The 56285-nt window shown below is 65.9% G+C and carries 54 protein-coding genes, 1 tRNA gene and 2 pseudogenes (2 of these 57 only partly in view); 37 read left to right on the plus strand and 20 right to left on the minus strand.

The window, feature by feature from the left end; translation table 11 throughout:
* The 6 genes from AC2W7L_RS05320 to gap all read left to right on the plus strand — a co-directional run.
* On the plus strand, positions 1–164 hold the 3' end of the coding sequence (locus AC2W7L_RS05320; protein WP_486003578.1) for a response regulator. It extends 457 nt beyond the left edge of the window; only the last 164 of its 621 coding nucleotides appear in the window; its start codon lies beyond the left edge, outside the window; it ends in the stop codon at positions 162–164.
* Positions 165–359: 195 nt separating this feature from the next.
* The gene (locus AC2W7L_RS05325; RefSeq protein WP_486003579.1) at positions 360–1850 is read left to right on the plus strand and encodes an outer membrane protein assembly factor BamB family protein; all 1491 of its coding nucleotides are present in this window, start codon (positions 360–362) and stop codon (positions 1848–1850) included.
* 283 nt (positions 1851–2133) lie between these two features.
* Positions 2134–3825 carry a serine hydrolase domain-containing protein gene (locus tag AC2W7L_RS05330; RefSeq protein ID WP_486003580.1) on the plus strand — a complete coding sequence of 564 codons (1692 nt, stop codon included), beginning with the start codon at positions 2134–2136 and terminating at the stop codon, positions 3823–3825.
* A gap of 160 nt (positions 3826–3985) precedes the next feature.
* The gene (locus AC2W7L_RS05335; protein WP_486003581.1) at positions 3986–4354 is read left to right on the plus strand and encodes a carboxymuconolactone decarboxylase family protein; all 369 of its coding nucleotides are present in this window, start codon (positions 3986–3988) and stop codon (positions 4352–4354) included.
* A 44-nt stretch (positions 4355–4398) separates the two neighbouring features.
* Positions 4399–5496, plus strand: a complete 1098-nt coding sequence (locus AC2W7L_RS05340) for a GlxA family transcriptional regulator (RefSeq protein ID WP_486003582.1) — start codon at positions 4399–4401, stop codon at positions 5494–5496.
* Between the two features lie 259 nt (positions 5497–5755).
* On the plus strand, positions 5756–6751 hold the full coding sequence (gap, locus tag AC2W7L_RS05345) for a type I glyceraldehyde-3-phosphate dehydrogenase (RefSeq protein ID WP_486003583.1): 996 nt from the start codon (positions 5756–5758) through the stop codon (positions 6749–6751).
* Positions 6752–6963: 212 nt separating this feature from the next.
* Here gap and AC2W7L_RS05350 read toward each other — a convergent pair whose 3' ends face one another.
* Positions 6964–7281 (minus strand): XRE family transcriptional regulator, encoded by a 318-nt coding sequence (locus AC2W7L_RS05350; protein ID WP_169253309.1) that lies wholly within the window; start codon positions 7279–7281, stop codon positions 6964–6966.
* Between the two features lie 203 nt (positions 7282–7484).
* On the opposite strand from AC2W7L_RS05350, the gene AC2W7L_RS05355 reads away from it, so the two are divergent.
* Positions 7485–8282: a hypothetical protein gene (locus AC2W7L_RS05355; protein WP_486003584.1), complete on the plus strand. Its 798-nt coding sequence runs from the start codon at positions 7485–7487 to the stop codon at positions 8280–8282.
* 32 nt (positions 8283–8314) lie between these two features.
* Here the strand turns inward: AC2W7L_RS05355 and AC2W7L_RS05360 are convergent, their stop codons facing one another.
* Positions 8315–10234, minus strand: a complete 1920-nt coding sequence (locus tag AC2W7L_RS05360) for a bifunctional sugar phosphate isomerase/epimerase/4-hydroxyphenylpyruvate dioxygenase family protein (protein WP_486003585.1) — start codon at positions 10232–10234, stop codon at positions 8315–8317.
* A complete protein-coding gene (locus tag AC2W7L_RS05365) occupies positions 10231–11559 on the minus strand; it encodes an MFS transporter (RefSeq protein WP_486003586.1) in 1329 nt (442 codons plus the stop codon). Before AC2W7L_RS05365 ends, AC2W7L_RS05360 begins: the two co-directional genes overlap by 4 nt.
* 241 nt (positions 11560–11800) lie before the next feature.
* Between AC2W7L_RS05365 and AC2W7L_RS05370 the strand changes: the two genes are divergently transcribed.
* From AC2W7L_RS05370 to AC2W7L_RS05380, 3 genes are read left to right on the plus strand one after another with little or no spacing between them, the layout of a single operon-like run.
* Positions 11801–12550 (plus strand): IclR family transcriptional regulator, encoded by a 750-nt coding sequence (locus AC2W7L_RS05370; RefSeq protein ID WP_486003587.1) that lies wholly within the window; start codon positions 11801–11803, stop codon positions 12548–12550.
* A 2-nt stretch (positions 12551–12552) separates the two neighbouring features.
* Positions 12553–13005 (plus strand): type II 3-dehydroquinate dehydratase, encoded by a 453-nt coding sequence (gene aroQ, locus AC2W7L_RS05375; RefSeq protein WP_486003588.1) that lies wholly within the window; start codon positions 12553–12555, stop codon positions 13003–13005.
* Positions 13002–13862 (plus strand): shikimate dehydrogenase, encoded by an 861-nt coding sequence (locus AC2W7L_RS05380; protein ID WP_486003589.1) that lies wholly within the window; start codon positions 13002–13004, stop codon positions 13860–13862. The genes aroQ and AC2W7L_RS05380 overlap by 4 nt, the downstream gene beginning before the upstream one ends.
* A 67-nt stretch (positions 13863–13929) precedes the next feature.
* On the opposite strand, the gene AC2W7L_RS05385 is transcribed toward AC2W7L_RS05380, so the two are convergent.
* A complete protein-coding gene (locus AC2W7L_RS05385) occupies positions 13930–14754 on the minus strand; it encodes a DedA family protein (RefSeq protein ID WP_486003590.1) in 825 nt (274 codons plus the stop codon).
* A gap of 129 nt (positions 14755–14883) precedes the next feature.
* On the opposite strand from AC2W7L_RS05385, the gene AC2W7L_RS05390 reads away from it, so the two are divergent.
* The 4 genes from AC2W7L_RS05390 (at position 14884) to AC2W7L_RS05405 (ending at position 18856) form a co-directional block, all read left to right on the plus strand.
* Complete coding sequence (locus tag AC2W7L_RS05390; protein ID WP_486003591.1) at positions 14884–16806, plus strand: sensor histidine kinase; 1923 nt, start codon at positions 14884–14886, stop codon at positions 16804–16806.
* On the plus strand, positions 16803–17462 hold the full coding sequence (locus tag AC2W7L_RS05395; RefSeq protein ID WP_486003592.1) for a response regulator transcription factor: 660 nt from the start codon (positions 16803–16805) through the stop codon (positions 17460–17462). The genes AC2W7L_RS05390 and AC2W7L_RS05395 overlap by 4 nt, the downstream gene beginning before the upstream one ends.
* Before the next feature lie 63 nt (positions 17463–17525).
* On the plus strand, positions 17526–18686 hold the full coding sequence (locus AC2W7L_RS05400; protein ID WP_486003593.1) for a glycosyltransferase family protein: 1161 nt from the start codon (positions 17526–17528) through the stop codon (positions 18684–18686).
* A gap of 5 nt (positions 18687–18691) precedes the next feature.
* Positions 18692–18856 carry a hypothetical protein gene (locus AC2W7L_RS05405; protein WP_486003594.1) on the plus strand — a complete coding sequence of 55 codons (165 nt, stop codon included), beginning with the start codon at positions 18692–18694 and terminating at the stop codon, positions 18854–18856.
* A gap of 34 nt (positions 18857–18890) precedes the next feature.
* Here AC2W7L_RS05405 and AC2W7L_RS05410 read toward each other — a convergent pair whose 3' ends face one another.
* On the minus strand, positions 18891–19385 hold the full coding sequence (locus AC2W7L_RS05410; protein ID WP_486003595.1) for a hypothetical protein: 495 nt from the start codon (positions 19383–19385) through the stop codon (positions 18891–18893).
* On the opposite strand from AC2W7L_RS05410, the gene AC2W7L_RS05415 reads away from it, so the two are divergent.
* Genes AC2W7L_RS05415 through AC2W7L_RS05440 form a run of 6 tightly spaced genes read left to right on the plus strand, consistent with a single transcriptional unit; the run spans position 19378 to position 26513 of the window.
* On the plus strand, positions 19378–20256 hold the full coding sequence (locus AC2W7L_RS05415) for a glycosyltransferase family 4 protein (RefSeq protein ID WP_486003596.1): 879 nt from the start codon (positions 19378–19380) through the stop codon (positions 20254–20256). The two genes, AC2W7L_RS05410 and AC2W7L_RS05415, sit on opposite strands and share 8 nt — an antisense overlap.
* The gene (locus AC2W7L_RS05420) at positions 20253–21449 is read left to right on the plus strand and encodes a glycosyltransferase family 4 protein (RefSeq protein WP_486003597.1); all 1197 of its coding nucleotides are present in this window, start codon (positions 20253–20255) and stop codon (positions 21447–21449) included. Before AC2W7L_RS05415 ends, AC2W7L_RS05420 begins: the two co-directional genes overlap by 4 nt.
* Positions 21446–23404 (plus strand): ABC transporter ATP-binding protein, encoded by a 1959-nt coding sequence (locus AC2W7L_RS05425; RefSeq protein WP_486003598.1) that lies wholly within the window; start codon positions 21446–21448, stop codon positions 23402–23404. The genes AC2W7L_RS05420 and AC2W7L_RS05425 overlap by 4 nt, the downstream gene beginning before the upstream one ends.
* Entirely contained in the window at positions 23401–24621 is a 1221-nt protein-coding gene (locus AC2W7L_RS05430) for a phosphotransferase (RefSeq protein ID WP_486003599.1), read from the plus strand. The genes AC2W7L_RS05425 and AC2W7L_RS05430 overlap by 4 nt, the downstream gene beginning before the upstream one ends.
* Positions 24618–25868, plus strand: a complete 1251-nt coding sequence (locus AC2W7L_RS05435) for a phosphotransferase (protein WP_486003600.1) — start codon at positions 24618–24620, stop codon at positions 25866–25868. Before AC2W7L_RS05430 ends, AC2W7L_RS05435 begins: the two co-directional genes overlap by 4 nt.
* Positions 25869–25877: 9 nt before the next feature.
* Positions 25878–26513, plus strand: coding sequence for a hypothetical protein (locus AC2W7L_RS05440; protein WP_486003601.1), 636 nt, complete (start codon positions 25878–25880; stop codon positions 26511–26513).
* Between the two features lie 13 nt (positions 26514–26526).
* Here the strand turns inward: AC2W7L_RS05440 and mgrA are convergent, their stop codons facing one another.
* Together mgrA and AC2W7L_RS05450 are read right to left on the minus strand one after the other, a co-directional pair.
* On the minus strand, positions 26527–27567 hold the full coding sequence (gene mgrA / locus AC2W7L_RS05445; protein WP_486003602.1) for an L-glyceraldehyde 3-phosphate reductase: 1041 nt from the start codon (positions 27565–27567) through the stop codon (positions 26527–26529).
* A 162-nt stretch (positions 27568–27729) separates the two neighbouring features.
* Positions 27730–28392, minus strand: coding sequence for a 4a-hydroxytetrahydrobiopterin dehydratase (locus AC2W7L_RS05450; protein ID WP_486003603.1), 663 nt, complete (start codon positions 28390–28392; stop codon positions 27730–27732).
* Between the two features lie 217 nt (positions 28393–28609).
* On the opposite strand from AC2W7L_RS05450, the gene AC2W7L_RS05455 reads away from it, so the two are divergent.
* From AC2W7L_RS05455 to AC2W7L_RS05475, 5 genes and pseudogenes are all read left to right on the plus strand, one after another.
* Entirely contained in the window at positions 28610–29332 is a 723-nt protein-coding gene (locus AC2W7L_RS05455; protein ID WP_486003604.1) for a GntR family transcriptional regulator, read from the plus strand.
* Positions 29333–29394: 62 nt separating this feature from the next.
* Positions 29395–30532 (plus strand): annotated as a pseudogene (locus AC2W7L_RS05460) (anhydro-N-acetylmuramic acid kinase).
* Between the two features lie 103 nt (positions 30533–30635).
* Complete coding sequence (locus tag AC2W7L_RS05465; RefSeq protein ID WP_486003605.1) at positions 30636–32150, plus strand: sodium:solute symporter; 1515 nt, start codon at positions 30636–30638, stop codon at positions 32148–32150.
* On the plus strand, positions 32147–33208 hold the full coding sequence (murQ, locus tag AC2W7L_RS05470) for an N-acetylmuramic acid 6-phosphate etherase (RefSeq protein WP_486003606.1): 1062 nt from the start codon (positions 32147–32149) through the stop codon (positions 33206–33208). Before AC2W7L_RS05465 ends, murQ begins: the two co-directional genes overlap by 4 nt.
* Positions 33205–34266 (plus strand): N-acetylglucosamine kinase, encoded by a 1062-nt coding sequence (locus AC2W7L_RS05475; RefSeq protein ID WP_486003607.1) that lies wholly within the window; start codon positions 33205–33207, stop codon positions 34264–34266. Before murQ ends, AC2W7L_RS05475 begins: the two co-directional genes overlap by 4 nt.
* A gap of 80 nt (positions 34267–34346) precedes the next feature.
* On the opposite strand, the gene AC2W7L_RS05480 is transcribed toward AC2W7L_RS05475, so the two are convergent.
* Entirely contained in the window at positions 34347–34898 is a 552-nt protein-coding gene (locus AC2W7L_RS05480) for a GNAT family N-acetyltransferase (RefSeq protein WP_486003608.1), read from the minus strand.
* A gap of 115 nt (positions 34899–35013) precedes the next feature.
* On the opposite strand from AC2W7L_RS05480, the gene AC2W7L_RS05485 reads away from it, so the two are divergent.
* The 3 genes and pseudogenes from AC2W7L_RS05485 to AC2W7L_RS05495 all read left to right on the plus strand — a co-directional run.
* Positions 35014–36741, plus strand: coding sequence for a glycosyltransferase family protein (locus AC2W7L_RS05485; protein WP_486003609.1), 1728 nt, complete (start codon positions 35014–35016; stop codon positions 36739–36741).
* 115 nt (positions 36742–36856) lie between these two features.
* On the plus strand, positions 36857–38206 hold the full coding sequence (locus AC2W7L_RS05490) for an FAD-dependent oxidoreductase (RefSeq protein WP_486003610.1): 1350 nt from the start codon (positions 36857–36859) through the stop codon (positions 38204–38206).
* Positions 38203–38583: pseudogene (locus AC2W7L_RS05495) on the plus strand (GNAT family N-acetyltransferase); the annotation flags it as partial. The gene AC2W7L_RS05490 and the pseudogene AC2W7L_RS05495, both read left to right, overlap by 4 nt.
* Positions 38584–38792: 209 nt before the next feature.
* On the opposite strand, the gene AC2W7L_RS05500 reads toward AC2W7L_RS05495, so the two are convergent.
* Together AC2W7L_RS05500 and AC2W7L_RS05505 are read right to left on the minus strand one after the other, a co-directional pair.
* Positions 38793–39203: a MarR family winged helix-turn-helix transcriptional regulator gene (locus AC2W7L_RS05500; RefSeq protein WP_486003642.1), complete on the minus strand. Its 411-nt coding sequence runs from the start codon at positions 39201–39203 to the stop codon at positions 38793–38795.
* 128 nt (positions 39204–39331) lie between these two features.
* Positions 39332–40033 carry a PH domain-containing protein gene (locus AC2W7L_RS05505; RefSeq protein ID WP_486003611.1) on the minus strand — a complete coding sequence of 234 codons (702 nt, stop codon included), beginning with the start codon at positions 40031–40033 and terminating at the stop codon, positions 39332–39334.
* A gap of 447 nt (positions 40034–40480) precedes the next feature.
* Between AC2W7L_RS05505 and AC2W7L_RS05510 the strand changes: the two genes are divergently transcribed.
* A complete protein-coding gene (locus AC2W7L_RS05510) occupies positions 40481–40732 on the plus strand; it encodes a PspC domain-containing protein (RefSeq protein ID WP_486003612.1) in 252 nt (83 codons plus the stop codon).
* A 39-nt stretch (positions 40733–40771) separates the two neighbouring features.
* A complete protein-coding gene (locus AC2W7L_RS05515; RefSeq protein ID WP_486003613.1) occupies positions 40772–41365 on the plus strand; it encodes an O-methyltransferase in 594 nt (197 codons plus the stop codon).
* 20 nt (positions 41366–41385) lie between these two features.
* Here the strand turns inward: AC2W7L_RS05515 and AC2W7L_RS05520 are convergent, their stop codons facing one another.
* The 3 genes from AC2W7L_RS05520 to AC2W7L_RS05530 form a co-directional block, all read right to left on the minus strand.
* Complete coding sequence (locus AC2W7L_RS05520; RefSeq protein ID WP_486003614.1) at positions 41386–41865, minus strand: RDD family protein; 480 nt, start codon at positions 41863–41865, stop codon at positions 41386–41388.
* A gap of 204 nt (positions 41866–42069) precedes the next feature.
* A tRNA-Lys gene (locus AC2W7L_RS05525) sits at positions 42070–42142 on the minus strand.
* 142 nt (positions 42143–42284) lie between these two features.
* The gene (locus tag AC2W7L_RS05530) at positions 42285–43223 is read right to left on the minus strand and encodes a hypothetical protein (protein WP_486003615.1); all 939 of its coding nucleotides are present in this window, start codon (positions 43221–43223) and stop codon (positions 42285–42287) included.
* 175 nt (positions 43224–43398) lie between these two features.
* On the opposite strand from AC2W7L_RS05530, the gene AC2W7L_RS05535 reads away from it, so the two are divergent.
* From AC2W7L_RS05535 to AC2W7L_RS05545, 3 genes are all read left to right on the plus strand, one after another.
* Positions 43399–43986 carry a hypothetical protein gene (locus AC2W7L_RS05535; RefSeq protein WP_486003616.1) on the plus strand — a complete coding sequence of 196 codons (588 nt, stop codon included), beginning with the start codon at positions 43399–43401 and terminating at the stop codon, positions 43984–43986.
* Between the two features lie 340 nt (positions 43987–44326).
* The gene (locus tag AC2W7L_RS05540) at positions 44327–44947 is read left to right on the plus strand and encodes a DUF47 domain-containing protein (RefSeq protein WP_101543807.1); all 621 of its coding nucleotides are present in this window, start codon (positions 44327–44329) and stop codon (positions 44945–44947) included.
* A 3-nt stretch (positions 44948–44950) separates the two neighbouring features.
* A complete protein-coding gene (locus tag AC2W7L_RS05545) occupies positions 44951–45964 on the plus strand; it encodes an anion permease (RefSeq protein ID WP_486003617.1) in 1014 nt (337 codons plus the stop codon).
* Positions 45965–46030: 66 nt separating this feature from the next.
* On the opposite strand, the gene AC2W7L_RS05550 is transcribed toward AC2W7L_RS05545, so the two are convergent.
* Positions 46031–46489, minus strand: a complete 459-nt coding sequence (locus tag AC2W7L_RS05550) for a DUF4383 domain-containing protein (RefSeq protein ID WP_486003618.1) — start codon at positions 46487–46489, stop codon at positions 46031–46033.
* 122 nt (positions 46490–46611) lie between these two features.
* Here AC2W7L_RS05550 and AC2W7L_RS05555 point away from each other — a divergent pair, with 122 nt between their 5' ends.
* From AC2W7L_RS05555 to AC2W7L_RS05565, 3 genes are all read left to right on the plus strand, one after another.
* Complete coding sequence (locus AC2W7L_RS05555) at positions 46612–48132, plus strand: sensor histidine kinase (RefSeq protein WP_486003619.1); 1521 nt, start codon at positions 46612–46614, stop codon at positions 48130–48132.
* On the plus strand, positions 48129–48767 hold the full coding sequence (locus AC2W7L_RS05560; RefSeq protein WP_486003620.1) for a response regulator transcription factor: 639 nt from the start codon (positions 48129–48131) through the stop codon (positions 48765–48767). The genes AC2W7L_RS05555 and AC2W7L_RS05560 overlap by 4 nt, the downstream gene beginning before the upstream one ends.
* A gap of 117 nt (positions 48768–48884) precedes the next feature.
* Complete coding sequence (locus AC2W7L_RS05565) at positions 48885–49976, plus strand: hypothetical protein (protein WP_486003621.1); 1092 nt, start codon at positions 48885–48887, stop codon at positions 49974–49976.
* Positions 49977–50165: 189 nt separating this feature from the next.
* On the opposite strand, the gene AC2W7L_RS05570 is transcribed toward AC2W7L_RS05565, so the two are convergent.
* Positions 50166–50726: a dihydrofolate reductase family protein gene (locus AC2W7L_RS05570; RefSeq protein ID WP_486003638.1), complete on the minus strand. Its 561-nt coding sequence runs from the start codon at positions 50724–50726 to the stop codon at positions 50166–50168.
* A 128-nt stretch (positions 50727–50854) separates the two neighbouring features.
* Here AC2W7L_RS05570 and AC2W7L_RS05575 point away from each other — a divergent pair, with 128 nt between their 5' ends.
* Entirely contained in the window at positions 50855–51493 is a 639-nt protein-coding gene (locus AC2W7L_RS05575) for a winged helix-turn-helix transcriptional regulator (protein ID WP_486003622.1), read from the plus strand.
* A 99-nt stretch (positions 51494–51592) separates the two neighbouring features.
* Here the strand turns inward: AC2W7L_RS05575 and AC2W7L_RS05580 are convergent, their stop codons facing one another.
* The 5 genes from AC2W7L_RS05580 to pstC form a co-directional block, all read right to left on the minus strand.
* Entirely contained in the window at positions 51593–53263 is a 1671-nt protein-coding gene (locus AC2W7L_RS05580) for an ABC1 kinase family protein (RefSeq protein WP_486003639.1), read from the minus strand.
* Between the two features lie 168 nt (positions 53264–53431).
* Entirely contained in the window at positions 53432–53989 is a 558-nt protein-coding gene (locus tag AC2W7L_RS05585; RefSeq protein WP_486003623.1) for a PadR family transcriptional regulator, read from the minus strand.
* Positions 53990–54269: 280 nt separating this feature from the next.
* Positions 54270–55049 (minus strand): phosphate ABC transporter ATP-binding protein PstB, encoded by a 780-nt coding sequence (gene pstB, locus AC2W7L_RS05590; RefSeq protein WP_486003624.1) that lies wholly within the window; start codon positions 55047–55049, stop codon positions 54270–54272.
* A gap of 55 nt (positions 55050–55104) precedes the next feature.
* A complete protein-coding gene (pstA, locus tag AC2W7L_RS05595) occupies positions 55105–56244 on the minus strand; it encodes a phosphate ABC transporter permease PstA (protein WP_486003625.1) in 1140 nt (379 codons plus the stop codon).
* A gap of 14 nt (positions 56245–56258) precedes the next feature.
* On the minus strand, positions 56259–56285 hold the final stretch of the coding sequence (pstC, locus tag AC2W7L_RS05600; RefSeq protein ID WP_486003640.1) for a phosphate ABC transporter permease subunit PstC. Its footprint extends 864 nt past the window's final position; only the last 27 of its 891 coding nucleotides appear in the window; its start codon lies beyond the right edge, outside the window; the stop codon is at positions 56259–56261.

Raw genomic sequence — 56285 nt, forward strand, 5'->3', positions numbered from 1 at the left:
TCGTCAAACTTCTGGCCACCGGGGCCTCCAACGCCCAGATCGCCCAGGAGCTCTTCGTCACCGAGGCGACCGTGAAGAGCCACCTCGTCAACGTGTTCACGAAGCTCGGCGTGGACTCACGGGCCCGCGCCATCCGGGTCGCGGAGGACCAGGGGCTGGTGTAGAGGCAGGCAGGTTGGCCTGCCTTCACCGAAAAACGCACTGAGCGTCGACGCACGGGTGTGCACATGCGTTTCTAGACGCTTGTCCCGTTTATCGATGAGCGACCAGCACACCACTCACAACACCCGAAGTGCCAATGGGAATGCCGCCGCCTATGATCAAGCTATGAATCGGGGTAAGAGCAGGAGAAGCGCGTCATGAAGCGGATCTGGGCGGCAGTTATGGCTGTCAGTTTGGTGGCACTGAGCGGTTGCAGCAACGACGGCGCCGAAAAGTCCGAGGGGACACCGTCGCCGACGAGCACCCCGACCTTGGCCGACCCCGTCGAACTCGACTACTACGCTTCAGTGATCACCGACAACGGATCGGATCTGGCCCTCGTCGGAGACGTGATGAGTCAGAAGCTGCGAGTCGTCGATGCCAAGGGCGACGAGAAGTGGAGCATCGACTCCAACGTCAATGAAGACGACAGCGCCACTGAAGCCTACTCGGCGGGTGAGAACGTTATCGTCCACGACTACTCGGGTACGACGACGGCATACTCGTGGGCCGATGGGCAGAAGGTCTGGTCCTTCGAACTCCCAGACGCAGCCGGTTCCTGTCGCCCGGCCCAATCTTTCGGGTCGCAATCGACCAGCGGCGGAGACCGCCTCGGCGAGGGGGACCTCATCCTCCTCGAGAACACCTGGATGAACCCCGAAGAGAACTGCGAAACGTCAGCAGAAGGGGACGCAGTCGTCTACGCCATCGACCCGGAAGCCGGGAAGGAAGCCTGGCCAGCACTGTCGGTCGATGCGGACGGAGAGACTTTCGGCGGGCGGCTCATTCAACTCGCTCCCGACCGGAAATCCGGGGTCATGTCGTGGATGGACGGGGGCGAATCGGTGGTCACGAGGGTGACGTTCGAGGACGGTTCGCACGTGTCCGTTCCCATCACCGAGGCGCGCGAAATCGATGACACCGGCGCCGATTATTTCACGGTGTATCCCACCACGGATCCGAAGACCCTGACGTACGTGTATGGGTCGATGGACGGCGACGACCCGATGAGCTCAGCCGTGACGCGGGCGGCGAAACTGACCGTCCCCGCGGACGTGAAGCCTTCCGAGTCAGACGCACTGGCAGCCACTGACCAGTCCGTCGATGTGAGCATGGAAGACACCTTCGATGCCGTGTGCAGCACCGAACTGAGCTTCACAGCCGACGGGAATCCTGCCTGCTTACAGACTCAGCTGTTCGCCTCGGCGGTCAAATACCAAGGATCTGACGGGGCCGTCGACGGTTGGTACGCCGACGCCCCGGAAGCCGCGGTTGCGAGGATCGGCGGTCTCGGCGGTCCGCAGTGGGAACCCGTCGACCATGGCGATCAGACGCTCGTCGTCGTCCCTGCGACCGATGGTGGGATCGCCGCTTTGGACGCTGCTGACGGCAAGCCGGTGTGGACGACCGACGGACCTCGAATGCGCGAAGAAGGCCTAACGGGAGTCTGGGGCGGGCAGGGAGCGCTGCCGGACGTCGGGCTGGTCGTAGTTACCGACAACAAGAAGACGACGTTCTTCGATGCGAAGACCGGAAAGCCTGTCAGTGATCGTCCAGCTGGGGACTATGCCGACCTGAGTTCGAGCCAGAGGTTCGTCATCGCAACGAATGAAGACACGAGCACGATGTGGGCCGTCGTCGACAAATGAAGGTCGAGATCGCGGGACAGGCCGGGGCTGAAGCCAGGTAGGTCGGGAACCGAGCGTGCCGCACCGGCACCGAGACCGACCGTCGGATGAATAACTGATTGGTAATGATCTTCGGCATCACACCTGGTGAGGGGCTCGGGGCATCCAAGTGAACCATGTGATTCCGCCCGAATCACCCCGTTTCGACTACGGAGTTTCACCTCCTACCGGTAGTCTGTTCCCTGCGCATCGGGACGACCGCGCACATGCACGGAACCGATCGGATCGAGACAGTGGAGGTGACATGGCAGGCGAAGACGAAAGGTTTCCGCCCCGCCCGGTGACCCCACCGAACCGCCGCATCGGTGAACTGTCCGGCAATACCAAGGGCATCAGCGCATCCAAGGGCACCGCCGCCGAGGCGACCCCGCCCCATTCCGCGGACGTGGACTCCCAGCGGCCCCCGGTCTCCCCGGACCGCGGAACCGCGCAGTCCGAAGCAGACGGCGACGCCGCCTCGGCGCTGGATATCACCCTGCCGCACGTCGGCGAGCTGACCTCGGCCAGTGAAGATGCCATCGTCGACCCTTCCGAAGCGGTGCTCGAGAGCATCGACCTCGACACCTGGAAGTGGCCCGAGTTCTTTGCCTTCGCGCTCACCAGAATGCAGGAGATCTTCCCGACCGGCGGCATCCCGCGCGGCATCGGGCCGGTCCGCGAATTCCTCACCGAAGACAATGATTTCCGGCCCTTGGCCATCGACCGCGAGAAATGGCCGGCCGCCGACGAGGACTGGACCACCGTCGGCGACGTCCTCGCCAACACCCACACCGACGCCTGGCTCGTCACCCGCAACGGAGTGGCGCTGGCCGAGGAATACGCCTGGCCGATGAAGCCGGCCCGCCAGCACATGCTCTTCTCCGTGAGCAAGTCCATCGTCGCCACCGTCATCGGTGCCCTCGCCGACGCCGGACTGCTGCGCCCCACCGACCTCGTCACCACGCACGTGCCCGCCCTGGCGAAGAGTGGCTATGCGGGAGCGACCATCCGCGACCTGCTCGACATGCGCTCGGGCATCAAGTTCTCCGAGGAATACCTCGAGAAAGGCTCCGAGATCCGAGCCCTGTTCGAAGCGGTCGATTTCGCGCCCCGATCTGCCACCTCGGCGAAGGGGATCAAGAACTTCCTCACCGGGCTGACCGCCGACCGCGAGCACGGCTCGGCCTTCGTCTACCGCAGCTGCGAGACCGACGTGCTCGCCTGGATCGCTGAGACGGTCACCGGCCAGCCCTTCTCCATCGTCGCCAGCGAATACGTGTGGTCGCGGATCGGCGCCGCCCACGCCGCCCAGGTCTGCCAGGACCGGTGGGGCGGATCGATCGCCGACGGCGCCATCAGCGCCACCCTGCGCGACCTCGCCCGCTTCGGTGAGATGATCGCCCGCGGCGGCACCACCGAAAACGGCGAACGGGTGCTCTCGGCGGAATGGGTCGACGACATCTTCACCGGCGCCGAGGACTCGGCAAAGATCTTCGCCGCATCCCCTTCGGGACGCTCTTATCCGGGCGGCATGTACCGCAGTCAGTTCTGGCTGCCCTCGGCCGACCGCAACGTCGTCATCGGCATCGGCATCCACGGACAGATGCTCTACATCGACCGCGCCACTCAGACCGTCGGCATCAAACTCTCGAGCGACCCCGAACCGGTGAGCCTCGCCGCCCAGCACGGCACCCTGGCCATGTTCGAAGCCATCGCCGAGTCGGTCCCGACCACCGGTCAGCCGCCGGCCGATCCTGCCCCCACCGAGGCGGCTCCTCAGGGCGGCGCATCGAGTGCTCCGTTCGCAGCGCCGAAAGAGGCTGCTCCCGCAGATCCGACCCCGGCAGCGCCCCTTCCCCCGGAGAGTGCGGCCGTGCCTCCCGCAGCTGCACCTCAGGCGCCACCTCTGCCGGAGGGCCGGGCCGCCCCACTCATCGGCCAGAACACGCTCTACTGAGACAGAGCGGTTCGAGTTCTCATTCGAGTCCTCCTGCGGGAGGATCGACCTCGAACCAGCACGGAAAATCGAGGCGGACCCACCCACAGGAGACAAAGGGTGAGATCATCCGACGAAACCCGTGCGGTCGTGAAGCGAGATCGGTAGCGTGAGGATCGGCATGACACCGATCACAGGAGGCGCCGCGATGACCGACTTCTTCGACCGCGAGAACGACGGGAAGTACGACAAAGCCTACAAAGAGACGACCCCCGACATCCTCAAGGCATTCGGCGGATTCAACGACGCCGTCTTCGCCGCAGAAGGCCGTGAGATCCCGCTGAAGTACCGCGAACTCATCGCCTACGCCGTCGGCCTGACCACCCAGTGCGCCTACTGCATCGACTCGCACTCGAACGCCGCCGTCAGGGCCGGCGCCACAGAGACCGAGCTGGCCGAGACCGCATGGACCGCCTCGGCGATCCGCGCCGGCGGAGCCTTCGCCCACGGTCGTCTGGGCTTCAAACTCACCGGCGTCCACGAGCACTGAGTCCACCCGGGGTGAGTCCCGATTGCCTAGACTGAGAGGCGATCATGAGTGACGAACCCCGCACCCTTCCGCGCAGGACACCCCGTTCCCGCCCGCACCGCATCCTCGTGCTGGCATTGGACGGGGTGTCTGCCATGGATCTCGGCGTCCCCGTCCAGGTCTTCGGCCGCGAGTCGAACGCCGCCACGGACCGCACCCGCACCGAGGCGGCCCCGCGCTCCCAGCCGAACCCGAGCGGCGAGGCGGCTTCCGCCGTTCCCGGTGCACGACCGGCGACCGTCCCTGCAGGAACCTGGCCCTACGAGGTCGAGATCTGCGGGATCACCGCAGGAAAGGTGACCGGATCGGACGGGCTGGACTATTCGGTGGATCGGGGTCTCGAAGCTCTGGAGACCGCAGACACGGTCATCCTGCCGGGTGCCACCTCGGCGGTGGCGGACGAACCGCCCGCCGCGGTCATCGGGGCCCTGCTCTCGGCATTCGAACGCGGCGCGCGGATCGCCGCGATCTCCACCGGCACCTTCGTCCTCGCGCGCACGGGTCTGCTCGTCGGACGGCGAGCCACCACGCACTGGTCGACGGCGAAGGAGCTCGCCCGACGGTTCCCCTCGATCAAGGTCGACGAGAACGTCCTCTTCATCGACGAAGGCCAGCTGCTGACCTCCGCCGGAGCCGCCTCGGCGATCGATCTGTGTCTCCATCTCATTCGCAGCGATCACGGCGTCGGCCTGTCCAACCAGGTCGCCCGGCGTCTGGTCGCGGCCGCCTACCGCAGCGCCGGCCAGGCACAGTACGTTCCGCGCAGCGTGCCCGACCCGCTCGGAGACGACTTCGCCGACACCCGCGAATGGGCGCTGCAGCACATCGGGGAGAAGATCACCCTGCGCGACCTCGCCGCCAATGCCGGAGTCTCCGTGCGCACCTTCTCCCGCCGCTTCGTCGAAGACACCGGCTACACCCCCATGCAGTGGGTTCTCAGAGCCCGAGTCGATGTCGCCCGAGAGCTTTTGGAGAACTCCGACCTGGGCATCGAGCAGATCGCTGACCAGGTGGGACTCGGAACCGGTGCGAATCTGCGGATGCACTTCCAGCGCATCCTCTCGACCTCACCGAACGACTATCGCCACTCCTTCCAAGGCTGAACACAGGCCGAACCCGGGGGCGAACATAGGCCGATTCACACGCTGAGAACCGGGCGCTTTCGGGGCTGAGGCCAGGGCGCATTCTGTCGGATTTCAGTGCCTTGGACCACACGAAAACTGCCTTGGCGAGAAACTTTCGGCATCTGGCAATACAACTGGCAGGAACCTTGCGCAGATTGTCTGTCTGGCCACTGTTGGCACTTGCGGAAATCTCCCATGATGGAGATATCAAGACGAATCCCGTGAACAAGGAGTGACATTGACTCGCATCGCCATCAATGGTTTCGGTCGCATCGGACGCAGCACCCTGCGGGCCCTGATCGAGCGCGGCAGCGAGCTCGAGGTCGTGGCCATCAATGACCTCGGCGCCGTCGACGATCTTGCTCGGCTGCTGAAGTTCGACACCACCCTCGGACGCTTCAACCATGACGTCGAGACCACCGAAGATTCCCTCGTCATCGACGGCAAGGCCATCAAGGTCTTCGCCGAAAAGGACCCGGCCAAGCTGCCCTGGGGCGAGCTCGGCGTCGACATCGCCCTCGAATCGACCGGCCGCTTCACCAAGGCCGAAAAAGCCAGCGCCCACATCACCGCCGGCGCGAAGAAGACCCTCGTCTCCGCTCCCTCGAAGGGTGCCGACGTCACCCTCGCCTATGGTGTGAACAGCGAGGCGTACAAGCCCGAACACACCGTCATCTCCAACGCCTCCTGCACGACGAACGCCCTGGCCCCGCTGGCCAAGGTCCTCGACGACCTCGCCGGAATCGAGCAGGGCTTCATGACCACTGTCCACGCCTACACCGGTGACCAGATGGTCCAGGACGGCCCGCACAAGGATCCCCGCCGTGCCCGCGCCGCCGCCGAGAACATCATTCCCACTTCGACGGGAGCGGCCAAGGCCATCGGCCTCGTCCTCCCGCAGCTCGACGGCAAGCTCAGCGGTGACGCCATCCGCGTGCCAGTCCCGGTCGGCTCGATCGTCGAGATCAACACGACCGTGTCCCGTGACGTCACCCGCGACGAGGTGCTCGATGCCTACAAGAAGGCCTCCGAGGGCGAACTCAAGGGCATCCTCGACTATGAGGACGAGCCCGTCGTCTCCTCCGACATCGTCGGCCAGCCCGCTTCGTCCATCTTCGACTCGGCGCTGACCCGAGTTGACGGCAAGCATGTCAAGGTCGTGGCTTGGTATGACAACGAGTGGGGCTTCTCCAATCGTGTCGTCGACAACCTCGAGTTCATCGGCAAGAACTGACGTTCCCCGCTGATGTTTCCCGGCGCTCGACGCCGGCGACATTTCGGCGCCGAGGTGGTCCCTCGATGCCAACGGATGCAACTGTGGCCTCGAATCTGCTCAATGCAGATTCGAGGCCACAGCCTTGTGATGACTCAGCCGCCCTTGTGGTGACTCAGCCGCCGGAACTTCACTGACGACGCCTGGTCGCTCAGCATCCTTTAGCGGAGAGCTCAGACGTCATCGGAGCCGGGGGTGCCGCCTTCGTCTTCCCACCGTTCGATCGCGCGGACTTTTGCGCGGCTGAATTTCAGGCGGATGCCGTAGCCGCCCTCTGCGCCGTCGGGAATGAACCGTGCACCGTACTCCTCGAGGGCGAGGATGAGACGACGTTCCTGCTCGGCGGTGAGGTCCGCGATTCCCTTTTCGTAGTCCTTGAGTTCGGACTTCTTGATCTCAGCCTTGTCTGCCACATGCTTGGCTGACACCTGGCAGAGGATCCGCGATGCACGTGCCAGGGGGCCGTCGATGATGATCTCTTCTGTGCTCATGGCTCCACCTTGCCAGAGCCCACCATGCCTGCCAAGGCCAGTTGCCAGAGACATTTCGCAGGTGGGAGTGGATTATATATATGTTCGATTCATGACCGAGCATGTTGTGTCAGTGCCGGTGTCTAGTGTTCTCCTCAAGCTTCCGACATCGGAGTCGGAGGCACCGCGTCGCAGGGTGCGGCGCATGACGGAAGGTCAGAACAATGATGATCACGACCAACAGCGTCGCTCGCTTGGCGCAGAGGTGCGGAGAGTTCCTCGGCGACTTCGGTCAGGCGATGACACCGAGCTACCCGAGTAGCCTCGCGCTGTGCATTCTTGACGCGATCTATTCGACGGGCTCCCACCCGACAGCGGTGGATAACATCGTCGCCCGGTACATCGCCCGACACGGGAACAGCGACGGTGCGAAATCGCTTCGCTATTCGATCGCCGCGGCTGGAGGGGCGGACGTGTGGGCGCGCGAGGTGATCTGCAACCTCAAACCGGCCAGTACCCGCCCCGGGGCAGTTCTCAAGGCTGAGGTCGTCGACAGCGCCGTCCGAGTCATGGCCGACCATGGAATCGATGATGTTGGTGATCTGCGGGCGGCGGTCGGTGAGGGAGTCGGCAGCTTTGCGTTCTCCAGCGACGTGTCGAAGGGGTGGCGAGCTCTGCCCAGCCAGAGCTCGGGCGCTACCTGGCTCCACCTGCTGATGCTCGCCGGGTCCACCCATTTCGAAGTCGACCACAAGGTGGTCGGATACCTCGCCGAGGTGGCCGATTCCGAAGCCGATCTCACCGTCGACTACGTGCACGCTGAGATCGACGCGGTCGCGCGCGTGCTCGACGCCGAGGTGTCGACCGTCGAAAGGATCGTGTGGCAGGCCTCACACGGTCGCATCCTCTCACAGCTCAAGGACGAGGACCTTCTGCCGGCCAGCGGTCCAGTTGAAGGGCCTGAGACGTCCAGCGCGGTCTGGGAGTTCTGTCCGGAACCGCTGGTGAGCAGACCTGTCTGAACCGTGTCGAGCGTTGCGCCTTTCTGATCGGTTCAGCTCTCAGCGTTGCGTCGGTACTGAGCTGCCAGCCGCACCGGTGCGTTCGGAGCACCGAAGCCGTGATAGCCAGTACGGCGTTCGACCATCTCGAAGAAGACCGAGCCGATCGTCGACGTATAGAAATGGAGGAACTCGCCCTCGTCGTCACGGTCGTAGAGAATATTGTGCTCGCTGAGCCGATCTAGGAGCTCCGGTGCGAGGTCGAAGCGTGCGGCAAGGTCTTCATAGTAGTTCTGCGGCACTTCCAAGAACTTCAGGCCTCGCGCGACCGCGGTCATCGCGGCAGTGAAGATGTCGTCGCAGGCGATGGCCACATGCTCGGGGTAGGTCTCTGCGGTTGGGCCAGCACCTCGGCCCAACGCGTTGAGACTGTGGTCGGGGGAGACGTTGAGCGGCATCCTCACTGCCCCATCGGCGCTCGACATCACTTGGGAGCGCACAAGACCGGAGGGGCTCGGCACGTCCTGGGCCGGCAGTGCGGTCAGAGCGAGGAGGGAGGTGTAGAAGAGCACTGCTTCGTCGTAGTGATGAGCAGGCTGAGCGAGGTTGATGTGGTCGATCGCCGACTGCCGGTCGTCCGGGACGGTGCCGAACTCGTCGGTCCACTGCGGATCCTCACCATCGCCATCACCGAAGAAGACCTCTGATCCGTCGGGTGCGAAGACCCCACGCAGCACCTCTTCGTCGTGTGCCTGATCGCGGGGGACTTCCGTGGCCGAGAGCAAGAGTGCACGTTCCATTGCGGCGTCGGCATTGTCGACGGCGAAGCCGATGCCGCGCAGAAATGTTCCGGACCCGGTGGAGTCTGCTGCCAAGGCGGCGGCTTCTTCAGCCGGGTCGGTGGTTTCGTTGGTCACGGTGGTGAATTCGTCGCACGGGCTGGCGGGCTCAGTGACGACGATTCGAGCCTGACCGCGTTGCCACAGCTGCACATGTGGTTTCGTGCGGTGGAAGCCGACGAACCGGAAGCTGAGCTGGTGGATCAACCGGGTGAGCGCGCCCAGGTCATCGGTGTTCAGTTCGACGTAGTCGATGCCTCGCGGCTCCGCGACCTGCGGCAGCGGCTGCAGGTCGAGCCCCACATGAGCGCCGTCCGTGCCGACGGCCGACACATTGGCTTCGAGCCATCGCAGAGAACGCAGTCCGTCGACAGCGGTGCGCTGGGTGTCGGCCTGACGGAAGGAATCGTTGAAGACCTCAAGCGACACCGGTCCGGCATAACCGGTCAGAGCGACGCGAGTGAGGAAGTCCGTGAGATCCCAGGCGCCTTCACCGGGGAACACGCGGTGGTGGCGGGACCAGCTGAGGACGTCCATCGATAGGGCCGGGGCGTCGGCGAGCTGGAGGAAGAAGATCTTCTCGCCCGGAATCTCGGCGATACGGGACAGATCCGTGCCGCGGGAGAGGATGTGGAAGCTGTCGAGGCAAGTGCCGATGCGCGGATGGTCGGCGGCTTTCACGAGATCCCAGGCGCGATCGTATTCGGAGACGAAGCGGCCCCAGGCCAAAGCTTCGTAGGCAACGTCCACGTCGTACTTCTCGGCCAGATCGCCGAGGCGGCGCAGCTGATCGACGACGACCTCATCATTGTCGATGGTCGCGGTGGCCACGTTCGAGCAAAGCAGGATCGTGCTCATGCCCATTCGCTTCATCAGCTGGAACTTCGCCTCGGCCCGGGCCAGGTTGGCGGCGAACTGCTCCTCATCGACGCCTTCGAAATCACGGAAGGGCTGATAGAGGTCAAGGCTCAGCCCGAGACCGGCAGCCAGCGCCGCCGTCGCCTCGGGGGAGTCGGGGGAGACGATGAGGTCCTGTTCGAAGATCTCGACCCCATCGAACCCTGCCGTCGCGGCAGCCTGCAGCTTCTCTTCGAGCGTGCCCGACAGGCACACCGTGGCAATCGAGGTTCTCATCGTGACCTTTCCTCGTGGACGACATCGATCTCTTCCAGGCTCAGTCCCTTCGTCTCCTTCGCCGTCAGTGCAACAAGACCGACGACGATGCAGACACCCGCGGTGAAGGCGGCGACCGATACCCAATTCTCTCCTCCGGCACCGGCGACAGCGGAAGCGAGCACCGGAGCCAAGCCACCGGAGACCGCGAATCCGACCTGGGTGCCCAAGGCCAATCCTGTCACTCGTGCCGTCGTCGGGAACATCTCGGCGTAGAACGAGGGCCAGATCGAATTGGCCAGCGAATAAGCGCAGCCGGACATGATGGCGCCGAAGAGGAAGATGAGCAGCCAATTCCCGGCCGAGACCGCGCCCAGGTACGGGAACATCATGAGGCCCGACCCGACGGCGCCGGTGATGAAGACCGGTTTCCGGCCGAACCGGTCGGAGAGCAGTGCGGCAGCCGGAATCGCGAACAGAGCGACACCATTGGCGATGACCGAGACGAGGAGCATGGTCGACCGTTCGAGTCCGACGATCGACGTGGCGAACGACAGTGACCAGACGGTGAAGACCATGTTCACGGTGTTGACCATGGCACACACGGCCACGCGGACGACCGCGGCCTTATGCCACCGGAATACCTGCATGAGCGGAGGATTGTCGGCACGCGCCTCCTTGAACGCCGGCGGCTCCTCGAGTCCGCGACGGATGAGCCAGGCAGTGAGCACGACTATGGCGGAGAGCCAGAACGGTACGCGCCAACCCCAGCTGAACAGTGCACCGTCGGGCAGGAAGGCGGTGAAGGGAATGAAGACTGCCGTGGCCAGCAGGGTGCCGAACTGGGTGCCGTGCAGCGTCCAGCTCGTCGTCCACGACCGCTTCTCCTCGGCCGAATGCTCGAGGGAGACGGAGATTGCGCTCGCCTGTTCGCCCGAGGCCGACAGGCCCTGGATGATGCGGCAGAGCACGAGCAGGATCGGAGCGAGCATTCCGACCTGATCATAGGTCGGCAGGCAGCCGACGACGAAGGTCGAGATGCCCATCATGAACAAGGTGAGCATGAGGACGAACTTGCGACCGAAGCGGTCACCGAGTGGTCCCATGATGAGCGCGCCCAGCGGTCGCACGACATAGGCGACACCGACTGTGCCCATGGCCAGCAGAATGGCGATTCCCGGAGCGGTGGTCTCGGGGAAGAACAGAGTGTTGAGCACCAGTGCCGCCGCGGTTCCATAGACCGCGAAGTCGTAGTACTCCAGTGCAGAGCCCGTCCAACTCGACAGGGCCGCGCGCAGCGGTGTCTTCTTCTTCGTGGGGCGAGCTTCCTCGATCGCGTTGCTCATGCTTCCTCGCATCTCTCACTCTCAGGGACATGGCGGCGGCCTCAGCGCTGTCGAGCGGTCATCAGGCCGACGTTGTATTGCCATAGTGTGGCAATCATTGTTACATTGTGGTTTACAGTGTGATTGAGATGACATAGCCTGTCAACGTGGAACGCAGGAATTCTGCTTTCCGGACACATGACTTCTATGCCCACACCGCCCAGTACCACCCAACCGACACAGCAACGCAAGGAGGCGAAGCATGCCGCCCAAGGGCTCGAACTCGGTGACGAAGACCTTCGAGATGCTCGAACTCCTCGGAGACTCATCCGAGGGGATCAGCGCCGCTCAGGCCGCCGAGACCACCGGCTACCCGTTCTCGACGGCCTACCGTCTCCTCGGCGGACTCGTCGAATCCGGCTATGCGAGCTTCGACGCACGCACGAAGATCTACTCCCTCGGGATGGAGGTCTTCCGTCTCGCACAGAAGGTGGCGCACCGACAGGGACTGTCCGGAGCGACGAAGGGCCTGTTGCAGGAACTGACGGCGTCGACCGGCGAATCGAGCATCCTCGCCGTGCGTCGCGGCAATGCGGCACTGACCGTGCTCACCGTCGACGGCCCGCAGTTCCGCACGACCACCGATCCGGGAGACGAATCTCCGCTGCATACCTCGGCGATCGGTCAGGCTCTGCTCGCCCACGATCCGCACGTCGACACCACGGTCGGTGCCCTCGAGCTGACCGCCCGCACCCCGAACTCGATCACCGACCCACAGAAGATGCTCAAGCGCCTCGAACAGATCCGCACCGATGGGTGGGCGGGACAGTCCGAAGAGAACGACATCGGCATGAACGCCCTGGCCGTGCCTGTCTTCGACCTCGACGGCACGCTGTTGGCCTCGCTCGCGCTCGCCGCACCGGTCTTCCGCCGCAGCCTCGACGCGCTCATCGAATTCGTCCCCCAACTGACTGAGACCGCGGCAGCCATCGCCGCCCGATTCCCGAGGTGACAATGCCTGAGATCCTCGTCCTCAACGGCCCCAACCTCAACCTCCTCGGCAAACGCGAACCGGAGATCTACGGTCGCACCACCTTGGCCGATATCGAGGCCATGTGCGCCGACACCGCCGCCGAGGCGGGACTCGGCGTCCGCTGCATCCAGAGCAACCATGAGGGCGGGCTCATCGACGCCGTCCACGCCGCCCGGCACTCCACGGTCGGCGCGATCATCAACGCCGGAGCGTACACGCACACCTCCCTGGCCCTGCACGATGCGCTGAAATCCTACGACCACCCGATCATCGAGGTGCACCTGAGCAACCCGCATGCCCGGGAAGCCGTGCGCCACCACTCGTACCTCTCACCCGTGGCCGCAGCCGTCATCGCCGGAGCCGGCGCAAAGGGCTACGTCCACGCGATCGAGATCCTCGTCGACCACCTCACGAACGCGAAAGCGAGACTATGACCTCATCCCTCCTCCTCGGCCTCATCGGCGACGGCATCTCCGCCTCCCGCACCCCGCGGATGCACGAGAACGAAGGCGCCGCGCACTCCATCCCCACGATCTACCGCACCATCGACATCGGCACACCCCGCCTCGCGGAGGTGGGACTCGAGGAGCTGCTCGCCGGCGCGGTCCGGCTCGGCTTCGACGGACTCAACATCACCCACCCTTTCAAACAGCAGGTCATCGGCCTCCTCGATGAGGTCGATCCGGTGGCCGCGCGCATCAATTCGGTCAACACCGTCGTCATCGACGGTGCCGGCCGGACGACCGGGTACAACACCGACGTCACCGGTTTCGCCGCCGGATTCCGTGCCGGATTGGACGGTGCCGCCACCGAGGCGGTCGTGCAGATCGGTGCGGGTGGAGCCGGCCGTGCAGTCGGGTTCGCCCTCGCCGAACTCGGGATCGGCGACCTCGTCATCGCCGACACCGATGTGCAGCGTGCCGAGGGATTGGCCGCGGACATCGTCGCAGCGACCTCGGTCGGAACCCGGGCGAGAGCGATCGGACTCGATGAGCTGGGAGGGGCGGCCGCCTCGGCGCAGGGGATCGTCAACGCCACCCCGGTGGGGATGAAGGCGTACCCGGGAACCCCGGTTGATACTTCGGTCTTCGGAGCGGAGACCTGGGTGGCCGATGTCGTGTACTTCCCGCTCGAGACGCAGCTGCTCGCCGAAGCCAGGGCGAAGGGCTGCCGCACGCTCGACGGGTCGGGGATGGCGGTCAATCAGGCAATCGATGCGTTCGAGCTCTTCAGCGGACAGAAGGCGGACCCGCAGCGCATGCGCGAGACGTTCCTGTCCTTCGGCGCCTGACACGACGAGCCTGATTCGAGGCGCCTGCCCCGCGGAGCCTGACCGGCTTCCGGCCAGGCGCGCACAGTCAGTCTTCGGAGGTGTCGCCGGCGGCTTCGGCCTTCTTCTGCTTGCGGTATTCCTTGAAGAAGCTGATGGCGAAGATGCCGACGATGAGGGCCAGGGTCAGCCACAGTGCGTATTTGTCGATGACCTCGAGGATGTCGACGGCGGCTTCGCCGAGCTGATAGCCCAGGAACGTCCAGATGAGAGTGAAGATGAGGCAGCCGAGGAGGTCGGCGACGAGGAACAGCGACAGGCGCATCCGGGTCCACCCGGCGACGAGGTAGACGAGCGTGCCGGGGATTCCCGGGCAGCGCGAGATCAGCGTCATGAGGAACAGTGCCCAGTTCGGGATCTTCTTCAGCTGGTTGATGCGTTTGAGCTGGCGCTCGTTCTGCGCGAAGAGCCTCAGCACACCGTCGCCCCAGCGGCGCCCGGCCAGCCAGAACGCCCAATCAAGTTTGGCCATGCCGACGAAGCCCGCGACGATGACCAGCCACAGCGGGATCTCACCGACCCGGGCATAGGCGGCGGCCGCGACGATCGAGGTCTTCGCACCGTTGATGAACTCCTGGACGACCGGGGCATTGACGAGCATCCACGGTCGCAGCGGCATGAGGCCGAGATAGATGAGAGGGACGCCGATGATGATGAACAGCAGCAGCTTGTCGAGGCCGGCAGCTTTGCCCTGCCAGGGTTTGATCGCCGCCCATGGATTCTCCTTGGCCTCCGCCTCGGGACCAACAGCGGCATCGGAGCCGGCGGCCGGCTCGGTGGCGTCGGACGTCGCCGATGAGGAGTCTGCAGATACGGGCTCTGCCTCGTCGCGGTCCGCGCGATCGTCGCTCATCGGTGGGCTCCTGCAGGTCGTCGTGGCGGTCGGCGCTTACGGTATCACAGGCAACCGTTCACCCCACTTAAGAAGACTCTCATCGCCTCCGGCTCGACTTTGCCGCGGGCCTTGGGCAATGTGGACGGTATGGGTGGACGATCGAAGATCCTCGGCGGGGTTGTGGCCGGCCTCGTCGTCATGCTCGCACTGCTGACCGTGCTCATCGTGCGCAACACCACCCAATCAGAACCGCCGGATCTCAGCCCGGTGGAAGTCACCCCCGAACCGACGGAGACCTCCGAGCCGAAGAATTCCGAAGCCGATGCCGACAGCTCTGTCGAGGCAGACTCCAACGGCAGCGCATCTGATAGCAGCGCCGCCGACGGCCGCGCATCGGAGGACAGCGAGTCCGGAGATGCGGACTCGAAGGACCCGCAGGAGATCGAGCACTCCTACGAACCGGTGCCGAACCCGCCTCGCGAAGCCCCGGCGGCGGGGACGACGACGGCGACGACGGCGGCGATGACGACGACGGCGACGACGACGGCGATGACGACGACGGCGACGACGATGACGACTGAACGGCGCGTCGGGCTGACCGTTCAGAACCGCCTGACCATCACCGTCGCCGTGCTGTCCGTCCTCACTCTCTCCATCGTCGGCCTCATCCTCTACACCGTGGAGTCGAACAACGTCTCCGGCCGAATCACCGCCTCGATGTCCCAAGAGATCGACGAGATGCGAACGTTCTCCGAGAACGGGATCGATCCGCAGACAGGCAAACCGTTCACCTCCGTCGATGAGATCCTCAGCAACTTCCTCGCCCAGAACAGGCCGGACGAAGACGAGGTGCTCTTCTCCTTCCTCACCGACGGCAGGGTGCTCTACCAGGGTGAACCGAAAGACCTTCTCGGCAGTTCGAGCGCCTTCGAGGAAGCCGTGGCCGGGGCGGCGGAGAAAGGCGGGGAGATCCGCCTGACCGTCGGCGACGTCGAATACGAAGGCTTCGTCCTGCCCATCACCGGCGCCGAGGCGGCAACGGGCACGAACACGGATACCAAGGCCGCGCCCACCGACCCGACAGATCGGACGGAGGGCGTCAGCGAAGTGGCGGGCGGAGCGGCCGCGACGAATGGGGGCGGAGCCTTCGTCGTCGTCCACAACGTCACGGCCAGCCATGCCGACCTCGGACAGATCATGCAGATCTACGTCGTCGTCGCGCTCGCCGCCACCCTGCTCATCGCGGGTCTCTCCTCACTCCTGGCGCGGAGGCTGCTGTCTCCGGTGACCGAGCTGAGGCGGACCGCGCAGTCGATCTCCGGCGGTGATCTCAGCAGCCGCCTGGAGACGAAGGGCCACGACGACATCGCCGAACTCGGGCACACGTTCAACGACATGCTCGACCGTCTCGAAGCCGCCTTCGAAGCGCAGCGGCGGTTCCTCGACGATGTCGGGCACGAGCTGCGCACCCCGCTGACCATCCTCGGCGGTCACCTCGAGACGATGAATGCAGAGGACGTCGGTGACGTCGAGGAGACCCGGGCGATGCTGCTCGATGAGACGGATCGGATGGGCCGCCTCGTCGAAGAGCTGCTCCTGCTGGCCCGCGCCCGACGCCCTGACTTCGTGCGCTTCGCCGAGGTGGACCTCAGCGGGGTCGTGTCCGACTCCCTGGCGAAGGCCAAGGGGCTCGGGGACCGGGAATGGGGCCTCGAGGTGCCCGAATCGCTGAGCTTCCACGGGGACCGACAGCGCCTGACGCAGGCGCTCCTGCAGCTGGCGGCCAATGCAGTCGAACACACCGAGGACGGTCAGGTGATCGTGTTCGGTGCCCGCGACGACGCCGAATCCGTGCATATCTGGGTCCGGGACGAAGGCGAAGGGGTGCCCGAGGAGATCGCCGAAGACATCTTCGACCGCTTCTGCCGCGGCTCGACCGACGGGGCCGGCTTCGGGCTGGGGCTGTCGATCATCTCCGCCATCGCCGAGGCGCATGGAGGCAGAGTCGTTCTCGACCAGACCTCCATCGGTGCACAGTTCCGCATGATCCTGCCGAAAGGACAGAAGTGAAGAGCATTCTCGTGATCGAGGACGAAGAGCGGATCTCCGCCTTCATCTCGAAGGGCCTGACCGCCGCCGGATTCAGTCCGCAGATCGCCGCCGACGGCTTCACCGGACGAGACCTGGCATTGACGGGTGACTTCACGCTCGTGATCCTCGACATCGGTCTGCCCGGTCTCGACGGCTTCAGCGTGCTGGGCCAGCTGCGCGAGCGGCGGCCCGAACTTCCCGTGCTCGTGCTCACCGCCCGCGACAACCCGGACGACACGATCTATGCCCTCGAGTCCGGGGCGGTCGACTATATGATCAAACCCTTCCGATTCGCGGAGCTGCTGGCTCGGGTCCGCCTGCGGCTCAAGGAGAGGCCGCAGGGGCAGGAGGTCACTGAGCTCATCCGCGATGGTGTGCGCATCGACCTGCTCAAACGGCAGGTGTGGGTCGATGACCGTCTCGTCGAACTCTCGGCCCGGGAGCTGTCGCTGGCCGAGATCCTGCTCCGCAACCGCGGCAACGTCCTCTCACGCGAACAGCTGCTCTCACACGTGTGGGGCTTCGACTTCGACCCCGGCTCGAACGTCGTCGACGTCTATATCGGGTACCTGCGCAAGAAGCTCGGCTCTGATTTCGTCACCACCGTGCGCGGCTTCGGATACCGCGTGGACTGAACCTAAGATCTTTCTCATCCGCGTCTTAATTTCATCTTAATCACAGCCGACAAGCTGAGATGTATGAGAAGACGATTGAGAGTCGCACTGTTCTCCCACGATTCGCTGGGACTGGGCCACATCCGCCGCAACCGGGCTCTGGCCTTCGCTCTGGCCAGGGACCTGCCGGCACTGACCGGCCGAGAGGTCTCCGGTCTGCTCATCGCCAGCAGCCCCGAGGCCGCGCGATTCGACCTGCCCGATGGCTGGGACTGGGTCATCCTGCCCGGAGTCACTCCCGCACCCGGCGGCTATGTCCCACGGGCGCTCGCCTCCTCGATGCAGGGGCTGCGGGCGCTGCGGGCGGCGGCGGTCTCCGCGATCCTCGACCAGCAGCGGCCCGAGCTGTTCATCGTCGACCGGCATCCCTTCGGCATCGGCGGTGAACTCGCCGAGGCCATCGACCAGGTCCGCGGCCACGGCTGCCGTACGGTCCTCGGTCTGCGCGAAGTCCTTGACACCCCGTCGGTCATCGACGCCGAATGGGAGAAGGTCGGAGGACCCGCACGCGTGGCCGATGCCTTCGATGAAGTCTGGATCTACGGTGACCCGGACGTCTACGATCCCCGGTCCACCGGCGAAGTTCCCGCGACCTTGGCGGCCAGGGCCGTCACCACCGGCTACCTGTCCCAGGACCGTCCCGATGACGGCGGTGCCCTTCCTGAGGGAGTCGAGGCGGCGCGCGTCGGGTCGGCCGGGACCGAGTCTCCAGGGGTCGGATCCCAGCGTTTCGTCCTCACCTGCCTCGGCGGGGGATCCGACGGCGGCAGCCTCGCCTCCATCGCCGTCGACGCACAACCGCCCGATGGTCACCGTCACCTCATCGTCACCGGTCCGCAGATGGACACCGAGGAGTTCGACCGACTGCGTGTGCGCGCCGGTGCGACCACCACCGTCATCCGCCACCACGAAGACATCCCCGGACTCGTCGCCTCCGCCGAGGCGGTCGTGTGCATGGGCGGGTACAACACTCTGGCCGAACTGATGGCCACCGACACTCCGGCACTCGTCGTCCCACGCAAGGGACACCGGGCCGAGCAGCCCAGACGGGCATTCGCCCTCGCCGCTGCCGGCGCGGTCGATGCCCTCACGATCGACAGCCTCGACGCCGAGGTGCTCAGCGAATGGTTCGCCGGCCGGTCGGACGTCCCACCGATCGCTCCCATATCGACCTCTCGGGTCTGACCACCGTGCCTCGCCTGGCGGCCGAGCTCATCGCTGATGCCCGCGCCGAGGCGCCGGCCTTTGTCCCCGAAGCCGCACCGACAGCGGCGCACCGACCGACCGCGCCTCGCGGCACAGCCTCATCCGCCCGTCTGCCCATCACCTTGGAGGAGACCAGCCATGCTGTCTGAACAGACACACACCATTTCGACGCCGGCAGCGCCGTCAACACCGCAGGCACGACAGTCCGGCCGCCGTGCCTATGTACTCAAGATGTACCCGCGGTTCTCCGAGACCTTCATCGTCTCCGAGATCCTCGCCCGCGAAGCCGCCGGAGAAGACCTCGTGATCTTCTCCCTGCGCCCGAGCACGGACACCCGCTTCCACCCCGAACTCGCCCGCGTCCGCGCCGAGGTCATCCACATCGATCGGCCCTCGAGCGCCCGCAGCTTCTGGCAGTCCTTCGCCGAGGCCGCAGCGGAACCGCGCGTGGCCGCGGCAGTGCCGGGCCACCTCGGCGAGCTCATGGAACTGAGCCACGATGATGTGATCCAAGCGCTCACCCTCGCCGGGTTGGCACTCGACCACGAAGTGACGCACCTGCACGCGCACTTCGCGTCGGTGGCGACGACGGTGGCCCGGCGCCTCGGCGCTGACGGGGATCCCGTACTCCTTCACCACGCATGCGAAGGACATCTTCCACGAGGATGTCGTGCTCACCGACCTCGCCCGCAAGACCGCGGACGCCGACCATGTGATCGCGATCAGCGAATTCAATCGCCGCTACCTGTCCACGGTGCTCGGGCCCGAGCTGGCCGACCGGATCGTCGTCGTGCGCAACGGCCTCGAACTCGACCGCTTCCCGTACCGGCCCAGGCAGGGAGCAACGGGCGAGGTTCCCTCGCTGCTGGCTGTCGGCCGCCTCGTCGAGAAGAAGGGGTTCACCCACCTCCTCGACGCGCTCGCCCGCCTCCGCGACGAGGGAACGAGCTGCCGCCTCGATCTCGTGGGCACGGGCCCCCTGGAGGAGGAGCTGCGCGCGCAGTCCCGCACGCTCGGGCTCGATGAGCTCGTGACGTTCCACGGAGCGCTCACCCAGGCCGAGGTCCGTGACATGCTCACCGACCACGACATCCTCGTCTCCCCATTCGTCATCGGCTCCGACGGCAACGCCGACGGCCTGCCCACCGTGCTGCTGGAGGGCATGGCCACCGGAATTCCCTGCATCGCCGGCACCGTCACCGCCGTGCCCGAGGTCATCAACCACGGTCGCACCGGGTGGCTCGTCGACGGCACCGATGAGCAGAACATCGCCTCCACCATCGCCGAGGTGGTCGCCGCCCTGCGTACGGGCCCCGCCGGAATCCGTGCCGTCACCGATGCCGCCCGTGACCGCGTGAGCCGCCTGCACGACTCGACCGTCCAGGCCGGTCAGCTCGGACGTCTCGCGGCCGCGGCCGCCGATCGTGCGGCCGACCGCTTCGACGATCGGGCCGGTGCGGCGGTCGCAGCGAGCGAGGTCGCGGCCGGTCCGACCACGGCCGCGACCACCGAGTTTGAGTCCGTTCGTGAAATGGAGTCAGTGTCATGAGAATCGCCTATGTCCTGCTCGACCCGGGCATCGGGGTCTTCGGCACGAAGGGGGCCAGCGTCCATGTCCAGGAGGTCGTGCGCACCTTCCGAGCACTCGGTCACGAGGTCAGCGTCTTCTGCACTCGCACCGATGACGACGTGCCCGCCGACCTCGCCGATCTCGACGTCACCCGACTCGAGGTGCCGCGCGGCCTCGACCGCTCCCAGCGTGAGATCGCCCTGCTGCGGCTGTCCGATATGCTCGCCGACATGGTCACGGACACGGTGGCCGCCTCGGGGCAGGGTTTCGACCTCGTCTACGAACGGTATTCCCTGTTCTCCACCGCAGGGGCTCGGATCAGTCAGCGCCTCGACGTGCCCCTGATCATGGAGGTCAATGCGCCTCTGCTCGACGAGCAGCGCACCCACCGCGGACTCGTCCACACCGAACATGCCGCCCGCGCCACCGCGGCCAGCTTCGCAGGAGCCGAACGCATCGTATGCGTGAGCGAACTCGTCGCGGACTGGGTCCGCCGAGACTATCCCGGCCTCGACGATGTCAGCGTCGTCCCGAACGGAGTGAACACGGAACGGATCACCCCTGCGGAAGGTCACGACCGCCTCGGCGATGGGATCCGTCAGGAACACGGTCCGGTGCGGATCGGGTTCGTCGGCACGCTCAAACCCTGGCACGGCACGGATCGGCTCCTTGCCGCCTGCTCTGGTCTGGTCGGGGACTTCCGCGTCGACATCGTCGGCCACGGCCCCGAAGCCGAGGCGCTCGAGAACCAGGTGCGCAGGCTCGGGTTGGGAGGACGAGTGCGCTTCCACGGTGCGCTGGCGCCGGAAGCGGTGCCTCAGGCTCTGCGCGAATTCGACATCGCGGTCGCCCCGTACCCAGCAGGCGAGAACTACTTCTCCCCGCTCAAGGTCTACGAATACCTGGCGGCGGGCCTGCCCGTCGTCGCATCGGCGGTCGGCGCGATCCCCGGCGTGCTCGCAGACACCGGGGCCGCGATCCTCACCGACCCGGCCGACACCGCGGACCTCACCGACGCGCTGCAGAGACTCATCGACGATGCCGAACTGCGTGCGACGATGGGGCAGCGCGCTCGGGAAGAGGCTCTGACCAGCCATTCCTGGACTCGCCGGTGCCAACAGATCCTCGCGCCGGTCGGGTCGAGACCCAGAACCCCGGCGGTGATTTCATGACAGGGAAGAAGCTGACCGCGTCGGCGCTGCGGCGGACCCTGCGGATCATCCGCCCGCACCTGCGCCGGCACACGTGGCTGATCATCGGCGGAATGGCCGCCCTGCTGGCCGACGTCGTCTTCCGCATCCTCGAACCATGGCCGATCAAGATCGCCGTCGACGCCGTCACCGCGGCTCTGGGCGCCCAGATCGCACCGACGTTCGGACTCGACGCCGGAGTCGGCACCACGCTCGCGGTCGTGGCCATCGGACTGGCCGTCATCGTCGGCGGACGGGCCGCGGCGAACTACGCGTCGACGATCTGCTTCGCCCTCGTCGGCGCCCGCGTGGCCACCCAGCTGCGCTCACGCGTGTTCGACCATGTTCAGTCCCTGTCGCTGCGCTACCACTCGAAGGCGTCGATCGGCGACACCTCGCAGCGACTCGTCGGTGACATCGGGCGGCTGCAGGAGGTCGCCGTCACCGCGGGCCTGCCCCTGGTCGGCAACGTCATCACCCTCGCCGTCCTCCTCGTCGTCATGGTCGTCCTCGACCCGGTGCTCAGCGCGATCGTGCTCGTCACCGCCGCGGTGTACGGACTGTTGTCGAAGGTGGCGACCCCGAAGATCACGAAGGCCTCCCGCTCCACCCGCAAGGGCGAGGGCCGTCTGGTCGGATCCGCCGCCGAGGCGCTCGGCGCCATCCGCGTCGTCCAGGCCTACGGACTCGAGAAGACCGTGGCCCGCGACTTCGCCGACGGCAACGAACGTGCCCTCAAAGCGGGGGTGCGGGCACGCCGCCTGGCCGCCGGACTCGAACGTTCCACGGACGTCCTCGTCGGCATTTCGCAGGCACTCGTGCTCGCCTTCGGCGGGTGGCAGGTGCTGCGCGGGGCGATGTCCCCGGGCGACCTCGTCCTCTTCCTCCTCTACCTCAAGATCGCGATGAAACCGCTGCGGGACATGGCCAAGTACACCGGCCGCATCGCCCGCGCGGCCGCCTCGGGGGAGCGGATCGCCGACCTCCTCGACGAACCCGTCGAGATCGCCGACGCACCCGATGCCGTGACCATGGGTCCGGTCTGCGGCGACGTCGTCTTCAATCAGGTCACCTCGACCGATGGGCATGGTCGGCCGCTGTTCGACGAACTCGATCTGCTCATTCCGGCCGGTCAGAAGGTCGGCATCCTCGGTGCTTCCGGGGCCGGAAAATCGACCCTGATGAGCTACCTGCTGCGACTGTCGCAGCCGGACTCCGGGTCGATCTACCTCGACGGCTACGACACCCACAACGTCACTCGCGCCTCCCTGCGGCAGAACGTGTCCGTCCTCCTCCAGGAGTCCGTGCTCTTCGCCGCGAGCGTGCGCGAGAACATCCGCTACGGCCGGCTCGACGCCACCGACGCCGAGGTGGTCGCTGCCGCCCGCGCGGCCCGCGCCGATGAGTTCATCCGCTCCCTCCCCGACGGCTACGACACCGAGCTCGGCAACCGCGGGGACACGCTCTCGGGAGGGCAGCGGCAGCGCCTGGCCATCGCCCGGGCACTGGTACGCGACGCCCCGGTCGTCGTCTTCGACGAAGCGACGACGGGGCTCGACCCGCAGACCCGCGCCGAGGTGGCCGACTCCGTGTCCGCGTTGACACAGGGACGCACGAGCATCGTCATCAGCCACGACGTGGCGATGATCCGCGGACTCGACCGCGTCGTGTGGCTCGAGGACGGGCAGATCGTCGAGGACGGGGCACCGAGCGAGCTGGCCGCGGCCGCGGACTCGCGATTCGCCCGATGGATCCGCTCGCAGGCCGACGAAGCCGGCAGCGTGCCGAGCCGACCGGTGGAGGTGCCGCCGGCTCCGACCGTACTGCAAGCGGAAGCTGGACCTCGTCCGCCCGTGCTGCCAGCGGACGCGGGGCCGCGCCCAACCGAGCCGCCCACCGTCGGCAGCTCACCACGCTATGCAGGAGCCTCATCATGACCGCATCGATGACCGATCCAGTGAACGACCTCGCGGACTCGAGATTCGCGATGCTGCCCTATATCGATGAGCTGCGATCGGCGGACGGCCTCTCCCACTGCCTCGGCTTTGCGGTCCGGCCCCGCCGGATCCGCGTCAAACCGGGACAGAGCGCCATCGTCGCGTGGCAGCGGGACGAGTCCGGCCACCTCGGCGAGTTCGCGGACTGGGGATTCACTGCGGTGATGACGAGCCCGGACAAACTCGCCAATGCGCGGCGACGAGCTGCCCGGCACGGGCAGGACCTGACCGTCCATGAGGCGGCTGATCCACGGTCGGCCGGTGCAACCGGTGCCGTCCTGGTCAGCGGTGGAGTCCTGGCCGACCCGAGGATCGGGAAGCATGTGGCGCGGACGCTCGACCACCTCGGCGGGGATCTGGAGATCATCGGATACAACCCCGCCCGGCGGCTGCTGCTCAAGCACACCCCGATCGATGGGGTGCCGGAGATCGTGCGGATCGCCGCCGAATCACAGATCCACCTCGCCGAGGCGGGGCAGCGGTGGCAGCGGGCGGACCTTCCGAGTCTGCCGGTCGAGTTCGTCGGCGGACGTGACACGTCCACGCGTTCGCCGTGGTGGGGGACCGGTGACCTGCGCGATCGTCCGGATCCGAACATCGCCGAGGAGGTCGGCGTGATCATCGCCGAACTGCACAGAAGCGCTGCGGCAGGCGAGGACGGACGTGCGATCGACTCTCCGCTTGCCCAGCTCGAGACCGTCAACCGGTCACTGGTCCGGCTGCTCCCGGAGCGAGAGACGGTCGTCGCTGAGATGCTGGCCGAACTGAGCCGCCGCCTCGGGTCGAGTCGGGAACTGCGGGAGATCCACGGAGATCTCAGCCCTGACCAGGTGCTTCTGGCGAATTCCGAGTGCCGGATCATCGACCTCGACCGAACCGGGTATGGTCCGGCCGGGGTGGACCTGGGCCGGTGGATCGCCGCCTGCCGTGTCGACCAAGTGCTGAACGGACTCGAACGGCCGTTCCTCGACGGCTACCGATCCGCGGGAGGCGAAGTGGTCGACCCAGGTGCCTGGACAACGTGGGCGATGCTCGTGGCCGCACTCGAATCCTGGCGCAGCTGCTCCGCGACCTGGAGAGACGAGACCAAGAGGATCGTCGACCTCGCACGTACCGCCCTGGACGAGAACGTCCCGACAACGCAGGTCGCATCATGACCGCGACGAATCTGGGGGTGGCGAAGCAGGGCGAGACGAAGCGGTGTGAGACGATGTTGGGCCAGACGCGGCGGGTCGCGACGGGGGCGCCGGCTCTGCACATTCCCGATGCTGTGACGATCGACGGACAGGACTGGACCGTGCGCCGAGCCTGGCCCGCCGGAGACGGTCGAATCGCGTGGGAGGCGATGCTTCCCGACCACGGGATCCGAGTCGGCTACCTCGATGCACACGGCGTGAAGGTCCTCGCCGCGGATCGAGATCCGAAGCTGCCGGGACTCGCCAGGCTGCTCGACGACGGCGGCCGCCTGGTCTCTCACCGGCCGGGCAAACGCGCCGTCGTCCGCCTGCCCGACGGCAGCTTCGCCAAATGTGTCCGCGACGGAAAGGCGTCCGACGTCCTCGCTGGACAGCGCCGGGCAGCTGGATTCCTTCCCGGTTTTACCCTCCCGCAGGTCCTCCGGTCCGATTCTTCGACCGTTGTGCTCGGTGTGGTGCCCGGAGTCGAACTCCACGAACCTGCCGAGCTCGGCGCGGATTGGTCACGCGCCTGGGCCGAATCCCTCGACGCCTGGGCTCAGGCAGGGTCGCACCTGTCGCCGGCGGCGTCATCATCGTCCATGCCGATCCATGATGCTGCTGCCGAGATCGAGGTTCTCCGCACCTGGCGTGAGCGCGCTCGCCCCATGCTCGAATCCGCGGAGAGTGCGCGGGCGCAGACGCCGCACCAGGCGCAGACACGGCTCCAGACACAAACGCAGACTCTGAACCAGACGGAAACGGTGCTCTCCGGGGTGGACGAACTCATCGCAGAGGTCACGACTGAACTCGACGACGGGGCCGCCTCGGCGATGGAGCGACCGATCGGCCTCGTCCACCGCGATCTGCACGACAAGCAGATCATGTGGGACCCGATCGCCGGACCGGGACTGCTCGACGTCGATACGGCGTGCCTGGGCGAACGCGCACTCGATCTCGGCAACCTCCGCGCACATGCCCGATGGCGCACCATGCAGGGACTGTGGACCCCCGCCGAGGCGGCCGTGGTCATCGACGAGATCGCAAGAGCCGCCTCGGCGGCGGAGATCGACCCGGCCAGGGTGAGCGTCTACGAGCGGGCCACCCTCATCCGGCTCGCCTGCGTCTACGCATTCCGGCCAGCCTGGCGCGATCGCACGGGGGCACTGCTCGACGCCGTCGCAGCGAGCCGGTCCGAGCCTGTAGGCAGCCAGACGTCGACACGCTAATCTGGGCGCATGTTGGTGCGTGACCGGGACAGGTGGGTGCTGCCGGCGAATCCCCGTGCCGTGGGCAGAATGTCACGATATTCGCAGATCGCCGGGATCGTCTGCGTGATCATCGGCGGATGGGCACTGCTCTGCGGCCTCGGCTTCCTCCTGTTCGGAGGCTTCATCTTCGACGCGATCTCCACGGCTGATTCTGGCAACAAAGCCATCGCAAGGTGGGCGATCGGCGGCGGAATCACTGTGTGCGGAGTCGTTTTCACGATTGTCGCCGTCGTCATTCTCCGACGGGTTCGATCCCTGCGGAAGGCACCGCAGCAGCCGGTGCTCACCGTCGATGCGCACGGAGTCTCGGTGGTCGGAATGGGCTCGGTGCCCTACGCGGATCTCGTCTCGATCCACGCTCGCATCGGGCCCCGGCCGATCCAATGGTCGACGACCATGGCCAAGACCGCAGGCAATGAGCTGGCGGCCACGCTGGTCGGCAGATCGCGGATCATCCACGAATTCGTCATCCATCGGCGCAGCGGACCGGACATCCGCGGCGACCTTTCGATGCACACAAGCCCCGCGAGCTTCACGCAGTTCGTCGATCAGCTGCGGGGACTCCTCGCACCGTATTCGATCCCCGTCGAACTTCACCGCTGAGTGCGGCGGCACCTCATTCGGCGGTGCTGCGGCGGGCGTCTCCCCAGATGTCGACGCCGGAATCGACGGCGAACTCGTCGATCGCCTTCAGCTCATCGTCACTCAAGGGTGCTGCGTCGAGGACTGCCACATTGTGTTCGAGCTGTTCGACGCGGCTGGCCCCGATGACCAGCGAGGACACTCGTTCGTCGCGCAGCGCCCAGGCCAGGGCCATCTGTGCCAGGGACTGTCCACGGGCGGCGGCGATGTCGCCCAGAGACTTGATCCGGGAGAGGTTGTCTGTGCTGAGGAACCCGTCCTTGAATGACGGCTTCGCTTTGCCGGCGCGCGAATCGTCAGGAACTCCGCCGAGGTACTTATCCGTGAGGAGGCCCTGGGCGAGCGGGGAGAAGCAGATGACGCCGAGTCCCTCCTCGTCCGCGGTCGCGAGCAGTCCGTCGTCTTCGATCCAGCGGTTGATCATCGAGTACGACGGCTGGTGGATGAGCAGGGGAGTGCCCAGGTCGCGAGCGATCTGCGAAGCCCGGGCAGTATCGGCAGCCGAGTAGGAGGAGATGCCGGCGTAGAGGGCACGACCTGACCGCACTGCGGTATCGAGTGCGCCGATGGTCTCTTCGAGAGGCGTCGATGCATCGGGGCGGTGGGAGTAGAAGATGTCGACATAGTCGAGGCCCAACCGGCGCAGAGATGCATCGAGGCTGGCCAGCAGGTATTTGCGGCTGCCTCCGGGACCTCCATAGGGGCCCGGGTGCATGTTCCAGCCGGCCTTCGTCGAGATGATGAGCTCATCGCGGTAAGGGTGGAGATCCTCGCGCAGCAGTCGGCCGAAGTTCGTCTCCGCCGAACCCGGAGGAGGGCCGTAGTTGTTCGCCAGGTCGAAGTGCGTGATGCCCATGTCGAAGGCACGTCGGACGATGTCGCGTTGGTTCTGGAAGGCGACGTCATCGCCGAAGTTGTGCCACAGTCCCAGCGACAGGGCGGGAAGGACGAGCCCGGACCGGCCGACCGGGCGGAAGGTCATCGAGTCGTAGCGGTTCTCGGCGGCTTGGTACACACGGACTCCCTGAGTTGGACGAGCTGACCTGGATCAGTGCGGGTCAGCCTTCAGCTTAAGCGAGTCCATTGTGTGCGGCGAGCGTCGCTCGAATGCCGTGCAGCGCCGACCCAGCCGGGCATGGCTCCCACAGCTGCCAGCGCGCGACGGCCATGCTTGGGCTCAGTCCCGCCCGGCCTGCGTGCATACGCATGCGCGGTTGCCGTCGGCATCGGCGAGGACGGTGAATGACGGTGCCTGGGATTCGTCGACGATCGTGCCTCCGGCCTCGACCGCGGCCTTGATCCGAACTGGTGCGACCGCCGCCGGCACACAGACGTCGACGTGCACACGCTGGTGTGGAACCTCGTGCTCCTCACAGCCTTGGAACCACAGCAGCGGCATCTGTCCGGACGGATCGATGACGTCGGGGCCGGAGACGTTGCTCGCATCCCCGGTCAGGAGCGCCGCCCAGAACGGGGCGATGGTCTCCTGGTGGGCAGTGTCGAGGCCGAGCGCGAGCAGCGCAGGGACGCTCGGGTCCGCTTTCACTCCCGCCGAGGCGGCCGCCTCGCTGATCTGACCGGCGAGGTTGAGATCGCGTTCGGTCACGGCGCCGGTGTCGTGGCTGGTCAGTCTGATATCGACGTGTGGGAACGTCAGGGTCACATCGGGATGGTGGCCGGCCGCCTCGGCGAGGTTGCCGATCTCGGTGACGAGATCGAGCCCGGTCGCGAAATCGCCGGTGAGGAACCGGGCACCGATGCAGTCCGGCAGGCCCTGCCAGTCGCCGAGCCCTTCGGAGTCGAGTGCGTCGAGCAGATTCTGTCCGGTATATGCAGTCATGGCTTCATGCTAGGGACTCACCGGTCCCGCGTGAACCCCCTGTGCGTCCGCCGCCAAAAGCATCCCTCGGGCTGAACGTGCGTCGATCAAGCGGGGGCGCGGAAAACCCGTCGTCGACGACGACATATCCGCGTTAACCCTTGAACGACGGGAAACCGCGACACAAAATAGACCACTGGTCTTGATTTAGTGGTGTGTCCTATGCCTCAATAGTGTCGTGACGAAATTCCACGCCATCCGCGACCAGCTCCTCGACCGCCTCGAGGGCATGGCCGCCGGTGAGCAGTTCCCGCCGGAGCGACAGCTCGCCGAGACCCTCGGCATCTCGCGGATGACCCTGCGCCGCGCCATCGACGAACTCGTCGCCAAAGGCATGGTCCGCAGGCGCCACGGCACGGGCGTCTTCGCCCTCGGACCGAAGCTCGACCAACCGCTGGCCGCGAGCTCCTTCACCGAGGATATGCTCGCCCGTGGAATGCGCCCCGGTTCCCATATCCTCAGCTTCGACACCGCCGAGGCGGGTGCGCACATCGCTCGCCGACTCCACATCGCCGAAGACGACGAGGTCATCGCGATCCTGCGCCTGCGCCTGGCCGATGACGAACCGATCGCCCTCGAAGAACTCCACGTCCCCTCCGCCCTCGTCCCGGGACTGAGCGCCGACGATCTTGAGAACCAGTCCTTCTACGAACTCCTGCGCCGCAACTTCGGCATCAGCCTCAACCACAGCATGCAGACGATCGAACCGACCCTCCTCGACGCCGGCGAAGCTCAACACCTCGGCGTCGAAGAGCTCTCACCCGCGCTGCTGTTCGAACGCATCTCCCGCGGCGCCGATGACCGGCCCTTCGAGTTCGTCCGCTCCGTCTACCGCGGCGACCGCTATAAGGTCCGCACCGAGCTCACCGTCCCCGTCCACACAGGAGGAGAGCAGCCATGATCATCGCCGGACTCATGACCGGAACCTCCGCCGATGGCCTCGACCTCGTCATCGCCGAGTTCATGCCCGACCCCACCCTCGGCTCCGACCTCGTCGGCGCGGATCCCACCACACTGACCGTGCGGATCCTCGCCGAACGCGAAACCCCGTTCGACGACCAGCTCGCCACCGACATCCTCCGCCTCCTCGAACCGGCAGACCTTCCGCTGTCCCTGGTCAGCAGTGTTGACGCCCGCCTCGGCCGTTTCTGCGCCGAAGTACTGGACGAACTCTGCACCGACCATGACCTCTCACCCGACCTCGTCGTCAGCCACGGGCAGACGGTCCGTCACGACATCACCGATGGACGCGTCACCTCGACCCTCCAGCTCGGGCAGCCGGCGTTCATCGCCGAACGCCTCGGAGTCCCCGTGCTCTCCGACGTCCGCTCCCGTGACGTCGCCGCCGTGGGACAGGGCGCCCCGCTCGTCGGGCTCCTCGATTCCCTTCTGCTCTCCGACGTCGAGGCTCCGACCGCGGTGCTCAACCTCGGCGGAATCGCGAACATCACCGTCATCACCCCCGGTCAGGACCCCATCGCCTTCGACACGGGCCCGGCCAACGCACTCATCGACATCCTCGCCCGCCGCATCACCGGCGGCCGGCAGGGCTACGACCGTGACGGCGCACTCGCCGCAGCCGGAGCCGTTGACGAGGACCTGCTCACCGCGCTCCTCACCGAACCCTTCTACGGCCGCCCCGCCCCGAAGTCGACGGGCAAGGAACTCTTCCACGCCGCCTACCTCGACTCATTCCTCGAATCCCACCCCCGCCTCGGCGAGCATGATCAGATCGCCACGGTCACGGCGCTGACCGCGCACACCATGCGAGGCGGTCCGAGATCACGATGTCACCACCGTCATCGCCTCGGGAGGTGGGACGAGGAATCCGGAACTCATGCGCCGCCTCGGCGAGGAACTGGGTGAGGGCATCGCGCTGACGAGCACGGATGAGGCCTTCGGACTGCCCGAAGGCAGCAAGGAAGCGCTGCTCATGGCTCTCCTCGGATGGCTGAGCTGGCACGGACTCGACGGCACCGAACCGAGCCTGACCGGGGCGATCGGGCCGCGCATCGCTGGCCGGTTCACTCCCGGTGACGGTCCGCTGCCGCTGCCCGAGCCCCTCCACCGGCGACCCACCCGACTGAGGCTGAGCGACTGAACCGCGGCCGTCACCGGCACCGCCCGTACGGCCCCACTGACAACCCGACCACAACTCCACAACTGACCCCGACACACTCCACACCCCCAACAAGGAGAGACCAATGCAGATCATCGACCTCCTGGTGATCGTCGCCTATCTCGTCGCAACGGCGTGGCTGGGACTGGCGCTGAGCGGAAAGCAGAGCAGCCTCAAGGGCTACTTCCTCGGCGGGCGCGACCTGCCGTGGTGGGCCGTCTGCCTGTCCGTCGTCGCCACCGAGACGAGCGCGCTCACCGTCATCGGCATCCCCGTCATGAGCTACCTCGGCGACCTCAACTACCTGCAGCTGGGACTCGGCTACATCCTCGGCCGCGTCATCGTCGCCTACTTCATGCTGCCGCGCTACTACGACGGCGAGATGATCACCGCCTACGCCTACCTCGGCAAACGCTTCGGCCAGTCGACGCAGACCACGGCCGGCGTGACCTTCCTCTTCACCCGCCTGCTCGCCGACGGCATCCGCGTGCTCGCCGCGGCCATCCCGCTCAAGGTCATCCTCGACGGGCTCGGCATCCACACGAACTATTTCGTCATCATCGTCGTGCTCTCCCTCGTCACGATCGTGTACACGTTCATCGGCGGCATCAAGGCCGTGGTCTGGGTCGATGTGGCGCAGATGATCCTCTACGTCCTCGGCGGAATCCTCGCGATCATCATCATCTCCGCATCGATCGGCGGCGGATGGGTCGCCGAGGCGGTCGAAGCCGGAAAGGCGAACATCTTCGTCTTCGAGGGCAACCCGATCTCCGCGGACACCTCGTTCATTCCCTCGGTGCTCGGCGGGGCCGTGTTCGCCATGGCCTCGCACGGGTCCGATCAGCTCGTCGTGCAGCGGCTGCTGTCGTGCCGGTCGAAGGTCGAAGCGCAGAAGGCGCTCATCACCTCCGGCTTCGTCGTGGTCGTCCAGTTCGCGATCTTCCTCTTCGTCGGACTGGCGCTGTGGGCGTACTACGATCACGCGCTGCCGGCGGACCTCGGTCTGACCCGCGACGACGAGATCTTCCCGCTGTTCATCATCGAAGGCCTGCCCACGGGAATCTCCGGATTGCTGCTGGCCGGCATCCTCGCCGCCGCGATGTCGACGCTGTCCTCGTCGCTGTCGGCGCTGTCGTCGTCGACGGTCAACGATGTGTACGCGAAGCTCAAGCGCGCCCCGATGACCGACGAGCAGGGATTCAAGGTCGGCCGCTGGGCGACGATCGGCTGGGGCATCGCGTTCATCCTGCCCGCCACGGTCTTCGAGTCCGACTCCGGCAACATCGTCATCCTCGCCCTCGGAATCGCCGGAATCACCTACGGCGGTCTGCTCGGCGCCTTCGTCTTCGGCATCGTCAACAAGCGGGCCCGAGCGCTCGACGCGAACATTGCCTTCGCCGTGGCCGTGGCCGTCAACGCGTACTTCTTCGTCATGGAGAAGTACGTCACCGGTGAGGTGTGGGTAGCGTGGCAGTGGTACCCGCTGCTCGGCATCATCGTCACCTTCATCGTCGGCGGCCTGCTCGGTCTGCGCCACAAGACGAAGGTCGTCGAAGAGCCCACCACCCTCGCCGAGGCGGAAGGAAGCACCAGTCCATGAGCTCCACCCAGCCGGGTTCAGCCCGCCCGTCCCCGTCGTCGGAATCAACGCCGGCGGGAACGGGCAGACGCCCCCTGTCTCCGACCGAACAGCGCAATCCGGCAAGCTCCGGACTCGATGACCTCGACACCCTCGGGGTGCTCAAGGTCCTCAACGCGCAAGACCACGCCGTCATCGATGCGGTCGCCGCTGCCCTGCCGCAGCTGGCCGAACTCGTCGACATTGCGGCGGAACGGATGCGCCGAGGCGGCCGCGTCCACTACTTCGGCGCGGGCACCTCGGGGCGGTTGGGTGTCCTCGATGCCAGCGAGCTCCTGCCGACGTTCAACCTCGAGCCGGGCCGGGTCATCGGGCACATCGCCGGTGGTCAGGCGGCTCTGGTCAACGCCGTCGAGAACGCCGAGGACTCCGGTGCCGACGGGTCGGCGGCCGGTGCGGAGCTCGGACCCGATGACGTGGCCATCGGCATCGCCGCGAGCGGGTCGACTCCGTACGTCGGCGGGGCACTCGATGCGGCGCGGGCGAATGGCGCCCACACGGTACTCATCTCGAACAATCCACACGCCTCTCTGGCCGAGAAGGCCGCAGTCCATATCGTGCTCGACACCGGCCCCGAGGTGATCACCGGTTCCACGCGTCTCAAGGCCGGCACGGCCCAGAAGCTCACCCTCAATGGGTTCTCGACCGCGCTCATGGTCGCCCTCGGCCGCACCTGGGACAACCTCATGGTCTCGGTCGTGGCGACGAATGCGAAGCTGCGCGAACGCACCGTGCGCATCCTCCGCGAAGCCGCCGACCTGGGCGATGCCGAGGCACGGGCTCTTCTCGAGCGCTGCGACGGCGATCTCAAGACCGCCATCGTCGTCTCCTTCACCGAGGCGGCCCCCGCCCTGGCAGTGTCGACCCTGGAGACCCATGACGGATCGGTCAAGGCTGCGATCGCCGAGCTCGTCGCGGCAGGCGCGCCGACCGACACGGGTCAGGCGTCCGGACCGGACTCCTCCGGCCCGGACACCCCCGGCCCGGACACCTCCGGCCCGGGTACCGTGGGCGCATGACCCTCGTCCTCGGCATCGACATCGGCGGCACGGGCAGCCGGGCCGCGCTCGGCGACGCCGGCGACGCGAGTCCTGCCCCTCGTATCATCGACCAGCTCACCGGCTCGCGCATCGAGATCGGGTCGAATGGCAGCACTGTCATCGACGTTGTCCGGGAGCTCGTGAGGTCCGCCGCGAAGACGTGGCCCGACCGCTTCTCCGAGGTCAGCGGCATCGGCATCGGCGCGACCGGTATCGCCTCCCTCGCCGAGGATCCTTCCGCTGTTCTTGCCGAAATCTCTGCCGACCACGGGGTGCCGGCGGTCGCGGCGATCGACGCCGTCACCGCCCACCTCGGCGGTCTCGGTGGGACCGGCGGGGCGATCACCGTGCTCGGAACAGGAGCCATCGCCATCGCTCACCCGGGGCCAGACGATGCGGGCAGCTGGTCGTCAGCCTGGTCACGAGTCGACGGTTGGGGGCATCTCTTCGGCGATCGCGGGGGAGGAGCCTGGATCGGCCGTCAAGGCCTCGAACTCGCTATGCGCACCCATGACGGAATCGACGAACGAGGCCGTGCGCTGCTCGAAGCAGCCACCCGACGATTCGGGCCGCCCGCCTCGTGGCCGGGTCAGTTCTATACCCGCAACGACCGCGCTGGACTGCTTGCCGAATTCGCAGTCGACATCGCCGAGACGGCTCGAACCGGCGATACAGCATCGGCCGGACTGCTCTGCGAGGCGGGACAGGAAGCGGCTCGCAGTGCCATCGCCGCCGCTCGCACGGCAGATCACCGGGACCGCACCGCAGGCCACCCGGACCACACCGCAGACCGCCTGGACCACACCGCAGACAACCAAGACCGCACCGCGGGCCACCCGATTCGCATCGCTCTCACCGGGGGAGTCGCTGCCGCAGGCGACCAGCTCGTCGAGGGATTCCGCACCGAAGCCGGACGCCTGCACCCGAACGTCACCATCGTCGAGCCCGCCGGCGGACCGCTGGCTGGGGCACTCACGCTGGGCCACCTCGGTGCGGGTGGGAAGCTGAGCGCGCAGGACAGGGTCATCTGGACCTGACACGGCGTCAGTCAACGCGAAAGTCGAATAAGTCGTCTCCAGCGACGACTATTTCGCACTTCGCGTTGACTGAGGCGAATTCACGCCTGTGCTTGCCGCACCATCCGCAATTCGCGCATTCCGTCGTAGTCGTCGGTCTTGATGGTGCCGTCGGCGATGAAGCCGTTCTTCGAGTAGAACGCCTGTGCACGCGGATTCGGATCGGCCACCCACAGCGCAGTCGTCACGGACGGATCGATGACGGCGTCGAGGAGGTCCTGGCCGACGCCCGTGCCGTGCATGGATCGATAGGCGTAGAGAACATAGAGGTGTCGACTTTCGGGGCGTGCTGCTCCACTCTTCGAGTGCTCGGGACCGTCATCGTCATTTAGGTTTCCGTCGCTTTCCTGGGGGCCCGACATCGCAATGCCGACCAACCGTCCATCGGATTCGGCGACGGCGCAGGTGAATTTCGTCGGGGCCGCCTCGGCGAGGATCTGCGTCCACATCCGCTGCCGGCGATCGAGGAGGTCGGGAGCATCGAGGAGATCGTCGGGCATGATCCCGCGGTACGTCTCACTCCAGGTGTCGACGTGGACGCGCGCCATGGCTGCGGCATCGGCGGACTCGGGCGGACGGACTGTGTGGGCCATGACTGGATGCTACCGGCCGGGGCAGGCGGGACGAACGGTCTCCGGCACGAAAAGTTCACCTGACCTGCATCTTCCGACAAACAGCTGTCCAGCCGGGGCACCCAGGATCAAGAGAGTGAGAGCGAACCGCGAACCATTCACCTCCGTCGAAACACACTCTGCACGTCCACGGATCTCTGCGCGTCTCAAGGCCAGCTCCGATCCAGGACTTCCACCCACCGACCTCGAGCTTCCGGCCGGGCAGCGGACTCCCGCCTACCGGTTCTTCGAAGCTCTGCCGGCGGCGATCAGCTTCACAGCGGTGGGCCTCGTGTTCATCCTCCCGTTCGTCGATGCGATGCTCGGAGCCGCCTACGTGCTCTCCATCGTCGGATTGATGTTCGTCCGCGCCATGCTCGGCGCCGTCGACGTCGCCCGCGGATTCCTCCGCTACCGGCGCAGTGCCCGCGTCGACTGGGCGGCCAGACTCACAGATCTCGAACGAGCCATGGACGGACGATCCTCCTTGGCACACCCGCGCGGCGGATTCCGGGCCTCCGGTCACGCTGCTCTGGTCGCGAAAGTCGGCGCCGATCCGCACTCGATCATGCGGCCCTCGACCCTCTTCCACGCGGTCGTCGTGGCCGCGTACAACGAGCCCTATCCGGTCATCGCGGACACCATCCGCACCCTGCTGCACACCTCGACGAAGCCCGAACAGCTCCTCATCTTCTTCGCCCACGAGGAACGCGGAGGTCCGGCGATGGCCGAGACCGCGCGTCGGCTCGAAGCCGAATACGGCCACCGCTTCGGGGCCTTCGTCCTCGTCGAACATCCGGCCGGACTGCCCGATGAGATTGCCGGCAAGGGAGCGAACATCACCTACGCCGGCCACCGCCTGGCCGAATGGGTCCGTGACCAGGCCATCGATCCGCGCAGGGTGATCGTCACGAGTCTCGACTGCGACAACATTCCGCACGAGTCCTACTTCGACTGCGTTGCCTACGAATATGCGGTCGCGCCGGATCGGGAGCGTCTGTCGTTCCAGCCGATCAGCCTCTACATCACGAACATCTGGGACGTGCCGGCGCCGTCGCGAGTGGTCGCCAGCGCGAACTGCTTCTGGAACCTCACGACCACTGTCCGGCGACTCGCTCTGCGCAATTTCGCCTCCCACGCGCAGCCGCTGACCGCTCTGGTCGAGATGGGGTTCTGGTCGAAGCGGACCATCGTCGAGGACGGTCACCAGTACTGGCGCAGCTGGTTCCACTTCGACGGCGACTACCGGGTCGTGCCGATCCACGTCCCGATCTTCCAGGACGCGGTGCAGGCCGGAACATTCAAGTCCACGATGGTCGCCCAGTTCAAACAGCTCAGCCGCTGGTCCTACGGCGCCTCCGACGTGCCCTATGTCGGAGTGCGCGTCTTCGCTCCCGCGGCCCGCGCACCGTTCTGGCCAGGTGTGCTCCGGTTCTTCTCCCTGCTCGAGGGCCACGTCAGCCTCGCCTCGATCTCGATCATCATCGCCATCGGCGGCTGGATCCCCTTCGTTGTGGCTTCGCAGACGGGGCAGGTCACCTCGTTGGTGGAGCGGATGCCGATGACAGTGGGCATCATTCAGCAGATCGGCATGATCGGTCTCATCGTCTCCATCGTCGTGTTCAACGCCCTGCTGCCGCCGCGGCCGATCCATGTTCCGCGCGAACGCCGCCTGACGATGTGGCTGCAGTGGCTGCTCTATCCGCTCACGCTGCTCGTGTTCAATTCGTCGACGGCGCTGTACTCGCAGTGGTGCCTGCTCACCGGCCGCTACCGCGAACGCTTCGACGTCACGGAGAAGATGGCCGGCGGACGGTCCAGCTGACCGACCGCGCACACCATTTCCGCCGTCCGTTTCGAGGTCTACGCTGGGACGTGAACGCTGCCCATCGAATCCATCGTGCCGAGAGCCGAAGCGCCGACCAGCCGAGGAGGGTGTCATGGTCGACACCGCAACCGCCACCGACAGCACGCACGCCTCCGGGCACGACACGGAACACGTCGACTGCATCATCAGCGGAGGCGGCCCCGCCGGGATTGTCGCCGGCCTGCTGCTCGCCCGAGGCGGGGTGAAGGTCGTGGTGCTCGAGAGGCACGAGGACTTCTTCCGCGACTTCCGCGGCGACACCATCCACCCCTCGACCCTGCGGCTGCTCGATGAACTCGGGCTCTATCACCGTTTCGCCCGCATCACGCACCGTCGCGTCGAGGGCGTCACCCTCACGGGGCGAGGCGGTGAGGACATCATGCTCGCCGACTTCACCCGCCTCGACCTGCCCCATCCGTTCATGACGATCGCGCCCCAGTGGGACTTCCTCAACCTGCTCGCCGAGGCAGGGGAGGACGAGCCGAACTTCGACCTCCGGATGGGACTCGAGGCCACCTCGTTGATCTGGGATGACGACCGTGTGGTCGGTCTGCGCGCGCGGAATTCCACCGGCACCGAGGCGGCACCTCCGACCGTTGACGCCGATGCTCCCGCCACGACTATCACCCCGGCCACTGTCGAGTTCCGCGCCCCTCTCGTCATCGCCGCTGACGGCAGGTGGTCGAAGGCCCGCGCCGAGGCGGGACTGTCCATGAGAGAGCTGTCGTCGACGATCGATGTGTGGTGGTTCCGCATCGACACCGCGGCAGTCCTCCCCGATTCGGTGGCCCCACGAGGCGGGGACGGTAAGGTCTTCGTTGCGATTCCCCGCGACGGACACGTGCAGATCGCCCGCCTCATTCCGAAGAGCGCGGACGTGCGCCTGCGGGCCGAGGGCATCGAAGCGCTGCGTGACGCAGTCGCGGAGACCTATCCGCAGCTCGCGGCAGACGTCGGCCAGATCGAGTTCGATGATGTGAAGCTTCTCGACGTTCGCCGCAATGAGGCCAGACGCTGGTTCGCCGACGGTCTGCTGTGCATCGGCGATTCCGCGCACGCGATGAGCCCGCTTGGAGGAGTCGGAGTCAACCTCGCGGTGCAGGACGGAATCGCCGTCGCCCGGACGCTTGCCGAACCGCTGCGTTCAGGATCGGTGCGGACCGCAGAGCTGCGACGCCTGCAGCTGAGACGGCTCCCGACCACTCGCGCCGTCGAACTCCTCCAATCGGGAATCCACCGGATGGTCGAACCGGCCGTCCACGGACACCGACCCATCCGCCCACCTGCACCGGTGGAGTGGCTGCTGACGACGTTCCCCGCGCTCACCCGCATACCGGCGCGCATCCTCGGTGTCGGCATCACTGCCGAACACGCCCCGGACTTCGCCCGACGCGAGGAACCGACCGTCGAAAGGACACGATGAACGTCATCCTGCGCTTGCGCCCATTGGCGCTCACCGATGAGGCGGATCTGCGGACGTTCCATGAGCAGCTGCGCGCCGACGACTTCGAATTCCTCCAGGCCGAGGGGTCCTGGGCCGACTTCATCGGCACCCACGAGCGCGAGGCTCAGGGACTCGATCTCCGGCCGGGGCATGTGCGCGCGGAATTCCTCGTCGCGGAGGTGGACGGCAGACCCGTTGGCCGCACCTCCATTCGGTACGAACTCAATGACTTCCTGTTCTCGCTGGGCGGGCACGTCGGCTATGCGGTTGCTCCGGAATTCCGTCGCCGAGGATGTGCCCGACAGATTCTGTCGCGCTCGGTCGAACGTCTGCGTTCGGCCGGAATCACGAGTGTGCTCGTCACCTGCGATGAGACGAACACCGCCTCGGCGAGTGTGATCGAACAGTGCGGGGGAGTCCTCGAGGACGTGCGTGAGAACGGTGACGGACCGCCAAACGGCGTTACTGGATCGACGCCGATCCTCGGGAAGGGCATTAGCTCTGAGTGCGCAGCGGACTTCGTGGGCCGGACTTCGCACGCCGCCGTCCCGAGAGGGTCTGAGCCTCAGTCCCTGAGCCGGCGTTGGCGAGACAGCAGAGCCGTCAGCTGGTGGCATTCGGAGGTGGACATCGTGCCCAGTCCGAAGCGGATATCGGCGACGAGGTGGCTGGCCCGGTCGGTCAGGGTCCGTCCTTTGGGGGTGAGCTCGGCGACAACCTCTCCGTCATCTCCGGGTTCCAGGATCCGTTCGATGAGGCCGTTCTCCTCGAGCCACCTCACCGAGTGGAAGGACGAGCCGGCTTCGACCTGAAGTCGGTCGGTGAGATCAACGAGGGGGAGGACTCCGCTGGGCTCGAAGAACAGAAGGAGCAGGATCTCGTATCGTGCGTAGGTCAGCCCCAGGGGGCGCAGCTTCTCATTGAGGTCCGTGATAAGGCGTCGGTGGGCGTGCATGAGTTCCGTGGCCGCCTGCATTCGGTTGCGCTCGGGCCAGCGCAGCTCCCATTCGCCAGCCGCCTCTGAGATAGCGTCCTCGAAGATCGGCAGCGCACTGCCGACTCTGAACTCTTCGGACGCTCTCTGCCGGAAGCCGGCGTCGAGCTCTATCGTGTTCCACTCTTCGGTCTTGACCGACGATTCGGCACCGGTGTCAAGATGCGCTCGCGCACCTCGTCGCTCTCGCTGTTCTCAGCGTGGGAGTCGGAAGCGGCGAGGTCCTCATCTGTCAGGAGGTCATCGGCTATGCCGTCGTCGTCCGTCGAGTAGTCATCATCGTCCTCGTCCCTGGAATTGAAGGACTTGATGGTCGCCCGCAGCCCGGAACGCTGGATGACCGTCTGGATCGTGAGATCTCGTTCGTCAGGTCGACCGACGTATCTGATGTCGCGCAGGCCCTGATCCTGGGCAGCCGATTCGAAGACGAAGTGGCCGTAGCGGAAGATCCGACCCATGAGGGGCTTGTGGACTGAGATGTCGAGGATACGCGCCATCGGCATCGTCGCCTTGTGCTGGGTGAAGATCCCGTGGATTCGAAACACCCGCATGTTCGTGATGACGAAGCGGTCCATGTGTACGAAGAGCGCGCGGTAGACGCCGAAGAGCATGACCGCGCAGCCGATGCCCAGAGGGACCGCGGCGAACTTGGGCGGAACAGCGAAGGACAGGGCAGCGAGTGCCAGTCCCAGGAGGATGATGAGTGTGGGAGTGACGAAGGCAAGCGGATGACGTCGCACTTCGTCGACGATGACCTCACCTTCTTCGCTGATGAGGTGGTTCTCGACCTGAGGGTCGGTCAGCGAACTCAACACTGTCGCCTGCGCACGGATCCGCTATGCGGAGAGTGAGGTGAAGAACGTGACCAAGGAGCCGACGCCAGTGCCGACCGCGGCAAATGCCGTCCTGACCGCCTCCGCGGAATCCTCCGGCCGCTGAACAGATAGAACGCCACGAAAATGACGACGAGTGTGAGTATGGCCTTCTTAACCCACTTCACAATGGACTCCTCTGTGCCGCATCGCTGAGGCAGCGGAAGCGGACATTTGATTGCACAACTCAACCAGCGTAACGGCCCATGCACTTTCGAACCCGGCGGACGCGCCAGGGAATTGTGATCGCTGTCTCAACGACTGAGATTCTGGCTGGTGGGGAGCTCGCAGGATCCGCTTCCGGCAACTCGGGTTCCGGTTTTCCTCAATCGGCCTCGACGGTCAGCACTAGTGCCTCGGTGCAGGCGGGTCCGTAGAGTCGAAGGCATGAACTCACTATTCGACTCCATCCGCAAGATCGGTTTCCGTCGCGGTCCCGACCGCATCCTCGGCGGCATCGCCGGGGGCCTCGCTCAGATGACCGGCGTCAATGTCTGGATCATGCGACTCATCGTCCTCGCTTCGTTCCTGCTCCCCGTGCTTGGGATCGGCGCCTACCTCGTCGCGTGGATCCTCACCCCGTGGCAGGACGATTCGATCCCGCTGCAGCAGGTCTTCGGCGGTCGCTCGCTCGAGTGACATGTGAGCGGCGAACGCTCGATGCGCAAGAATGAGGGCATGAGCGAACGCGAACCCTCTGCACCGGCCAATCGCTATCCGGCGGCTGCCGAATGGCAGGCGGTCGACAAGTATTTCACCGAGACGCTCGTCGGCGAAGACCCTACCTTGGTCGCAGCGCGCGGATCGGGCGCAGCGACGACGATGCCGAATGCCGAAGTCGCAGCCAACCAAGGGGCGTTTCTTGGGCTCCTGGTCAAGATCGCTGGCGCGAAACGCGTCCTCGAATTCGGCACACTCGCCGGCTACTCGACCATCTGGCTCGCCCGATCAGTGGGAGAGAGCGGACACGTCGTCACGCTCGAACTCGAACCGCAGAACGCGGCAGTCGCCCAGGAGAACTTTCGCGCCGCCGGAGTCGCAGAGCGCGTCGAGACGATCGTCGGTCCGGCGACGGAGTCTGCCGCTCAACTTATCAACGACGGTGTCGTCCGAAATGGGGCAGTCGTCGATGGTGACAGCAGCGATCCGCGGGTCCAAGGAGTGCGAAGCGTCGCCGCCGCCATCGCGGCCAACCCGGACTTGGATGCCACTGCCCTCCAGACTGTCGGCGAGAAGGGATGGGACGGACTCATCGTCGCTCGTCGGCGTTGATCCGAGGCTGAACGCAGGATCTACCAGACCTGCGGAGGCCTACGGCAATAGACATCGATCGGATCGAGGTCCATCGTCGGCGCGTCGAAGAACGTCCAGATGAGCAACACGATGGTGATCGGGAAGAACGCGACCGCCACATAGCGGCTCATTCCCCTCCAGAATCCGACGCGTCTGCCGCTGTGCTTGAGCGTGACGACGCCGCACAGCGCCTGGCCGGGGGAGACTGTGCAGCCGTAGAGAGCGCCGAACACCAGTGCCATCAGCGGATAGCTGATGAGAGCGACTTTGGTGGCATCGTCGATAGAGATGATGTTCACTGCCGTCAGGGCCAGTGCGATGCCGATGACCAAGCCGGTGAAGAAGAGGACGAAGACCGCGTCGAGGATCCTCGCCCACCAGCGTCGAACCGATGGAGCCGGCGTCAGCGGTCCACGGTTGCGCCAAGGGCCGGGGCCGTGGACGGCAAGCCCGGCGTGGGCGCGGTAGTTCGAACTCATTGTGTGTATCCTTCTCGCAGCTGACGGGCCGATGCCTCTGACTCTATGCGGTCGCCGGCCTGCAGAGGGTGCTCGTCAGGAAACATCCTGTGTCAGTTCCGGTACAGCCTCGCCCGCCCCTTTGTGAACGGGCAGCGAAAGCAGCGGGGAATGAGAAATGTGCCGCGACATCGAATGAACGATGTCGCGGCACATTCTCTGCGGTGGGCCCCGTGGGGATCGAACCCACGACCCGCGGATTAAAAGTCCGCTGCTCTACCAACTGAGCTAGAGGCCCCGCCCCATCACAAGCGCAGGACACAAGCCTGCTGACGCATGATGGAGACGAACCAATAGTAGAGCTTCGCGCCCGATTTACTCAAACCAGAGCCCGCTGTCGATGGGAGACCTTCGGCCCCCTCCCGACGCGGCCCCGCGGATCACTTCTCCAGTCCGCGCCGATCCTCACCCGTGTAGGTGCGAGGCAGACCGTCCGGTGACTCGAGCTCTTCAGGATCGAGGGGTTCGATGACGTCGGACTCGATGGCCTTGTCCTTCTTCAGCTTCCCGACCAGGGCACGGACATTGCGCAGGCCCGCGAGCAGCTTCCGGTCCTTCTTCGGCGCGACGTATTCAGGGTCGGTTTCGATGGGGAAGACCGTCGGCGCAGCGCCGAAGGCTTCCTTCGATTCGTCGGCGACCTTCCGCGCCATCCGGCCGTTCACCACAGCGCCGATGACCGCGCCGACGCCGAAGGGTAGCAGGCGGCCGACCAGCGAACCACCGGCACGAGTTGCGAACTTGCGGATGAAGGTCTTGCGCAGCTTGCGCACGAGCAGATCGACCAGGGGAGTGGGCAGCTGCTTGGTCACGGTGGCACCCCAGCTGCCGAACATCGACTCCACGCCGCCGTTCTGCTTGCCGAACTTCTGGATGAGGTTCTTCCCGTCCTTGCCCAGCATGAGTCCGAGCACCAGGGCGTTCGCCCGCTTGGCATCGGCCACCGGCAGCCCGTGGGTCTCTGCGATCGCCTGCGCGAACAGTGCTGTGCCTTCGAGGAAACCTGCGGTCTCTGCTCCAGCCACACCGAGCGCGGCCGTCGTGCCCAGCCCCGGAACGGCCGCAGTCGCACCGACTGCCGCGCCGCCCGAGGTCGTCAGGGTCAGGTAATGGCGGCGGATGATCTTGATGAGCTCTTCGGGGGTCGCATCCGGATGCCGACGGCGCAGACTGCGCACATAGGCCAGCGCGACGGGGCGCTGCACGGACAGCAGACGCGACAACATCGATTGGGCGCGGGGATTGAGTGTGCCATCGTCATTGACTGCCAGCTTCGCAGCCTTGTCGAGACCCTTCTTCGCCACTGATGATTTTCCCACGAGAGTTCCTCCTCGTATCGGTCACTCGCGGCTGCGGGTCGCAGTCACGAATCAGACCCCAGTTTAATAGCGTCTGTTGTGAGTCCGGGGAGCAGAACCTGACCGTGCGGCGAAAGCCCGAATGTGCTCCACGTCCTAGTCCGCGCACCCCCGCAGGGACTAAACTGCCCTGACCATGTCACATCGCGCTTTCCACCGTCCCGTTCCCCTGGCCGATCTCGACTCCGTCGGAGCCGTCGATGATCCCATCGCCCGGTCGGAGACCTCGCATGCGACCGCGGCCCTGTTGCTCGGCGATGCGCACGGCAACCGCGACGAGGCTGCCACCAGGCGCTTCGTCGAACTCGCCGATGACATCGGCTTCGAGATCATCGCCGAGATGTGGTCCGCCGCTCCCGCCGTCTCCGCACCCGGCGCACTGTGGCGCCTCTACGCCCTGCGCCAATGGATCAAGTCCGCACCGTGTGAACTCTCTGAGATGTTCTCCGACGGCCAACGCCGCGTCACCGAAGGCATCGGCTACGACGAGATCCTCGCCGGCGTCGAACTGCCAGCCGGACCCGACGAAGTGGCCCACGCCATCGACGAGATCCTCGTCGGCGCCTTCCGCGGTGACGTCGTCATCGCGCTGCTGCGCGCCTCCGCCTTCGTCGGCATCTGCGCGGCAGGCACCGACGACCATGACACCGCCGTCCGCCTGCGCCAACTCTCCCAAGACCTGTCCGACGCCGCGGTCGCCCATCGCCGAGGCGGCCTCGACTGATCCTCGGCCCGCCGGCAATCCCCTCGCCGAGGCGGCCCCTCCCGACCGGATGAGCGCGGTCCCCGTCGGGACCGGTTATTCCCACCCGACCACGTCATCGACTGTGAGATTGTCAACGGACGAAGGGCCGCCTCGGCGGTGGATTCATGAGCATGAACGAGTATAGTAGGGGGTGGCCTTCGGGCCACCGGACGCTGGATCGCTGAAGCCCCGGGCTCCAAATTCAGCCGCTTCGAGCGGCCTTCCGCCGAGAGGCGCTCTCGGTTCAGCGTCCGGCACATATCATTGAGGCATCATGCATATTCGTCCGGCTTGTCCGGGCCCCGGGCAGGAGGAGAGCATGCGGCTCAAGCGGGTACCGCAGGACAAGGTGTTCTATGAGCGGTTGTCCGATCTCGTCTCTCAGATGCGCCAGTGCAATCTGGTGCTCGCCGAACTGTCCGGAATCGAAATCAGCGAACGACGCGACGTCGCCGACCGCCTCCGCGAGATCGGCGACAGAGCCGATGAGGACATGGGCGCGATGCTGCGTGCGCTGCGCGAGAACTACATCACCCCGTTCGACCGCAACGACCTCTACCTGCTCAGCCACCACATGCGCGATATCTGCCATCGGCTGCACGGAGTCGGATACGTCCTCGCCTCCGGAGCCTTCGACCCGCTGCCGTCCGGCGTTCCCGAGACCCTGGCCGTGCTGTCGAACCAGACCGACCACACCTCGCGGATGATCACCCGGCTGCCGGGCAAACTCGACCAGTGGGACTACGTCGACGCGATCAACCGGCTGACCTACCAGGTCGAGAGCCTGCAGTGGCGGATGTCGGACGCGGTGCCGAACTCCAAACGCGGGCTGACCTATATGGCGGCCGTATCCCAACTCGGGCAGGCGTTCGTCCGGGCCGCCCATGGGTTCACCGAACTCGGCAAAGTCGTCGCAGCCATCGCGATCAAGGAGTCGTAGTCCGTGGAGCTGCTCTTGGCGGCAGTCGTCATCGCCGCGGTGATCTTCGCCGGCTCGAACGGTTTCCACGACGCCGCCCTGACCGTCGGCAACGCGGTCGTCGGACGCGCGATGCGACCCGGGTGGGCGCTCAGCCTGGCCGTCATCTTCAACTTCATCGGCGCCCTCCTCGGTGAGGGAATCGCCATCGTCGTGGCCAACCAGATCGTGCTCTTCTCCGGTTCGGCCGACCTCATCCTGACCAGCCTGATCATCGCCTTCGTGGCGGCTACGACGTGGAGTCTGTTCACCTACTACTTGGCACTGCCGGTGTCGTCGACCCACTGTCTCATCGGCGGTCTGCTCGGCGCGGGAATCGTCTTCGGCTTCTCCGTCAATGCCGGTGAGGCGATGGACTCCGTGGTGTGGCCGCTGGTGCTCTCACCCATCCTCGGCTTCATTCTGGCGTGGGTGCTCACACTCATCCTGTCGAAGTCACTGGCTTCCACCCCGCCGAAACCGCTGTTCCGGGGCGCACGCATGGTCGATTCCGTTCTCACTGCGTCTCTGTCGCTCGTCCACGGGATCCAGGACGCTCAGAAAGTCGCGGCCCTGGTCATGGTCGGCATCCTCGCCGTCGAGGCGACGCCGCACGATGGTCTGTCCATCGTCGAGATCTCCTGGCCGGTGCGCCTCCTCATCGCCGCGGCACTGGCTCTGGGCACGGGACTGAGCGGGTGGCGAGTGGTCCAGACGCTGTCCGTGCGGATGGTCCGCCTCGACCCCCTCAAATCCTCCATCGCCGATGGCGCGGCCACGATCCTCATGTACACCGCAGCACTGATCATGAGGGTTCCGGTGTCGCTGACCTTCGTTCTCGGCTCGTCGATCCTCGGCACCCAGTACGCCGGGCGCAAGGGCCATGCCAGGGCGAGATACTTCCTGCCGATGTTCGGAGTCTGGCTCCTGACGATCCCCGCCGCAGCACTCCTTGCGGTGGTGCTCGGCTGGATCGTCAAGACCTCCGTCGGGCTCTGACACCCGGGCGCTCGCCGGCGCCCGGGGCAGAACCCGATGAAGGTCACTAACCGCGTTGCTGTCGAATCAGCTCCGTGCCTTCCGTCCGAAGACGAAGCCGGTGGTGATCATGGCCGCAGCGAGGACGAAGTGCAGCCAGTTGTCGGCGGTGTTGAGCCCGACGAAGTTGCCCATCGACTCCATCGGAATCACCATTCCGTAGATCCACAGCACCGCGTAGATGATGCCGCCGACGATGAGGTAGCTCTTCGCCAGCGAACGCGAACGCAGCCCGAGCATCCCGACGATGCCGAACAGCAGATGGACGATGTTGTGGAGCACCGTGACCTGGAAGAGGCCGAGCAGCGCCGCGTCGGTGTGATGTCCGGCGAAGCTGATCGAGCCGAGATTCGCGGTGATGCCCGGGACGAATCCGAGGATGCCCACGAGCAGGAACACGGCACCGAAGAGCCCCGAGACCATCTGCACCTGCGAACGCGCACCGCGTGCAGCGGCGGGCGACTGTGACGACATCGAGATATTCATGACGATCCTTTCCCAAAGGTGACTAGTATCGGTGATTCGGACCAGATGCCGATTCGGATGGCCGACGGGCGAAACTTTCCGGCAGCCGTCTCATGTCGGCCCGTCGCTGTAGTCTGGTGGCAATGGGAGCTTGGGCGGCGAAGCTGTGGCGCAGACTGCTGGTCCTTCTGATCGGCGGGGTCATCGCCGTGCCCTATATTGCGGTCATCACCTGGGCCGTCTCCGCACGGAACGAGGTCAGCGACCGCTCTCTGGCACTCAGCATGCTCGCCTTCAGCGTCGTCGTCTTCGTGCTGTTGTGCATTCCCGCGTTCCTTGCCGTCATCCGTGCACTCGAACGGACCCTGGCCGAGCAGCTCCTCGAACTGTCCATCCCCACCCCGCCGAGGCGGCCGACCTGGTCCGACCGCCTCCGCGGTGCCCTGTTCTACTTCGGCCACGCCTTCGCGGGAGCCCTGCTCCTGATCACGGTCGTCGTGGTCCTCCCCTCCGTGCTGCTGATGGTCGCGGATCCGCAGCAGGCTTCGCAACTGTCGAACGGACTCCTCGGCATTGCGGGCTCCCCAGCCGGGTCGACTGCGGGATCGCCGGACGGAAATGCCGATCCGTCGGCCGGCACCGGTGCCGAGTCCGTCATCGTCCTGTCCGCCGGGCTCGTCCAGATCCTCGCGCCCGTGGTCCTGCTTCTCCTCACGGCTATGATCATCGCCGAAGGCTACTTCCTGCCCCATTACGCGCAGATCCTGCTCGGCCCCTCGGCCGCTGACCGGGCTGCGCTCGCCGGGGCCGAACGCGTCCGTCGGTTCCGCCGCACCGTCCTCGCCCGCGAGGTCCACGACTCGATCGGTCACGCCCTGACCGTGACGACGATGCAGGCGGCCGTGGCCAAACGTGCCCTGCACCAGGATCAGAAACTCGCCGAGGCGGCCGTCGACGAGATCGCTCGCACCAGCCGTGAGGCGGTGGCCGAGTTGGACCACGTCCTCGCGCTGCTGCGCGCGGAGGCCGACGGCGCTGGCGGCGATGAAAGCACCGTCGGCGACGCCGGCGCCCTCGACGGCGCTGATGCCATCGATGGTGCCGAGGGCGAAGCCGTGGAGGGCGGAAGGCGCGCGGGGGACGGTGACAGCGAAAGTGCGCGGCCGCCTCGGCGGACAATGCTCGACATCACCCGATTGGCCGAGGAGGCCCGCGCGATCGGGCACCCCACCCGGCTGACGGTCAGCGGGGACGCCACCGGACTGCCGCCGACCGTGGTCCACGAACTCCACCGGATCGTGCGCGAGGCGGTGACGAACTCGCTGCGGCACGCGACGACACCCGGCCTCGATGTGGCCATCGACATCGGCGCGGACTGCGTACAGGTGGTCACGCGCAATGCCGGCGCGGCCACCGGCCCGATGTTCGGCTCATCGGAGAAGGGACGGACCGAGGGGAAGGCGGCGACTGATGCGAAGGTGGCGGGCGCCGCGAAGGGGACGGCCGATGCGAAGTGGACGGCCGCCTCGGCGAGGCAGTCACGCGGACTCGTCGGCATCGGTGAAAGAGCCGCTCTGTTCGGCGGAAGCGCCGACTGGGGAGTCGAGAACGGACAATGGATTCTGCAGGTGAGACTGCCGTATTCGGAGGGACAGATGCCATGACCATTTCGGTGATCCTCATCGATGACGAACCGCTCGTGCGTGCGGGATTGGCCGCGATCATCGACTCCGACCCGGGACTCGAGGTCGTCGGGGAGGGCGATGACGGGGCGGAAGCGCTCGACCTCGTGACTCGGTTGGATCCTGATGTCGTGGTCATGGATGTGCATATGCCCCATCTCGACGGATTGGAGGCCACGCGCCTGCTCATGAGCAGGCAGGAGCCGCCTCGGGTGCTCATCCTCACGACCTTCGACAGTGATGACTACGTCTTCGAAGCTCTGCGCGTGGGCGCGGACGGCTTCGTCCTTAAACGCGCTCAGCCGTCCGAACTCGTCCGGGCGGTGCATACCGTGGCCGGAGGAGAGGCGCTGCTCTACCCGCAGAAGATCCGGGACATGGCCGCACGATCGCACCGAGCCGTCGATGTGGTGAGTTCTGCTGGGCTGAGCAGTCGGGAACAGGAGGTCCTCACCCTCATGTCGAGAGGAATGAGCAACGCCGAGATCGCCGGGGAGATGTTCCTCGGGGCGGAGACGGTGAAGACGTATGTCAGTTCGCTGCTGTCGAAGCTCGGTGCCCGTGACAGGACACAAGCGGTGATCAAGGCTTTCGAATCGGGGTTCGTCGAGACCTGATCCCGGGCCGAGACACGGGCTTCGGCGGCGGGTTGAGGCTCGCGGTCACCCGTTCGGGAACCGGATTCACCCTTGTGGGGGAGACCCTGGCGGGCCCTCCGGGGCGAGCCTGGGTTCATGACAACGAAACAGCTCACTCAAACAGCCCATCATCCATCACAACCGACCGACCGCGGGGTGCAAGTGGGACTGGCAGCCGCCTCGGCGTGGTCGCTCTTCCTCATGATCATGTCGGTCCTCTGGGGACTCGGGATCGTCGCTTCGCCCCTGGCCGGGGATGAGAAATGGACGTTCACCTCGCTGGTCGCATCGCTTACGGCTCCGGCGGTTGCCGGCGTCATCGGCTTCGTCGCACTGGTGAGCTTCGTCCTCGCGGTTGTCCCCCTCTCCGTTCCTCGTCTGCGGGAACGTCTGCGTGAACGGTCCGGAGTACGCCTGATCGGTCTCATCGCACTCGCCTTGACCGCGGTGGTTACGGTCGTGTTCACCGACACCCTGCTGCTGGCCTACCTCGGCTATACGCTCAGCTTCCAGTTCCCGCCGATACCGGCACCGGTGATCTGGCAGGCCGTCCTGCTCATCGGACCAGTGCTGTGGCTCGTCACCTGGGCCGCTGCCGAACGGTCATACCGGGTCGAGGGCCGGATGTCGCACCGGAGCGGAAGCGGGGCCGTGCCCCGTGAGCGGCGCGGTGCGAGCTCAGTCTCCACCGGCGCGAAAGTCGCCGTCGCCGTGGCGATCATCGTGCCCGGGTTCTATGCCCTGACACGGATCTCCTGGGCCGTGGGCATTCCATTGGGGCTGAGCGAAGGTCTCTACGACGAAGGCCAACGCGTGGGGATGTGGCATTCGGGACTCGCGCTCGCGCTGGCAGCGATCGGCGGAATCCTGCTCACCCTCGGCCTCGTCCAGAAATGGGGAGAGCGGCTGCCGGCATGGCTCGGGCCCCTCGGCGGTCGTCGGGTGCCGGTCCCACTGGCGACCGTCCCCGCGACGATCGTGTCCTTGGCGCTCTTCACCGGCGGTATCGGGCTCGTCCGCACGATGCTCGGGGGACCGCCGGAGGTCTTCGGCGACAGCTGGTGGGCGACGATCGGGCCGACGCTGTTCTTCCCGGTCTGGGGCATCGCGCTCGGCTGGGCGACCTACGCCTACCGGGAACGCCGGCTGGCCGCCGAGACGGAAGCGCCCGCCGAGCCGCGCAGTTGACGCTGAGAACCGAGCTGACGCTGAGAGCTGCGGTTGACGCTGAGAACCGCGGAGCGCCGAGTCCACTGTGCACACAAGGGACTCGGCGCTCCGTCGATGTCTGAGCCGTCTTTTCGAATCTTCGATGTCCCTTGCGGGCGGATCCACCTCGAATAAGCTGACGATATCGAGGCGGATCCACCCGCAGGATCAGCCGGGAAACGGCCCGTAGGTGGCAAGCAGGTTGCCCTTGCTGGTCCGCTGCACGTTCTTGAGCTCCAAGCGGGTCGTCGTTCCACCTTCGAAGAGGGACCGTCCGCTGCCCGCGACAACCGGGTGGATGGCAAGCGTCAACTCGTCGACGAGGTTCGCCTCGACGAGCTGACGGGCGATCGACATCGATCCCTCGACAGCGATCTTGCCGCCGTCGCCGGCTTTGAGCTCGCGGACGAAGTCGACGAGCTCGCCCTGGATGGGAGTCGAGTTCTCCCAGCCGAGGTCGGCCTGTGACAGCGTCGTCGAGGCGACATGTTTGGGCGTCGAATTGATGAAATCGGCGAACGGGGCGTCCTCGCCTTCTGTGTGGTTCGGCCAGTAGCCTTCCCACTCCTGATAGGTGACGCGGCCGAGGATGCAGTCGTCGACCCCTCCGATGGCAGTGGTCATCCACTCGCCCATCTCCTGGTCGAAGGAATCGAATTGGAAGTTGAATGGATCGGATGCGATTCCGTCGAGTGACTGGAACAGTGCGGCGATGACAGTGCGGGACATGGTGATCTCCTCATTGAGTTTGTCGTGCGGGCCGTTGCGTTTCCTGAGGGCTGCGTTTCCGCAGTCTCGGAAGTTCATAAAGTGAACTATGGTTTCAATAGTGAACTGCTTTTGCTATGCTGTCAACCATGAAGTCGTATGGGCAGTTCTGCGGTCTGGCTCGGGCAGCCGAGGTGCTGGGGGAGCGGTGGTCGCTCATCATCCTCCGCGACCTCCTCGTCGGTCCGAAGCGCTTCAACGAGCTTCGGCAGGGAAATCCCGGCATCCCCTCGAACCTGCTGACCACGCGACTGCGCGAACTCGAGGCCGCCGAGATCGTCGAGCGCAGCATCGACGGACGCAGCGTCGTCTACCGCCTCAGCGACTACGGTTCGGATCTCGGTCCGGTGCTCATCGAGCTCGGCCGCTGGGGTGCACGGCGAATGGCCGAGCCCCGCGAGGGCGAGGTTCCGACGGACTCCTCTCTGGCCGCGGCCCTGATGACCGCGCGTACCGACGCCCGAGTCCGACCCTTCTTGGTCGAAATCACTGCCGGCCCCGCGACTGCTCATGCGACCGTGAGCGAGCGCGGCGTGGAGGTCGCTGCGGGAGCCCAGGCGGAAGCTGACCTGAGGATCGACGGCCCTGGGCTGCGCGACCTGCTTGCCGACGGCGCAGCCGAAGCCGCACGAGCAGCGGGGACGATCACGGTCGACGGCGACGAATCCCTGCTGGCCGATTTCGTCGCGGCCTTCCGCGTTCCCCGCGACGAACCGGCTGCCGGTTAGGAGGCAGCTCAGCGTCGTTCTCGACCGGTCGGTTGGTGGCCCCTCATCTGTGGCGGTTTGTTGCCTCTCCCTCACCTGTGGCGGTTTGTTGCCTCTCCCTCACCTGCGACGGTTTCGCCGCCCGGCCCGTCGGTGTCGCAGCAGAGTGATCAAGGCGTGGAGAAGCGCGGGTGCCGAGGCGATGAGCAGCAGAACGCCGCCCACCGTCGTCACCGGCAGCAGGATCGACCCGCCGATGACGAAGCCGGTGAACAGAACGGCCGAGATCACGCCGCGCGCCAGCTGTTCGAGCCCTTCCACCCGACGATCGAGCTTCGGCGTCGACACCGTGAGCTCGCCGTCTTCGACCTTAGTGACCAGTGCGTCGAGGCGTCCGGGCAGGCCCAGGGTCAGACGCACGAGGTTGAGGGCCTCCTTCGCAGCCGAGCCGGCGACTCGTCCCTGCGGGTCGCTGATGAGGCTGCTCGCATAGGGTTCGACGACTTCCCAGATGTTGAACCGGGGATCCAGAGAGCTGCACAGACCCGAGACCATGGAGAGCGCGCGGATGATGAGGAAGAGGTTCTCCGGCAATTGGACCGGAAGGTCGCGGACCACCGATTCGAAGTCCGTGGAGAAGGCCCGCAGCTCCTTCTCGTCGACTTCGCGCAGCTGAGCGAATCCCATCCCGCCGAACCGGGAGAAGAGCTCGGTCAGTGCGCGTTCGAGCTCCGCGGTGTCCGCGCCGTCGAGCAGAACCCCGATGAGTTCGACGCTCGTGACCAGGCGGCGGGAATCCCTGGTGGCCACGGCGATGATGAGCTCACGCAGCCCCGAGCGCAGATCTTCGGGGACATGGCCCATCATTCCGAAGTCGACGAAGGTCAGGTGCCAGTCGACCCCCGCCGAGGCGGGAGTGACGAAGATGTTGCCGGGATGGGGATCGGCGTGGAAGAAGCCGCTGCGGAAGAGCTGATCGAACATCGTGTGCGCGAACGCCGAAGCCACGTCGCGGGGATCGATCCCAGCCCGGCGCAGCGCCGCGACATCGTTGATCTTGATCGCCGAGACGTCCTCCATGGTGAGAACCTGGGTCGTGGTCTGCTCCCAGACGATTCGCGGGGCCTGCGTCGGACCGGGCGAACCTGATCCAGAACGCTCGGCATCGTCCGAGAAGCGTTCGGCCTCGGTGGTGAACTGCTCCGCATTCGCCGCCTCGTGGAGGTAGTCGATCTCCTCGAGGCTGACATGGGCGAACTCCTCGACCAGCCCCGGCATATCGACCCGGCTGGCGATGAACCCGACGCGGGAGAGCCACCCCGCGATCCGGCGCAGCGTTCGCAGATCCACCTCGACGACGTCGGCGATGCCGGGGCGCTGGACCTTGACGACCACCTCGGTGAATCCGAGCTCGGCGGCCACATCCGGAGTCAGGGTGGCCGAATGGGCCTGTCCCAGTGATGCCGCTGCCAAGGGTCGGGGGTCGAAAGTGGCGAAGGCGGTGGTGAGTCGCATACCCAGCTGCGCCTCGGCGAGGGGCCTGATCCTGTCGAAAGGAACCGGCGAGACCTCGTCCTGAAGGTCTGCCAGCTCTTCGGCGACCTCGGGCGGGAGGACATCCATGCGGGAGGAGAGGAACTGGCCGACCTTGATCATCAGCCCGCCGAGCTCGATCGCCAGCGCCCTGAACTTCCTGGCGGTCGACTGCCAGCGCTCCACTCGTCGTCGGGCGGCCAGGCGACCCAGACCGATGCGAGGCAGGACGACCTCGAACCACCAGGCCATGGCCATCTGGGCTGCGGCAAAGCGCAGGATCCGGGACGACCGGGACCGCAGCGCTCGCTTCCGGTCGGGAAGTGTCTGGCCGGAGTCGACGGGGTCTGGTCCGCTGCGCTCACCGGCTTCTCGGCCGAGCTCATCCGGGCTCACGTTTCTCTGTTCGGCTCCCGTCGACATCGCTCAGTCCCGAGCGAGGATCGAGTACAGCCTGCGCTTGGTCTCTTCCAGCTCAGTGACAGCCTCTGCGACCTGCTCCTTGCTGCCCGAGCGTCCGACCTGAGCTGCGGCCTGTGCCAACTCGACCCCGGCCTTGGCCAGTGTGGCCGCGCGCGGAGTCTCTCTCGTGCCGACCGATTCCCATGGGGCGGCGGAATCGGAATCGGACTCGACGTGCTCGCGTCCCGCCTGGGTGAGGGAATAGGTCTTGCGTCCGCTCGAGGGCTCCGCATTGATGAGGCCCTCGTCCGTGAGCAGCTGCAGCGTCGGATAGACGGACCCGGGGCTGGGTTTCCAGCTGCCTCCGCTGCGTTCCTCGATCTCCTGGATGATCTGGTATCCGTGCATCGGGGCCTCTGCCAGCAGCGAGAGGATCCCGGATCGGACGTCACCGCGGTTCATGCGGGCAGGCTGTTTGGGAGCGAAGGTCGAGCGCAGCTGCTCGAACGCCTCCCAGATGCTTGCGCTGCCCCGGTCGCCGCTTCGGTGATGGGAGCTTCCGTGGGTGAATGGCTCGTTCATGTTGACCTCCGGGTCTGATGACACCGCAGCACCCCGCTGATTGCGCGAGGTTCAGTGCCCTGACGATATATAACGATATATCGCCGATGTGTTGTCGGGAAGATCGTCAGGTCGTCTGCGGAGGCAACTCACTGCGCGCGTTCAGGGTGAAGTGACGACCGGTATGCCAACGCAAAGTGGTCGTTCTGGTCACGTTCCGCTGAGCAGAGCGTGACCAGAACGACCACGTAAAGAGGCATACGCCCCGAGGAGGCACCCGCCAGGTGGGCGGGCCTTCAGATCATCCGAAGCGACCGGAGATGTAGTTCTCGGTCTCTTCCTTGTCCGGGTTCGAGAAGATCGTCGAGGTCTCGTTGAACTCGATGAGCTTTCCGGGCTTGCCGGTGCCGGCGATGTTGAAGAACGCGGTCTTGTCGGACACACGAGCAGCCTGCTGCATGTTGTGCGTGACGATGACGACCGTGTACTTGTCCTTGAGGTCGTTGATGAGGTCCTCGATCGCCAGGGTCGAGATCGGGTCGAGAGCCGAGCACGGTTCGTCCATGAGCAGGACCTGCGGCTCGACGGCGATGGCGCGAGCGATGCACAGACGCTGCTGCTGACCGCCGGAGAGGCCCGAACCGGGCAGGTTGAGGCGGTCCTTGACCTCGTTCCAGAGGTTCGCGCCACGCAGGGCGCGCTCGGTGAGGTCGTCGGCTTCGGTCTTCGACAGGCGCCGGTTGTTCAGACGCACGCCTGCAAGCACGTTCTCTTTGATGCTCATCGTCGGGAACGGGTTCGCCCGCTGGAAGACCATACCCACCTCGCGGCGGACGTTGACAGGGTCGACTCCCGAGCCGTAGATGTCGTTGCCGTCCATGAGGACCTCACCGGAGACGCTGGCTCCGGGGATGACCTCGTGCATGCGGTTGAGGGTGCGCAGCACCGTGGACTTGCCGCAGCCGGAGGGGCCGATGAAGGCGGTGACGGAGCGCGGCTTGATCTGCATCTCCACTCCGTCGACGGCGCGGAAGTCGCCGTAGAAGATGTCGAGATCCTTGATGTCGATCTGCTTGGACATTGTGTTTCCTATCCGTGGATATGGGTGAGTCTGGAAGTCTGTGAGCCGTCGCCGGTCAGCGGCCGGCCTTCGGCGCGAGCACCTTAGCGATGATGCGAGCGAGCAGGTTGAGCACCATGACGAGAGCGACGAGCACAAGGGCTGCGGCCCATGCGCGCTCCGAGCTGGCCAGGGCGGCGGCACCCGGTGAGACCGGACGCAGCTGCGAGTCGTAGATGAACGTCGGCAGCGTCGACATCCAACCGGAGAAGAGGTTCCAGTTGAGCGTCTTCGCGAACCCGGCGGTGACCATGATGGGTGCGGTCTCACCGATGACGCGGGCGATGGCGATGGTGACACCGGAGAGGATTCCCGACACCGAGGTGGGCAGAACGATCTTCACGATCGTCTTCCACTTCGGCACGCCCAGAGCGTAGGAGGCCTCGCGCAGATCCATCGGCACCAGGCGGAGGATCTCCTCCGTGTTGCGCACGACGATCGGGATCATCAGCACAGACAGTGCGACGGCCGCAGTGAATCCGGTCTTCGCGATTCCAGCAGAGCTGGGCATGAGCACATTCGCGATCGTGGAGAACAGAGCGAAGGCGAACAGACCGGCGACGATGGAGGGGATTCCGGTCATCACGTCGACGAGGAAGGTGATCGCCTTGCCCAGGCGGTTCTTGTTCGAGTACTCGACGAGGTAGATGGCGGTGAGGACGCCGATCGGGATCGAGATGACGCAGGCGGCCGCAGTGATGAGCACGGTGCCGACGATGGCGTGGTAGAAGCCTCCGGCCAGAGTCGCCTCACCGGCGACGTACTGCTGGTCGAGGACGCCCTTCATGCCGAGCATGGTGCGGGTGAGCAGGTCGCCGCTGATCGCGGCACCGCCCTTGGACACGGTCAGCCACAGGAGGGAGATGAGGGGGACGCATGCGAGGACGAACGTCGAGGTGACGATGGTGGTCGCGATCCGGTCGACGGCCTTGCGGCGGCCTTCGTAGGACGCGGAGATCGCGAAGACGGCGATCGCGTTGATGGCGCCGGCGAGAACGGCGGCGACGGGGATGTTGAAGCCGCCGAATGCGATGAAGCTGATGACGATCGCCACGATGATCGACGCGACGGCGACGATCCACGGGGTGGCCTTCGGCAGCTGTTTGGAGGTCAGCTTCGCCGGTTTCGAGGCAGCCGCCTCGGTGGTGGTGTTCATGGTGGTCATTGGTCTCAACTTCCCTTCACCGAGGTGCGGGC

Source organism: Brevibacterium sp. LAARM3_SD1 (assembly GCF_057364765.1).

Bases quoted from the DNA above. Each gene is read 5' to 3' on its own strand.
- AC2W7L_RS05510 (WP_486003612.1), top strand. From the start codon at position 40,481: ATGAACTCACTATTCGACTCCATCCGCAAGATCGGTTTCCGTCGCGGT.
- AC2W7L_RS05550 (WP_486003618.1), bottom strand. From the start codon at position 46,489: ATGAATATCTCGATGTCGTCACAGTCGCCCGCCGCTGCACGCGGTGCG.
- AC2W7L_RS05335 (WP_486003581.1), top strand. From the start codon at position 3,986: ATGACACCGATCACAGGAGGCGCCGCGATGACCGACTTCTTCGACCGC.
- AC2W7L_RS05520 (WP_486003614.1), bottom strand. From the start codon at position 41,865: ATGAGTTCGAACTACCGCGCCCACGCCGGGCTTGCCGTCCACGGCCCC.
- AC2W7L_RS05490 (WP_486003610.1), top strand. From the start codon at position 36,857: ATGGTCGACACCGCAACCGCCACCGACAGCACGCACGCCTCCGGGCAC.
- AC2W7L_RS05420 (WP_486003597.1), top strand. From the start codon at position 20,253: ATGAGAATCGCCTATGTCCTGCTCGACCCGGGCATCGGGGTCTTCGGC.
- AC2W7L_RS05465 (WP_486003605.1), top strand. From the start codon at position 30,636: ATGCAGATCATCGACCTCCTGGTGATCGTCGCCTATCTCGTCGCAACG.
- AC2W7L_RS05540 (WP_101543807.1), top strand. From the start codon at position 44,327: ATGCGGCTCAAGCGGGTACCGCAGGACAAGGTGTTCTATGAGCGGTTG.
- pstB (WP_486003624.1), bottom strand. From the start codon at position 55,049: ATGTCCAAGCAGATCGACATCAAGGATCTCGACATCTTCTACGGCGAC.
- AC2W7L_RS05350 (WP_169253309.1), bottom strand. From the start codon at position 7,281: ATGAGCACAGAAGAGATCATCATCGACGGCCCCCTGGCACGTGCATCG.
- AC2W7L_RS05560 (WP_486003620.1), top strand. From the start codon at position 48,129: ATGACCATTTCGGTGATCCTCATCGATGACGAACCGCTCGTGCGTGCG.
- AC2W7L_RS05575 (WP_486003622.1), top strand. From the start codon at position 50,855: ATGAAGTCGTATGGGCAGTTCTGCGGTCTGGCTCGGGCAGCCGAGGTG.
- AC2W7L_RS05500 (WP_486003642.1), bottom strand. From the start codon at position 39,203: ATGCAGGCGGCCACGGAACTCATGCACGCCCACCGACGCCTTATCACG.
- AC2W7L_RS05365 (WP_486003586.1), bottom strand. From the start codon at position 11,559: ATGAGCAACGCGATCGAGGAAGCTCGCCCCACGAAGAAGAAGACACCG.
- AC2W7L_RS05565 (WP_486003621.1), top strand. From the start codon at position 48,885: ATGACAACGAAACAGCTCACTCAAACAGCCCATCATCCATCACAACCG.
- AC2W7L_RS05515 (WP_486003613.1), top strand. From the start codon at position 40,772: ATGAGCGAACGCGAACCCTCTGCACCGGCCAATCGCTATCCGGCGGCT.
- AC2W7L_RS05440 (WP_486003601.1), top strand. From the start codon at position 25,878: ATGTTGGTGCGTGACCGGGACAGGTGGGTGCTGCCGGCGAATCCCCGT.
- AC2W7L_RS05435 (WP_486003600.1), top strand. From the start codon at position 24,618: ATGACCGCGACGAATCTGGGGGTGGCGAAGCAGGGCGAGACGAAGCGG.
- AC2W7L_RS05580 (WP_486003639.1), bottom strand. From the start codon at position 53,263: ATGGCCATGGCCTGGTGGTTCGAGGTCGTCCTGCCTCGCATCGGTCTG.
- AC2W7L_RS05385 (WP_486003590.1), bottom strand. From the start codon at position 14,754: ATGAGCGACGATCGCGCGGACCGCGACGAGGCAGAGCCCGTATCTGCA.
- AC2W7L_RS05330 (WP_486003580.1), top strand. From the start codon at position 2,134: ATGGCAGGCGAAGACGAAAGGTTTCCGCCCCGCCCGGTGACCCCACCG.
- AC2W7L_RS05355 (WP_486003584.1), top strand. From the start codon at position 7,485: ATGATGATCACGACCAACAGCGTCGCTCGCTTGGCGCAGAGGTGCGGA.
- pstA (WP_486003625.1), bottom strand. From the start codon at position 56,244: ATGAACACCACCACCGAGGCGGCTGCCTCGAAACCGGCGAAGCTGACC.
- AC2W7L_RS05360 (WP_486003585.1), bottom strand. From the start codon at position 10,234: ATGAGAACCTCGATTGCCACGGTGTGCCTGTCGGGCACGCTCGAAGAG.
- murQ (WP_486003606.1), top strand. From the start codon at position 32,147: ATGAGCTCCACCCAGCCGGGTTCAGCCCGCCCGTCCCCGTCGTCGGAA.
- AC2W7L_RS05370 (WP_486003587.1), top strand. From the start codon at position 11,801: ATGCCGCCCAAGGGCTCGAACTCGGTGACGAAGACCTTCGAGATGCTC.
- AC2W7L_RS05390 (WP_486003591.1), top strand. From the start codon at position 14,884: ATGGGTGGACGATCGAAGATCCTCGGCGGGGTTGTGGCCGGCCTCGTC.
- AC2W7L_RS05425 (WP_486003598.1), top strand. From the start codon at position 21,446: ATGACAGGGAAGAAGCTGACCGCGTCGGCGCTGCGGCGGACCCTGCGG.
- aroQ (WP_486003588.1), top strand. From the start codon at position 12,553: ATGCCTGAGATCCTCGTCCTCAACGGCCCCAACCTCAACCTCCTCGGC.
- AC2W7L_RS05475 (WP_486003607.1), top strand. From the start codon at position 33,205: ATGACCCTCGTCCTCGGCATCGACATCGGCGGCACGGGCAGCCGGGCC.
- AC2W7L_RS05555 (WP_486003619.1), top strand. From the start codon at position 46,612: ATGGGAGCTTGGGCGGCGAAGCTGTGGCGCAGACTGCTGGTCCTTCTG.
- AC2W7L_RS05380 (WP_486003589.1), top strand. From the start codon at position 13,002: ATGACCTCATCCCTCCTCCTCGGCCTCATCGGCGACGGCATCTCCGCC.
- AC2W7L_RS05570 (WP_486003638.1), bottom strand. From the start codon at position 50,726: ATGTCCCGCACTGTCATCGCCGCACTGTTCCAGTCACTCGACGGAATC.
- AC2W7L_RS05450 (WP_486003603.1), bottom strand. From the start codon at position 28,392: ATGACTGCATATACCGGACAGAATCTGCTCGACGCACTCGACTCCGAA.
- AC2W7L_RS05340 (WP_486003582.1), top strand. From the start codon at position 4,399: ATGAGTGACGAACCCCGCACCCTTCCGCGCAGGACACCCCGTTCCCGC.
- AC2W7L_RS05480 (WP_486003608.1), bottom strand. From the start codon at position 34,898: ATGGCCCACACAGTCCGTCCGCCCGAGTCCGCCGATGCCGCAGCCATG.
- AC2W7L_RS05400 (WP_486003593.1), top strand. From the start codon at position 17,526: ATGAGAAGACGATTGAGAGTCGCACTGTTCTCCCACGATTCGCTGGGA.
- AC2W7L_RS05535 (WP_486003616.1), top strand. From the start codon at position 43,399: ATGTCACATCGCGCTTTCCACCGTCCCGTTCCCCTGGCCGATCTCGAC.
- AC2W7L_RS05325 (WP_486003579.1), top strand. From the start codon at position 360: ATGAAGCGGATCTGGGCGGCAGTTATGGCTGTCAGTTTGGTGGCACTG.
- AC2W7L_RS05430 (WP_486003599.1), top strand. From the start codon at position 23,401: ATGACCGCATCGATGACCGATCCAGTGAACGACCTCGCGGACTCGAGA.
- AC2W7L_RS05585 (WP_486003623.1), bottom strand. From the start codon at position 53,989: ATGAACGAGCCATTCACCCACGGAAGCTCCCATCACCGAAGCGGCGAC.